The organism is Streptomyces radicis (assembly GCF_003626575.1).
Lineage (GTDB): Bacteria > Actinomycetota > Actinomycetes > Streptomycetales > Streptomycetaceae > Streptomyces > Streptomyces radicis.
In genome coordinates this window covers 1-55,211 of sequence record NZ_RBDY01000006.1, presented here as the reverse complement: position 1 = coordinate 55,211, position 55,211 = coordinate 1, and the positions used below count along the sequence as shown (strand labels likewise).

At 73.7% G+C, this 55,211-nt stretch carries 56 protein-coding genes and 1 rRNA gene (1 of these 57 running past the window's edge); 39 read left to right on the top strand and 18 right to left on the bottom strand.

The genetic code is table 11. The annotated features are described in order from the left end of the window. The 5 genes in view from D7318_RS10965 to D7318_RS10945 are tightly spaced (at most 50 nt apart) and all read left to right on the top strand, a layout consistent with a single transcriptional unit that may run on beyond the window. Positions 1–283, top strand: the 3' end of a protein-coding gene (locus tag D7318_RS10965) for a hypothetical protein (protein ID WP_120696744.1). It extends 422 nt beyond the left edge of the window; the window shows 283 of its 705 coding nt (coding positions 423–705); its start codon lies beyond the left edge, outside the window; the stop codon is at positions 281–283. 40 nt (positions 284–323) lie between these two features. Beyond that, complete coding sequence (locus D7318_RS10960; protein ID WP_120696743.1) at positions 324–608, top strand: hypothetical protein; 285 nt, start codon at positions 324–326, stop codon at positions 606–608. Between the two features lie 2 nt (positions 609–610). Continuing rightward, complete coding sequence (locus D7318_RS10955) at positions 611–2,065, top strand: AAA family ATPase (protein WP_120696742.1); 1,455 nt, start codon at positions 611–613, stop codon at positions 2,063–2,065. A gap of 50 nt (positions 2,066–2,115) precedes the next feature. After that, positions 2,116–2,727: a hypothetical protein gene (locus D7318_RS10950; protein WP_120696741.1), complete on the top strand. Its 612-nt coding sequence runs from the start codon at positions 2,116–2,118 to the stop codon at positions 2,725–2,727. Further along, entirely contained in the window at positions 2,724–3,074 is a 351-nt protein-coding gene (locus D7318_RS10945; protein ID WP_120696740.1) for a hypothetical protein, read from the top strand. The genes D7318_RS10950 and D7318_RS10945 overlap by 4 nt, the downstream gene beginning before the upstream one ends. 39 nt (positions 3,075–3,113) lie before the next feature. Here D7318_RS10945 and D7318_RS10940 read toward each other — a convergent pair whose 3' ends face one another. Continuing rightward, positions 3,114–4,481 carry a PH domain-containing protein gene (locus tag D7318_RS10940; protein ID WP_120696739.1) on the bottom strand — a complete coding sequence of 456 codons (1,368 nt, stop codon included), beginning with the start codon at positions 4,479–4,481 and terminating at the stop codon, positions 3,114–3,116. Further along, entirely contained in the window at positions 4,478–4,900 is a 423-nt protein-coding gene (locus D7318_RS10935; RefSeq protein ID WP_329604572.1) for a PH domain-containing protein, read from the bottom strand. Before D7318_RS10935 ends, D7318_RS10940 begins: the two co-directional genes overlap by 4 nt. Positions 4,901–5,115: 215 nt before the next feature. Here D7318_RS10935 and D7318_RS10930 point away from each other — a divergent pair, with 215 nt between their 5' ends. Beyond that, positions 5,116–6,300, top strand: a complete 1,185-nt coding sequence (locus tag D7318_RS10930) for an NADH-quinone oxidoreductase subunit D (RefSeq protein WP_120696737.1) — start codon at positions 5,116–5,118, stop codon at positions 6,298–6,300. Positions 6,301–6,330: 30 nt separating this feature from the next. On the opposite strand, the gene D7318_RS10925 is transcribed toward D7318_RS10930, so the two are convergent. Continuing rightward, a complete protein-coding gene (locus D7318_RS10925; RefSeq protein WP_230423656.1) occupies positions 6,331–7,308 on the bottom strand; it encodes an SAM-dependent methyltransferase in 978 nt (325 codons plus the stop codon). A 99-nt stretch (positions 7,309–7,407) separates the two neighbouring features. On the opposite strand from D7318_RS10925, the gene D7318_RS10920 reads away from it, so the two are divergent. The 12 genes from D7318_RS10920 to D7318_RS10855 all read left to right on the top strand — a co-directional run bounded on the left by D7318_RS10920 (position 7,408) and on the right by D7318_RS10855 (position 20,098). Further along, on the top strand, positions 7,408–8,619 hold the full coding sequence (locus D7318_RS10920; RefSeq protein ID WP_120696735.1) for a sensor histidine kinase: 1,212 nt from the start codon (positions 7,408–7,410) through the stop codon (positions 8,617–8,619). A gap of 91 nt (positions 8,620–8,710) precedes the next feature. Beyond that, complete coding sequence (locus D7318_RS10915) at positions 8,711–9,388, top strand: response regulator (protein ID WP_120696913.1); 678 nt, start codon at positions 8,711–8,713, stop codon at positions 9,386–9,388. 110 nt (positions 9,389–9,498) lie between these two features. Then, entirely contained in the window at positions 9,499–10,467 is a 969-nt protein-coding gene (locus D7318_RS10910) for a Rossmann-like and DUF2520 domain-containing protein (protein WP_230423636.1), read from the top strand. Beyond that, positions 10,464–11,333 (top strand): pantoate--beta-alanine ligase, encoded by an 870-nt coding sequence (gene panC, locus D7318_RS10905; RefSeq protein ID WP_120696733.1) that lies wholly within the window; start codon positions 10,464–10,466, stop codon positions 11,331–11,333. The genes D7318_RS10910 and panC overlap by 4 nt, the downstream gene beginning before the upstream one ends. Beyond that, positions 11,330–13,090, top strand: a complete 1,761-nt coding sequence (locus D7318_RS10900) for an L-aspartate oxidase (RefSeq protein WP_120696732.1) — start codon at positions 11,330–11,332, stop codon at positions 13,088–13,090. The genes panC and D7318_RS10900 overlap by 4 nt, the downstream gene beginning before the upstream one ends. Then, the gene (gene nadC, locus D7318_RS10895) at positions 13,077–14,126 is read left to right on the top strand and encodes a carboxylating nicotinate-nucleotide diphosphorylase (RefSeq protein ID WP_183091380.1); all 1,050 of its coding nucleotides are present in this window, start codon (positions 13,077–13,079) and stop codon (positions 14,124–14,126) included. The genes D7318_RS10900 and nadC overlap by 14 nt, the downstream gene beginning before the upstream one ends. Before the next feature lie 2 nt (positions 14,127–14,128). Beyond that, positions 14,129–14,926 (top strand): type III pantothenate kinase, encoded by a 798-nt coding sequence (locus D7318_RS10890; protein WP_120696730.1) that lies wholly within the window; start codon positions 14,129–14,131, stop codon positions 14,924–14,926. Positions 14,927–15,331: 405 nt separating this feature from the next. Continuing rightward, on the top strand, positions 15,332–15,514 hold the full coding sequence (locus tag D7318_RS10880) for a hypothetical protein (protein ID WP_120696728.1): 183 nt from the start codon (positions 15,332–15,334) through the stop codon (positions 15,512–15,514). A 66-nt stretch (positions 15,515–15,580) separates the two neighbouring features. Further along, the gene (locus D7318_RS10875) at positions 15,581–15,991 is read left to right on the top strand and encodes a BlaI/MecI/CopY family transcriptional regulator (protein ID WP_230423635.1); all 411 of its coding nucleotides are present in this window, start codon (positions 15,581–15,583) and stop codon (positions 15,989–15,991) included. Between the two features lie 9 nt (positions 15,992–16,000). After that, positions 16,001–16,519 carry an amino-acid N-acetyltransferase gene (locus D7318_RS10870; RefSeq protein WP_120696727.1) on the top strand — a complete coding sequence of 173 codons (519 nt, stop codon included), beginning with the start codon at positions 16,001–16,003 and terminating at the stop codon, positions 16,517–16,519. A 163-nt stretch (positions 16,520–16,682) separates the two neighbouring features. Further along, positions 16,683–17,030, top strand: coding sequence for a histone-like nucleoid-structuring protein Lsr2 (locus D7318_RS10865; RefSeq protein ID WP_120696726.1), 348 nt, complete (start codon positions 16,683–16,685; stop codon positions 17,028–17,030). Positions 17,031–17,575: 545 nt separating this feature from the next. Continuing rightward, positions 17,576–20,098, top strand: a complete 2,523-nt coding sequence (locus tag D7318_RS10855; RefSeq protein ID WP_120696725.1) for an ATP-dependent Clp protease ATP-binding subunit — start codon at positions 17,576–17,578, stop codon at positions 20,096–20,098. A gap of 91 nt (positions 20,099–20,189) precedes the next feature. On the opposite strand, the gene D7318_RS10850 is transcribed toward D7318_RS10855, so the two are convergent. Further along, entirely contained in the window at positions 20,190–23,339 is a 3,150-nt protein-coding gene (locus D7318_RS10850) for an NACHT domain-containing protein (protein WP_147437657.1), read from the bottom strand. Positions 23,340–23,416: 77 nt separating this feature from the next. Here D7318_RS10850 and D7318_RS10845 point away from each other — a divergent pair, with 77 nt between their 5' ends. The 6 genes from D7318_RS10845 to D7318_RS10820 all read left to right on the top strand — a co-directional run bounded on the left by D7318_RS10845 (position 23,417) and on the right by D7318_RS10820 (position 26,708). Beyond that, positions 23,417–23,656, top strand: coding sequence for a hypothetical protein (locus tag D7318_RS10845; protein WP_230423633.1), 240 nt, complete (start codon positions 23,417–23,419; stop codon positions 23,654–23,656). Positions 23,657–23,691: 35 nt separating this feature from the next. After that, positions 23,692–24,279, top strand: coding sequence for a DNA-3-methyladenine glycosylase I (locus D7318_RS10840; protein ID WP_120696723.1), 588 nt, complete (start codon positions 23,692–23,694; stop codon positions 24,277–24,279). A gap of 13 nt (positions 24,280–24,292) precedes the next feature. Next, positions 24,293–24,703 (top strand): YunG family protein, encoded by a 411-nt coding sequence (locus D7318_RS10835; protein ID WP_120696722.1) that lies wholly within the window; start codon positions 24,293–24,295, stop codon positions 24,701–24,703. A gap of 78 nt (positions 24,704–24,781) precedes the next feature. Further along, entirely contained in the window at positions 24,782–25,636 is an 855-nt protein-coding gene (locus D7318_RS10830; RefSeq protein ID WP_120696911.1) for an alpha/beta hydrolase, read from the top strand. Next, on the top strand, positions 25,597–26,169 hold the full coding sequence (locus D7318_RS10825) for an isochorismatase family protein (RefSeq protein WP_120696721.1): 573 nt from the start codon (positions 25,597–25,599) through the stop codon (positions 26,167–26,169). The genes D7318_RS10830 and D7318_RS10825 overlap by 40 nt, the downstream gene beginning before the upstream one ends. Before the next feature lie 113 nt (positions 26,170–26,282). Then, the gene (locus D7318_RS10820) at positions 26,283–26,708 is read left to right on the top strand and encodes an ATP-binding protein (protein ID WP_120696720.1); all 426 of its coding nucleotides are present in this window, start codon (positions 26,283–26,285) and stop codon (positions 26,706–26,708) included. Here D7318_RS10820 and D7318_RS10815 read toward each other — a convergent pair. Beyond that, positions 26,632–27,510 (bottom strand): helix-turn-helix transcriptional regulator, encoded by an 879-nt coding sequence (locus D7318_RS10815; RefSeq protein WP_120696719.1) that lies wholly within the window; start codon positions 27,508–27,510, stop codon positions 26,632–26,634. The two genes, D7318_RS10820 and D7318_RS10815, sit on opposite strands and share 77 nt — an antisense overlap. Positions 27,511–27,603: 93 nt before the next feature. Between D7318_RS10815 and D7318_RS10810 the strand changes: the two genes are divergently transcribed. Further along, the gene (locus tag D7318_RS10810) at positions 27,604–28,470 is read left to right on the top strand and encodes an NAD(P)H-binding protein (protein WP_120696718.1); all 867 of its coding nucleotides are present in this window, start codon (positions 27,604–27,606) and stop codon (positions 28,468–28,470) included. A gap of 15 nt (positions 28,471–28,485) precedes the next feature. Next, positions 28,486–28,911: a GNAT family N-acetyltransferase gene (locus D7318_RS10805; RefSeq protein WP_408055477.1), complete on the top strand. Its 426-nt coding sequence runs from the start codon at positions 28,486–28,488 to the stop codon at positions 28,909–28,911. On the opposite strand, the gene D7318_RS10800 is transcribed toward D7318_RS10805, so the two are convergent. Continuing rightward, the gene (locus D7318_RS10800) at positions 28,874–29,266 is read right to left on the bottom strand and encodes a winged helix-turn-helix transcriptional regulator (protein ID WP_120696716.1); all 393 of its coding nucleotides are present in this window, start codon (positions 29,264–29,266) and stop codon (positions 28,874–28,876) included. The genes D7318_RS10805 and D7318_RS10800 overlap by 38 nt on opposite strands. A gap of 118 nt (positions 29,267–29,384) precedes the next feature. Here D7318_RS10800 and D7318_RS10795 point away from each other — a divergent pair, with 118 nt between their 5' ends. After that, on the top strand, positions 29,385–30,047 hold the full coding sequence (locus D7318_RS10795; RefSeq protein WP_120696715.1) for an NADPH-dependent F420 reductase: 663 nt from the start codon (positions 29,385–29,387) through the stop codon (positions 30,045–30,047). Here D7318_RS10795 and D7318_RS10790 read toward each other — a convergent pair. Beyond that, positions 30,017–30,949 (bottom strand): HhH-GPD family protein, encoded by a 933-nt coding sequence (locus tag D7318_RS10790; RefSeq protein ID WP_120696714.1) that lies wholly within the window; start codon positions 30,947–30,949, stop codon positions 30,017–30,019. The genes D7318_RS10795 and D7318_RS10790 overlap by 31 nt on opposite strands. A gap of 134 nt (positions 30,950–31,083) precedes the next feature. Between D7318_RS10790 and D7318_RS10785 the strand changes: the two genes are divergently transcribed. Further along, entirely contained in the window at positions 31,084–31,881 is a 798-nt protein-coding gene (locus D7318_RS10785) for a hypothetical protein (protein WP_120696713.1), read from the top strand. Between the two features lie 207 nt (positions 31,882–32,088). On the opposite strand, the gene disA is transcribed toward D7318_RS10785, so the two are convergent. Beyond that, entirely contained in the window at positions 32,089–33,213 is a 1,125-nt protein-coding gene (gene disA, locus D7318_RS10780; protein ID WP_120696712.1) for a DNA integrity scanning diadenylate cyclase DisA, read from the bottom strand. Between the two features lie 44 nt (positions 33,214–33,257). Then, a complete protein-coding gene (gene radA, locus D7318_RS10775; protein WP_120696711.1) occupies positions 33,258–34,655 on the bottom strand; it encodes a DNA repair protein RadA in 1,398 nt (465 codons plus the stop codon). Between the two features lie 137 nt (positions 34,656–34,792). On the opposite strand from radA, the gene D7318_RS10770 reads away from it, so the two are divergent. After that, positions 34,793–36,367: a BACON domain-containing protein gene (locus D7318_RS10770; protein ID WP_120696710.1), complete on the top strand. Its 1,575-nt coding sequence runs from the start codon at positions 34,793–34,795 to the stop codon at positions 36,365–36,367. Between the two features lie 4 nt (positions 36,368–36,371). Here D7318_RS10770 and D7318_RS10765 read toward each other — a convergent pair whose 3' ends face one another. Both D7318_RS10765 and D7318_RS10760 read right to left on the bottom strand, forming a co-directional pair. Further along, positions 36,372–37,019 carry a TetR/AcrR family transcriptional regulator gene (locus D7318_RS10765; RefSeq protein ID WP_120696709.1) on the bottom strand — a complete coding sequence of 216 codons (648 nt, stop codon included), beginning with the start codon at positions 37,017–37,019 and terminating at the stop codon, positions 36,372–36,374. Positions 37,020–37,042: 23 nt separating this feature from the next. Next, positions 37,043–37,885 carry a sugar phosphate isomerase/epimerase family protein gene (locus D7318_RS10760; RefSeq protein WP_230423631.1) on the bottom strand — a complete coding sequence of 281 codons (843 nt, stop codon included), beginning with the start codon at positions 37,883–37,885 and terminating at the stop codon, positions 37,043–37,045. A 73-nt stretch (positions 37,886–37,958) separates the two neighbouring features. On the opposite strand from D7318_RS10760, the gene D7318_RS10755 reads away from it, so the two are divergent. Continuing rightward, positions 37,959–38,765 (top strand): ABC transporter ATP-binding protein, encoded by an 807-nt coding sequence (locus D7318_RS10755; RefSeq protein ID WP_120696707.1) that lies wholly within the window; start codon positions 37,959–37,961, stop codon positions 38,763–38,765. After that, positions 38,762–39,499 (top strand): ABC transporter permease, encoded by a 738-nt coding sequence (locus D7318_RS10750; protein WP_120696706.1) that lies wholly within the window; start codon positions 38,762–38,764, stop codon positions 39,497–39,499. Before D7318_RS10755 ends, D7318_RS10750 begins: the two co-directional genes overlap by 4 nt. A gap of 20 nt (positions 39,500–39,519) precedes the next feature. On the opposite strand, the gene D7318_RS10745 is transcribed toward D7318_RS10750, so the two are convergent. Next, the gene (locus tag D7318_RS10745; RefSeq protein WP_120696705.1) at positions 39,520–40,470 is read right to left on the bottom strand and encodes a Ppx/GppA phosphatase family protein; all 951 of its coding nucleotides are present in this window, start codon (positions 40,468–40,470) and stop codon (positions 39,520–39,522) included. Positions 40,471–40,506: 36 nt separating this feature from the next. Between D7318_RS10745 and D7318_RS10740 the strand changes: the two genes are divergently transcribed. Beyond that, positions 40,507–41,394 (top strand): hypothetical protein, encoded by an 888-nt coding sequence (locus D7318_RS10740; protein ID WP_120696704.1) that lies wholly within the window; start codon positions 40,507–40,509, stop codon positions 41,392–41,394. Here the strand turns inward: D7318_RS10740 and D7318_RS10735 are convergent. Beyond that, the gene (locus D7318_RS10735; RefSeq protein WP_120696703.1) at positions 41,384–42,403 is read right to left on the bottom strand and encodes a hypothetical protein; all 1,020 of its coding nucleotides are present in this window, start codon (positions 42,401–42,403) and stop codon (positions 41,384–41,386) included. The genes D7318_RS10740 and D7318_RS10735 overlap by 11 nt on opposite strands. Before the next feature lie 155 nt (positions 42,404–42,558). Here D7318_RS10735 and ilvD point away from each other — a divergent pair, with 155 nt between their 5' ends. From ilvD to proC, 6 genes are all read left to right on the top strand, one after another. Then, a complete protein-coding gene (gene ilvD / locus D7318_RS10730) occupies positions 42,559–44,403 on the top strand; it encodes a dihydroxy-acid dehydratase (protein WP_120696702.1) in 1,845 nt (614 codons plus the stop codon). Between the two features lie 74 nt (positions 44,404–44,477). Continuing rightward, positions 44,478–45,011 (top strand): hypothetical protein, encoded by a 534-nt coding sequence (locus D7318_RS10725; protein ID WP_120696701.1) that lies wholly within the window; start codon positions 44,478–44,480, stop codon positions 45,009–45,011. 136 nt (positions 45,012–45,147) lie between these two features. Next, positions 45,148–45,462 carry an ArsR/SmtB family transcription factor gene (locus D7318_RS10720; protein WP_120696700.1) on the top strand — a complete coding sequence of 105 codons (315 nt, stop codon included), beginning with the start codon at positions 45,148–45,150 and terminating at the stop codon, positions 45,460–45,462. Between the two features lie 139 nt (positions 45,463–45,601). Next, positions 45,602–45,745 carry a hypothetical protein gene (locus tag D7318_RS32775; RefSeq protein WP_183091361.1) on the top strand — a complete coding sequence of 48 codons (144 nt, stop codon included), beginning with the start codon at positions 45,602–45,604 and terminating at the stop codon, positions 45,743–45,745. A 5-nt stretch (positions 45,746–45,750) separates the two neighbouring features. After that, positions 45,751–46,521, top strand: a complete 771-nt coding sequence (locus tag D7318_RS10715) for a class I SAM-dependent methyltransferase (protein ID WP_120696699.1) — start codon at positions 45,751–45,753, stop codon at positions 46,519–46,521. A gap of 16 nt (positions 46,522–46,537) precedes the next feature. Further along, complete coding sequence (gene proC / locus D7318_RS10710) at positions 46,538–47,341, top strand: pyrroline-5-carboxylate reductase (RefSeq protein WP_120696698.1); 804 nt, start codon at positions 46,538–46,540, stop codon at positions 47,339–47,341. 1,325 nt (positions 47,342–48,666) lie between these two features. Here the strand turns inward: proC and D7318_RS10705 are convergent. The 5 genes from D7318_RS10705 to D7318_RS10685 form a co-directional block, all read right to left on the bottom strand. Further along, on the bottom strand, positions 48,667–51,234 hold the full coding sequence (locus D7318_RS10705) for an ABC transporter permease (RefSeq protein WP_120696697.1): 2,568 nt from the start codon (positions 51,232–51,234) through the stop codon (positions 48,667–48,669). Beyond that, entirely contained in the window at positions 51,231–51,998 is a 768-nt protein-coding gene (locus tag D7318_RS10700) for an ABC transporter ATP-binding protein (RefSeq protein ID WP_120696696.1), read from the bottom strand. Before D7318_RS10700 ends, D7318_RS10705 begins: the two co-directional genes overlap by 4 nt. Before the next feature lie 108 nt (positions 51,999–52,106). Continuing rightward, the gene (locus D7318_RS10695; protein WP_120696909.1) at positions 52,107–53,102 is read right to left on the bottom strand and encodes an ABC transporter ATP-binding protein; all 996 of its coding nucleotides are present in this window, start codon (positions 53,100–53,102) and stop codon (positions 52,107–52,109) included. Positions 53,103–53,107: 5 nt separating this feature from the next. Then, positions 53,108–53,872, bottom strand: a complete 765-nt coding sequence (locus tag D7318_RS10690) for an ABC transporter permease (RefSeq protein ID WP_120696910.1) — start codon at positions 53,870–53,872, stop codon at positions 53,108–53,110. A gap of 31 nt (positions 53,873–53,903) precedes the next feature. Continuing rightward, positions 53,904–54,713, bottom strand: a complete 810-nt coding sequence (locus D7318_RS10685) for an ABC transporter permease (RefSeq protein ID WP_120696695.1) — start codon at positions 54,711–54,713, stop codon at positions 53,904–53,906. 397 nt (positions 54,714–55,110) lie between these two features. On the opposite strand from D7318_RS10685, the gene D7318_RS10680 reads away from it, so the two are divergent. After that, positions 55,111–55,211, top strand: a 16S ribosomal RNA gene (locus D7318_RS10680); the annotation flags it as partial.

Below are 55,211 nucleotides of genomic sequence, written 5' to 3'. Positions count from 1 at the left end.
GGCCGACGGCATCAGGGACGCCTACGGCAAGGACGCCGAGGTCTCGGTGGTGCGGCTGCCCTCGGGCAACGCGGTGCGCTGCCGACGGCTCGAAACCAGCGACGATTCCAGGGAACTCGGAGTGCCGAAAGAGCGTCCGAGCACGTTGTTGGAGTTCTATCTGCCCGTCCCCCACTCGACCGCGTGGCTGCTGCTGACGTTCAGCGCGCCCCTCATCGAGCTGGCCGACGCGCAGATACAACTGTTCGATGCCGTCGCCTCCTCGTTCCACTGGTCGAGGTAGCGCGGGCCGGTCATCCGGCCACTAGTCGAAAGGGGTGGGAATGTCCGATCTGATCGTGACCATTGGCGAGGTCAGGGAGCTGAGCGACAAACTCCGCCTTGTCGCCACGGAGTTCGAGGGATCCGAGGACATCGCCTCGGACTACGCGGAGGAGGTCAGCCATGGCGATCTCGCGCACGAGCTCGAGCAGTTCGCGGAGAACTGGGCGGTGCACCGCGGCAAGCTGATGGACTCGCTCTCGACGTTCGTCGAGATGGCGAAGGCCGCGGCCGACGGGTACGACGGCGTCGAGCTCGAGCTGACCAACGCGCTCGAGGGGGACTGACGATGCGCCCTGCCGACTGGCATCCGCTGACCGAGGGTGAGGATCCGGTCCCCGGCGACTGGGAGATGGTCAGGGAGGCCGCCGCCCGCTACCGGCGCACCGCGGACGCCATCCAGCGCGCCAAGACCCTGCTCGGCGAGGTGACCAACGCCGAGAACGGCTGGCAGTCGCCCGCGGGTGAGGCGTTCCGCGAGAAGTCCACGGAGCTGTCCGAGGACATCTGGAAGGCGTACGGCCGCTACGACGCGGCCGCCAACGCCCTCGCCGACTACTGGCCGCACCTCCAGGACGCGCAGGAGGAGAGCCTCACCCTGCGCACCCAGGCCCAGGACGCGCAGGAGCGCGCCGACGCGGCCACCTCGCAGCTGGGCAACCTCGAGGACGCCGCCGACAACGACGACATGGAGGACGCGGACCGCGAGACCAACGAGCAGCAGCAGAACGACGCCCGCTCCGCCCAGGAGGGCGCGGAGGCCGAGCTGGCCCGGCTGCGCACCCGGCTGCGCACCCTCGTGGAGAACAAGGACACGGCGGCCCAGCGCGCGGCCGACGCGATCGGCGAGTTCATCGGCGGCGACGGGCTCACAGACGGCTTCTGGGACAGGGTCGGCGCGGCCCTGGTGGTGATCGGCGAGTGGGCCGGGAGAATCGCCGCCATCGCCGGGGTCCTGGCGCTGCTCGTCGGCTGGATACCCATCATCGGACAGGCGCTCGCGGGCATCCTCGGCACGATCGCCCTGGTGGCGACCGTGTTCTCGCTCATCGGCAACATCATCCAGGGCAAGTGGCTCAATGTCGCGCTCGACCTCATCGGCATCGTCACGTTCGGCCTCGGCCGGTCGCTCGGCGTCGCGGCCAGGGCCGCCGGTGGCGGCGCCCGCTTCCAGGCGTTCCGCAACGTCATGCGCATCTCGACGGCGGGCAACAGGACCGCGCGCAACGCGCACGCCGCCCGCGTCCTCGGCGACAGCGGCGGGGACCTGCTCGCGCTGTCGCGCGGCGGCCCCTCGGGCCTGATGGGCTGGGGCCGCGCCACGTTCCAGGGCATCGGCGACGACGTCGTGCGCGGCATCAGCACCGTGACCTCGCGGTCCAACTGGGGCCAGGCGTTCAGCCAGGCGGGCGGCGCCTTCCGCGGCGGCGGGCTCCAGGGCGGCATCCACCAGGCCCTCGGCGCCGCCGACTCGGCCGCCGACCTCGCGTCGCTGCGCCGCGCCACGGACCTCGGCGCCGACGTGGGCGGCCTCGGTACCGCGGGCGGCTTCCAGATGGCCAACAACGCGTTCGGCGCGGCCGCCGGCCAGTACGGACTGTGGGCGGTGGACGACGGCATCGCCACGCTCGGCGACTGGCCCTCGTACGCCGAGGGCGGCGGCGACCTGCCCGAGAGCTTCGTCCAGGAGCCCGTGGGGGCGGGCGAGTTCACGTACCAGCCGGCCGAGGCCGTCGCGCGCTGACCCGCGCCTCGCCGAGGGCGCCCGCGGAAGAGAGAGTGGGACAAGACGTCATGACCGAGTGGGTGGCCGCGTTCGAGCACCCCGAGGGCGGGTGGATCCCCCTCGACATGGAGTCCGTCAACGCCGCCGAGGAGGCCGCGCAGCGGATCGCTGACCGCGGCGGCGCGGAGAATCAGGAGTACGCCGAGCTGGTCTACCCGGAGCTGAAGGCCATCAGGGACGGGGCGTTGGAGCGCGGCGCCTCGCCCGTGATGGCCTTCGTCCCCGAGACCCCGTCGCCGACGCGGCCCCTCGTCGTGGTCACCGTCTTCGTCGCGCCCGTGGACGTGGGCGAGGAGCGCACCCTGGAGAACATCGCGCGGCTCGTGCGCCGACCGCGGGAGTTCAGGTACCGCGAGCCGCTGATCGACGAGGTCGAGCTGCCGGCGGGCCAGGCCCTCAGGGTGCACGAGCTGGTGGTCAACGAGGAGGGCGACGACGAACGCCGCGTGCTGATGGAGTACGTCACGCACTATGTGATCGTGCCGGACTACCCCAAGGGCGTGTTCGAGATGACCGTCACCTGGGCGAGCCCCGCGATCGGGCCCGAACTCGCCCAGACCGCCGACGAGATGGCGGCCAGCCTGACCGTCAGCCGCGAGCCGGGGGAAGGTGAGGGATGACCAGCCCTCAGCCGCGGTACGTTTTCGAGCAGGTGCAGATCGGCAAGGGGCTGCGGCCCCTGGCGCAGCACGGCTTCATCGTGATCGACGACCAGGGCGTGCTGAGCCTGCTCGGCACCGAGCGGCAGCCCATCGACAGCTCGCCGCTCGCGCGGATCGCCGCGTCCAAGATCCGTTTCACCGGCGGCAAGTCGGTGTCCCTGACGCTGGGCAACGGCAACAAGTACAACGTCTCGCCCGGCTGGGGCGCGCGGGGCGCGTTCGTGCTCCCCGGCGACACCGGCCAGGTCAGGACGGCCGCCGAGGCCCTCATCAAGCTGATCGCGGCCAGCGGCGGCAAGGCGTGAGCGGGGGCGGCAGGCAAGGCGTGAGCGGCGGAACGGCGTTCACCGGCCGCCGGTGAGCCAGCGCTCCGGGGCCGCGGTGCGGCGGCCGAGGCGTGAGCGGGTGGCCTGGGCCGCGACCTCGGAGGCCGCGTAGGCCGCGTCCTGGAGGCGGGCGGTCGCCGTTCCGTTGGCGCCGTGGTCCACATGGATGTCCGCGAGGCCGAGGCGCTGCGCCCACGGCCCGCGCGTCAGCCGCACGCTCTGCACCTTGGCGTGCGGCACCAGCGTGTGCTCGCGGCGCAGCCGCCCCCGGCGCGCGACGAAGACCGCGTCGGTCACGCCGTACCCGTACCCGCGGCGCCAGACGGGCACCGCCCAGCGGGCCCGGTCGGGGGCGGGGCGCACGGCGGCCATGGCCTTGTCGAGGTCCACGTCGGGCAGGATCCTGGCGATCAGCGCGGCGGCCACCGGGCGCGGGGCGACGGGGAGGAGCAGCCCGCCCTCGTTCCCCGCCCCGGCGACGGCGAGCTCCACGCGCACCCAGCCGCGCGGGCGCCACAGCAGGGGCTCGACCACGCGCACCGACTGCACGCGGCCTGGCGGGACGGTGGCGTGGTCGCGCTGGAGCAGGCCGTGGTCGAGGCGCAGCCCGTCGGGCGACTCGCTGACGGTCCAGCCGTACTGGGTGAGGAAGCTGCCGAGGCCGCCGCGCCAGATCGTGGCCAGCATCGGCACGAGCACCATGATCGCGGCGAAGACGCTCGAGGTCCCGACCCAGATCAACGGCGTCAGCACGACGCCCGTCAGCGTGACCCCCCACGAACTCCCCAGCAGCGCCAGCGCCTTGACCAGGGTGGCGGAGTCCACGGTGAACAGCGCGTTCGCCGGCGCCTCGCCCGCCGTCGGCGCCGCCTCGGGCGCGATCCCCGCGGCGCGGGCCAGCAGCTCGGCCCGCAGGTCGCGCGCCTCACGCTCGTCGAGGAACGCCAGCTCGTCGTCCGAGCCCGAGCCGACGACGTCCATCTTGAGCTTGGCCACGCCGAGCGCCCTGGCCACCAGCGGGCGCGTGATGTCGACGGCCTGGATGCGGTCGAGGCGCAGGTGCGCGGTGCGGCGGAAGACCAGGCCCGTGCGGATCCGCAGCTCGGTGTCCGTCACCAGGTAACGCGTGGCGCGCCACGAGAGCCAGCCGTAGCCCGCCGCGCACAGCACGACCGCGGCCAGCGCCGCGAGCAGCCAGCCGACGCCGAAGGACCCCGACCACGACCTGACGTTCTGCGCGTTCTGCACCCCGATCGCGAAGAGGCCGGCGAGCCACGCCCAGGCCCGCCGCCAGGGCGTGAGGGGGTGCAGGCGCTTGCCCCGCCCCTCGGGGAAGCCCTCCACGGGCCCCGAGGGGTCGGCCGTCCCCGCCGCCGTGCCGCTCACAGCCCCGCCGAGCGGGCCTCGCCCAGCTCCGTGAGCCGGTCCCGCAGCCGCTCCGCGTCCGGCGGGGTCAGCCCGGGGATCGTGGCGTCGGTGGCCGCGGCGGCGGTGTGCAGCTGGAGCCTGGCCAGGCCGAACTTGCGCTCGAACGGCCCCGACGTGACCTCGACGAGCTGCATCCGCCCGTAGGGCACGACGGTCAGCTGCCGCCACAGCACGCCCCTGCTGATCAGCAGGTCGTCGTCGCGCTCGCGGTAGCGCCACGAGCGCCAGTTCCGGCCGAGGGCGCGCCAGCCCCACAGCCCGAGCGCCAGCGGCACGAGCCCGAGCGCCGCGAGCGCGCCCGCGCCGAGCAGCGGCGGGAGCAGCGCGCCCGCCAGCACGAGCGGGGTCAGCCAGAGCGCGAGCAGCAGCCTGCGCATCCGCAGCAGGCCCGGCTGGACCGGGCGCCAGTGCTCGCCTGTCACGTCGACCACCTCGGCCACCTCGGACCCCCCGTCCGGTCGCGGTCCCTCAGCCACCGTGTCCATGCCTTGAAGCTTACGAGGATGCTCACCGGATCCACCCGGCGCGGGAAGGCGTTCGGGGTGACAGACTGGCGCGGAGCCACGCGCACCTCGGGCAGCTGGGAGACGTGATGACGGACGCCACGGGCACCACGCGAGCGACGGTCGGGATCGGGGGCGGGGCCGCGGGCGCGGACGAGGGCCCAGGCGGCAGCACCGACATGGTGCTCAACATCGGCCCGCAGCACCCGGCGACCCATGGCGTGCTGCGGTTGCGCCTGACGCTCGACGGGGAGCGCATCTCGCAGGCCGAGCCGGTGGTGGGCTACATGCACCGGGGCGCGGAGAAGCTGTTCGAGGCGCGCGACTACCGGCAGATCATCGTCCTGGCCAACCGGCACGACTGGCTGTCGGCGTTCTCCAACGAGCTGGGCGTCGTCCTCGCCGTCGAGCGCATGCTGGGCATGGAGGTCCCCGAGCGCGCCGTGTGGCTGCGCACGCTGCTCGCCGAGCTGAACCGAGTGCTCAACCACCTGATGTTCCTGGGGTCCTATCCGCTGGAGCTCGGCGGCATCACGCCGATCTTCTACGCGTTCACCGAGCGCGAGAGTCTCCAGCACGTGATGGAGGAGGTCTCGGGCGGGCGCATGCACTACATGTTCAACCGGGTCGGCGGCCTCAAGGACGAGCTGCCCGCGGGCTGGACGGGGCGGGCGCGCGAGGCGGTGGCGGCGGTCCGCGGCGGGATGACGCGCTTCGACGACCTGGTGCTCGGCAACGAGGTCTTCCGCGGCAGGACGCGGGGCGTGGGGGTCCTCGAGCCCGGCGCCGTGCACGCCTACGGGGTGTCGGGGCCGATCGCGCGGGCCAGCGGCGTGGACTTCGACCTGCGCCGCGACGAGCCGTATCTGGCCTATGGCGAGCTCGGCGACGTCCTGCGGGTGGCCACCAGGGACGCGGGCGACTGCCTGGCCCGTTTCGAGGTGCTGCTCGACCAGGCGAAGAACTCCCTCGACCTCGCCGACGCGTGCCTCGACCGGCTGGCCGAGCTGCCGCCAGGGCCCGTCAACCAGCGGCTGCCCAAGGTGCTCAAGGCCCCGGAGGGCGCCACCTACGCCTGGACGGAGAACCCCCTGGGCATCAACGGCTACTACCTGGTGTCCAAGGGCGAGAAGACGCCGTACCGGCTGAAGCTGCGCTCCGCGTCGTTCAACAACATCCAGGCGCTCGGCGAGCTGCTGCCGGGGACGCTGGTGGCCGACATGGTGGCGATCCTGGGGTCGTTCTTCTTCGTGGTCGGCGACATCGACAAGTGAGCTCCTCCCGCGCGGATCTCATGGCGGATCTCACAGCGGCGCGGGGATGCCGACGGGCTGGACGAGCCAGGTGAAGCCGCCGAGCCCGCCGGGGTCGGTCAGCTCCGCCGCCTCGCCCGCCGCGCCGAGGGCCCGCAGATAGGCGACCGGGTCGGCGGTCGCGAGGTCGAGCGAAGGGCGCCGCCCGTCCACCCCGAGCGCCGTCAGCGCGCGCCGCTGCGTCAGCAGGGCCGATCCGGGGCCCGCGCAGGCGTCGATGGCCACGTGCGCGGTCAGGTCGCGGTCGCCGTCGGGCACCGGGGGCACGGCGCGGCCGTCCCGGTAGCCCGTGAGCGTGCCGAGCGGTGGCCTGGCGTCCCTGGTGTGCGCGTAGTCGACGGCCACGGCGCAGCCGCGCGCGAGGGTGGCCACGGCGTCGGCCCAGGCCTTGTCGCGCGGCAGCCCGATCTCCGCCCGCGTCCCCGGCTCGGGGCCCGGCGGCCACCAGCGTTCGAGCCACGCCGCGTCGTCCCCGGTCACCGGGGGGCCGAGCCGTTCCGCGCCGTCCCCGTCCACCAGCACGGTCCTGGCCACCCCGTCGGGGCCGACCTCGGCGACGTCGAGCGGGACGTTGTCGAGCCACTCGTTGGCGAACAGCAGCCCCACCGCGCCCCGCGGCGCCTCCGCGCGCCACGCGATCGCCGGGTCGAGCCCCGGCGGGCGGGGGGCGCGTTCCACGGCGTACGGGCGCACCCGCGCGCCCACGTCGGGGGGCAACGCCGCGAGCACGCCCTTCACCAGCTCCCCCCGGCCCGCCCCGATGTCCACGAACGCCAGCGCGTCGGGCCGCCCGAGCGCCCTGTCCACGCGTTCGAGCAGCCGCGCGACCGCCCCGGCGAAGAGCGGCGACGCGTGCACCGCCGTCCTGAAGTGCGCGGCGGGCGCGTGCCGCAGAAAGAAGCCGCCGGGCCCGTAGAGCGCCCGCTCCATCGCCGCCCGCCATCCCTCGGGCCGCCCATCCCTGACCATCGTCACCACCCGCCGTCCACCTTGAGGAGTAGGTGGCGGCATCACGTATCGGCCGTCCGGTTGACTCCCGAGTCACACACCGTGCCTACTCTGGGTGACGTGAACCGGCTTTACGAATTCCTGCGCCGTCACCCGACCTGGGTGGACGGCTTCTGGGCGTTCGTCCTGCTCTTCACCTCCTTCACGGTCATCGCCCTGCCCGAGCAGGGCGCCTACGAGGGGCCCGAGTGGGGCGGCCTGCTGGTCGCCGCGCTGCTGGCCGGCGTGGTCACCCTGCGCCGCCGCTGGCCCGAGCCGACGCTGCTCGCCGCCGCGGGGATCGGCCTGCTCCAGGTCGCGGGCGACGTCCCGCCCCTCCCGGCGAACTTCGCGTTCTTCGTCGTCATCTACACCAACGCCTCGGGCAGCGCCCGCCGCGCCTCGCGCCTGGCCCTGCTGATGTCGCTGCTCGCGCCCACCATCTCCTCGCTCCGCTGGCCCGCCGAGGACGCCGACGAGTCCATGGCCAACGCGGTGCTCGGCGCCGTCTTCCTGACCGTCGCCTTCTGCCTCGCCTGGGTGCTCGGCGACTCGCTGCGCACCCGGCGGGCGTACTACGCGGAGCTCGAGCAGCGCGCCCACCGCCTCGAGCAGGAGCGCGAGACCCAGGCCAGGATGGCCGTCGCCGCCGAACGCGCCCGTATCGCCCGCGAGTTGCACGATGTCGTCGCGCACAACGTATCGGTGATGGTCGTCCAGGCCGACGGCGCGGCCTATGTCCTCGACACCGCGCCCGAGCAGACCAGGACGGCGCTGCGCACGATATCGGGCACCGGGCGCCAGGCGCTGACGGAGATGCGCAGGCTGCTCGGCGTGCTGCGCAGCGAGGACACGTCGGCCACGGGCCACGACTATGTGCCACAGCCCGGCGTCGAGCAGCTCGCCGACCTCGTGGACCAGGTGCGGGACACCGGGCTGTCGGTCGAGTTCCGCATAGCGGGCACCCCGAGGCCGCTGCCGAGCGGCGTGGAGCTGACGGCGTACCGGATCGTCCAGGAGGCCCTGACCAACTCGAGGAAGCATGGCGGCCCCGACGTCGGCGCGACCGTCACACTGGAGTACGGCAGTGACGCGCTCACCGTGCTCGCCGAGGACGACGGGCGCGGCGCGCAGCGGGAGTTGTACGAGGAGCGCGGCGCCGACGGCCTCGGCCAGGGGCTGATCGGGATGCGGGAGCGGGTCGGCATGGTCGGCGGCGTCCTGCTGGCGGGGCCCCGCCCCGGCGGCGGCTTCCGGATCAGCGCGACGCTCCCGCTGACCGGCGGCGAGTGAGGCGCGGCGAGCGACGAAGGCGAGCGACGAGGGCCGCGAGGCCCGGGAGGCGAGGACAGCAAGCGTGAGCGAGACCGAGGGGGCGGCCGGGGTGCCGATCCGGGTGATGCTGGTGGACGACCAGGTGCTGCTGCGCACCGGGTTCAAGATGGTGCTGGCCGCCCAGGAGGACATGGAGGTCACCGCGGAGGCGGGCGACGGCGTCGAGGCGCTCGACGTGCTGCGCTCCACGGCGGTCGACGTCGTGCTGATGGATGTGCGCATGCCACGCCTCGACGGGGTGGAGACCACGCGCCGCATCTGCCAGGGCGGCGCGGGCGGGCCAGGGGCGCCCAAGGTGCTGATCCTGACGACGTTCGACCTCGACGAGTACGCGTTCTCGGGGCTGAAGGCGGGCGCGGCGGGCTTCATGCTCAAGGACGTGCCGCCCGACGAGCTGCTGGCCGCGATCCGCGCGGTGCACAGCGGCGACGCGGTGGTCGCCCCCTCGACCACGCGCCGCCTCCTCGACCGCTTCATCACGCTGCTGCCCACGCCCGACCGCTCGGCGCACCCCGAGATCGACCACCTCACCGAGCGCGAGCGCGAGGTGCTCATGCTGATCGCCCAGGGGCTTTCCAACGGCGAGATCGCGGGCCAGCTGTTCGTCTCCGAGGCGACCGTCAAGACCCATGTCGGGCGGATCCTCGCCAAGCTGCGGCTGCGCGACCGCGTGCAGGCCGTCGTCCTGGCCTACGAGACGGGCCTGGTGCGGGCCGGGGGGCGCTGAGCCGGGCGCCAGGGCCGAGCGTTCGCCCGGCGGGCGGCCGTAGCATGGGAGCGACGTCCGGTACCGGACCGAAGGACCGGAACGCTCGATCGAAAGAGGCACGCCCCGCCGTGAACGCCGCCGCCAACGCCCCGCGCGCCACCGACGCCCGGGACCGCCCCGCCCGGCTTCGCGTCGGCGTCGTCGGGGCGGGCCGCGTCGGGCCCGCGCTCGCCGCCGCGCTCAGCCTGGCCGGGCACCGCCCGGTGGCCGTCTCCGGGGTGTCCGACGCGTCGCGGCGGCGCGCCGAGGCGCTGCTGCCCGGCGTTCCGCTGGTCGCCCCCGACGAGGTGCTCGCGCGCGCCGACCTGGTGCTGCTGACCGTTCCCGACGACGCGCTGGCGGGCCTGGTCACGGGCCTGGCCGAGACGGGCGCGGTCCGCCAGGGCCAGCTGGTCGCGCACTGCTCGGGGCGCTGGGGCACGGCCGTGCTCGACCCGGCGCTGCGCGCGGGCGGGCTGCCGCTCGCGCTGCACCCGGTGATGACGTTCACCGGGACCCCGGTGGACGTGCAGCGCCTCGCGGGCTGCTCGTTCGGGGTCACGGCCCCCGCCGAGCTGCGGCTCGCGGCCGAGGCGCTGGTGATCGAGATGGGCGGCGAGCCCGAGTGGATCGACGAGTCCGCCCGCCCGCTCTACCACGCGGCCCTCGCGCTCGGCGCCAACCACCTGGTGACCCTGGTCGCCCAGTCCCTCGAGCTGCTGCGCACCGCGGGGGTCGCGGCCCCCGACCGCATGCTGGGCCCGCTGCTCGGCGCGGCCCTCGACAACGCCCTGCGCTCGGGCGACGCCGCCCTGACAGGCCCCGTGGCCCGAGGCGACGCGGGCACCGTCGCCGCCCATGTCGCCGAGCTGCGCGCGCACGCCCCGCACGCGCTGGCCGGTTATCTGGCGATGGCCCGCACCACCGCGGACCGCGCCCTCGACCACGGCCTGCTCAAGCCCGAGCTCGCCGAGGCCCTGCTCGGTGTCCTGGCCCAGGACGGCACGGAGGGCCCGGGGGGCGCGGGCGGCGCCGGCGCCGATGGAGGAGAACGATGACGATTGCCGTCGCGCGCCGCGCCGCCGAGCTGCACGCGCGTTACAGCCCGGGTGCCGAGCGGGCCGTGGTGATGACCCTCGGCGCGCTGCACGAGGGCCACGCGGCCAACATCGAGGCGGCCCGCAAGCGCCTCGCGCCCGGCGGCCTCGTGGTGGTCACGGTCTATGTGAACCCCCTCCAGTTCGGCGCGGGCGAGGACTTCGAGCGCTACCCCCGCACCCTGGACGCCGACGTGGCGCTGGCCGAGGCCGCCGGGGCCGACCTGGTGTTCGCGCCGTCGGACGACGAGGTCTACCCCGCGGGCGAGCCCCAGGTGCGGATCGCCGCGGGCCCGGCGGGCGACCGGCTCGAAGGCGCGTTCAGGCCCGGGCACTTCGACGGCGTGCTCACCGTCGTCGCCAAGCTGCTGCACCTGGTCGCGCCGCACCACGCGATGTTCGGCGAGAAGGACGCGCAGCAGCTCGCCCTGATCCGCCGCATGGTCGCCGACCTCGGCTTCCCCGTCGAGATCACCGGCGTGCCCACCGTGCGCGAGCCCGAAGGACTGGCCCTCTCCAGCCGGAACCGCTACCTCTCCGCCCCCGAGCGCGCCACCGCGCTCGCCCTGCACCGCGCGCTCTCCGCCGCGGCGCGGATGCCGAACGCCACGCCCGAGGCCGCACGTTCCGCCGCCTCCGCCGTGCTCGAGGCCGCCGCGCTCGCCGATCCGCCGCTCGTCCTCGACTACCTGGCGCTGGCCGACCCCGTCGGCTTCACCGAGGTCCCCGACACCCACACCGGCGAGGCGATCATGGCGGTGGCGGCCCGCGTCGGCACCACCCGGCTGATCGACAACGTCCGCCTCACGCTGGGAGCGGGCGCATGAGCGACGCCCACCCCGCGATAGCCGTTCCGCTGCCCGCCGCGCTCCCCGCGCCCGCCCCCGGCTGGTCCATCGACGCCGACGTGGTCGTCGTCGGCTCCGGCATCGCGGGGCTGACCGCCGCGCTGCGCTGCGCGGCGACGGGCCTGCGCACCGTGATCGTCACCAAGGCCCGCCTCGACGACGGCTCGACACGCTGGGCCCAGGGCGGCATCGCCGCGGCCCTCGGCGAGGGCGACACCCCCGCGCAGCACCGCGACGACACCCTGGTCGCCGGGGCGGGGCTGTGCGACGAGGCCGCGGTCGAGGCGCTGGTCACCGAGGGCCCGCAGGCCGTGCGGCGGCTGATCGCGCTGGGCGCCAGGTTCGACGCGGACCCCGAGGGGCGGATCGCGCTGACCCGCGAGGGCGGCCACCACCGCCGCCGCATCGCGCACGCGGGCGGCGACGCCACGGGCGCCGAGATCTCCCGCGCCCTGGTCGCCGCCGTGCGGGCCGCCGGCATCGACACCGTGGAGAACGCCCTCGCCCTCGACCTGCTCAAGGACGCCGAGGGCCGGGCCGCGGGGGTCACCCTCCACGTGATGGGCGAGGGCCGCCACGACGGCGTCGGCGCCGTCCGCGCCCCCGCCGTGGTGCTGGCCACCGGCGGCATGGGACAGGTGTTCTCGGCGACCACCAACCCCGCCGTCTCCACGGGCGACGGCGTCGCGCTCGCGCTGCGCGCGGGCGCCGAGGTCTCGGACCTGGAGTTCGTCCAGTTCCACCCGACCGTGCTGTTCCTCGGCGCGGACGCCAAGGGCCAGCAGCCGCTGATCTCCGAGGCGGTGCGCGGCGAGGGCGCCCACCTGGTCGACGCCGGGGGGACGCGGTTCATGCTGGGGCGGCACGAGCTGGCCGAGCTCGCCCCCCGCGACATCGTCGCCAAGGCGATCACCCGGCGGATGCGCGAGCAGGACGTCTCCCACATGTACCTGGACGCCCGGCACTTCGGGGCCGAGGCGTGGGAACGTCGTTTCCCCACCATCCTGGCCGCGTGCCGCGCGCACGGCATCGACCCGGTGCACGAGCCCGTGCCCGTCGCCCCGGCCGCGCACTACGCCTCGGGCGGGGTCCGCACCGACCTGGCGGGCCACACCACGGTGCCAGGCCTCTACGCCTGCGGCGAGACCGCCTGCACCGGCGTGCACGGCGCCAACCGGCTCGCCTCCAACTCCCTCCTCGAGGGCCTGGTCTTCGCCGAGCGCATCGCCACATCCATCGCCGACGCCATCGCCACCGCCAGCGCCGACGACGCCCCCGCCGCGGCCCCCGCGGCCACGGCGCCCGCCCCCGCCGCAGGCCCTGGGCTGCTGCCGCCCGAGGCGCGCGCCACGATCCAGCGGGTGATGACCGCGGGCGCGGGGGTGCTGCGTTCCCGCGCCAGCCTGGCCGATGCCGCACAGGCCCTTGACGCGCTGGCCTCGGACGTCGACCGCAAGCCGGCCGAGCCGGGCGCCGAGGCGTGGGAGACGGCTAATCTGCATCTGGTCGCCCGCGTGCTGACCGCCGTGGCGACCCTCCGTCCCGAGACCCGCGGCTGTCACTGGCGCGAGGACCACCCCGAGCGGGACGATGCCCACTGGCGGCGCCATCTCGTCGTCACCCTTCGCCCCACCCCCGAGGGCTCGGCCCTCGCCGTCCGTACCACCGAATCGACCGCGTTCCCTGCGACGGCGCGGCGCCCACGAGGAGAACGAGCAGTCCGTGACCAGCCCTGACACCCCCCGAGCCACGCCCGTCGAGCTCACCCTGCTGCCCATCGGCGCCAGGCCGGGCGAGGCCGAGCCGGCCGGTGGCTGCGGCGCCGGGTGCGGCTGCGGCGCGGGGCACGAGGAGGCGTTCGCCCACGACCCGCTGGAGTGCGGACTCGACCCCGACCTGGCCGAGCTGCTCGCCGACGCGGGGCTCGACCCCGTCCAGGTCGAGGACATCGCGCACCTGGCGATCGAGGAGGACCTCGACGGCGGCGTGGACGTCACCACCGTGGCCACCGTTCCCGAGGACGCCGTGGCCACGGGCGACTTCGTCGCGCGCCAGGCGGGCACGGTCGCCGGGCTGCACATCGCCGAGGCGGTGCTGTCGATCGTGTGCACCGACGAGTTCGAGGTGGAACGTCACGTGGCCGACGGCGACCGCGTCGAGCCCGGGCAGGTCCTCCTGTCCGTCACCACGCGCGTCCGTGACCTGCTCACCGGCGAGCGGAGCGCGCTCAACCTCCTGTGCCGCCTCTCCGGCGTCGCCACCGCGACCCGCGCCTGGGCCGACGCCCTGGCGGGCACCCGCGCCACCGTCCGCGACACCCGCAAGACGACGCCGGGCCTGCGCGCCCTGGAGAAGTACGCCGTCCGCTGCGGCGGCGGCGTCAACCACCGCGTGTCGCTCTCGGACGCCGCGCTGATCAAGGACAACCACGTCGTGGCGGCGGGCGGCGTGGCCGAGGCGTTCCGCAGGGTCCGCGAGGAGTTCCCCGGCGTGCCCGTCGAGGTCGAGGTGGACCGCATCGACCAGATCGAGCCCGTGATCGCCGAGGGCGCCGACCTGATCCTGCTCGACAACTTCACGCCCGACCTGACGCGGGCGGCCGTCGCCCTGGTCGCGGGCCGCGCCGCCCTCGAGTCATCGGGCGGCCTGACCCTGGACAACGCGCGCGCCTACGCCGAGACGGGCGTCGACCACCTCGCGGTCGGCGCGCTCACCCACTCCGCCCCGATCCTGGACATCGGGCTCGACCTCCGCCCCGAGAGGCGCGACTGACCATGCTGCTCACCATCGACGTCGGCAACACCCATACCGTCCTCGGCCTGTTCGACGCCGACGAGATCGTGGAGCACTGGCGCATCTCCACCGACGCGCGCCGCACGGCCGACGAGCTCGCGGTGCTGCTCCAGGGCCTCATGGGCATGCACCCGCTGCTCGGCGACGAGCTGGGCGACGGCATCGACGGCATCGCCATCTGCTCCACCGTCCCCTCGGTGCTGCACGAGCTGCGCGAGGTCACCCGCAGGTACTACGGCGACATCCCCGCGGTGCTGGTCGAGCCCGGCGTCAAGACGGGGGTGCCGATCCTGACGGACAACCCCAAGGAGGTCGGCGCCGACCGCATCATCAACGCCGTGGCCGCGGTCGAGCTGTACGGCGGGCCCTGCATCGTGGTCGACTTCGGCACCGCCACGACGTACGACGCGGTCTCCGCGCGCGGCGAGTACGCGGGCGGCGCCATCGCCCCCGGCATCGAGATCTCCGTCGAGGCCCTCGGCATGCGCGGCGCGCAGCTGCGCAAGGTCGAGCTGGCCAGGCCGCGCCATGTCATCGGCAAGAACACCGTGGAGTCGATGCAGTCCGGCATCCTCTACGGCTTCGCGGGACAGGTCGACGGCATGGTGGAGCGGATGTCGCGCGAGCTGGCGGACGACCCGGACGACGTGACCGTGATCGCCACCGGGGGCCTCGCGCCGATGGTGCTGCGCGAGTCCACGGTGATCGACGAGCACGAGCCGTGGCTCACCCTGGTGGGCCTGCGCCTGGTGTACGAGCGGAACATCGCGCGCTCCTGACGGAACACGCCGGGCCCGGCGAATAGACGGGGAATTGTCTGTTTACCACTTAATGTCGGTTTATGGTTACGTCCAACGGTTCCCAGGGTCCCGGCACCCCAGGCGGTGGCGGAGACGAGAACGGTGAGCAGCAGCAGTCGCCTCGCCGACCCGCGCGCCGCCCGGTGCCGACCCCGGCTGAGGTCTTCCCCCCGCGCCGCAAGCGCCCCGCGTCGCAGTCGGGCGGCCAGCCGCGCGGCCCCGAGGACCGGGGCGGCCAGGGTGGGCAGGGCGGCCAGGGCGGCGGCGGGGGCGACGCGGACGGAGGCGGGGCCCGGGGTGGCAGGAGCGGGGGAAGCGCGGCGCAGGGCGGTCGGTAGTCTTGGGGGACGGCTCGCCCGAGCACGTCCAAGGAGGCCGATCACTGTGGACTACGCCGCAGCTCTCTTCCCGCCGTTCGTCATGGCCGCGGCGTTCACCTGGCTGATCGTGACGATCATCAAGTCCCAGGGCGGCGCGAACAAGTACAAGGAGGACGCCGCCGTCGACGCGGCGTTCGCGGCCCGTTCCACCGGAAACGGCGAGAACGCCCCTGAGCGCTCCGCCTGACGGCGGGCGGTCCGCACCAAACGCCACACCCGCCCGTTTTGTCGCGGCGCGGTTATTCTTCCTCCTGTGCCCCGTCCATTGGGAGAGCTTGAAGACGCGGTGATGAGCCGCGTATGGGAGTGGAACCGTCCCGTCACGGTGCGGGAAGTTCTCGAAGACCTCAGGCAGCAGCGTTCGATCGCCTATACGACGGTGATGACGGTCCTGGACAACCTGCATCAGAAGGGCTGGGTCAGGCGCGAGCAGGAGGGCAGGGCCTATCGCTATGAGGCCATCTCCACACGGGCCGCGTACTCTGCGGCATTGATGAATGACGCTTGGTCGGAGAGCGACAACCCCGCGGCCGCGCTCGTCGCTTTCTTCGGCATGATGTCGGCCGAGCAGACCGAGGCATTGCGCGACGCCCTGCGCGTCGGCGATGTCGCGGGAGTACAGGTCGCCGCCCCCGAAGGGCAAGCCGAAGGGCCACAACGATAGCCTCGGCCCGTGCCGGATACCTCAACTGAAGTTACTGTCCGCCGCGCCAGGACTACAGATGTGCCGTCCGTGCGTGGCCTGATCGAGGACTACTCCCGGGACCGGATCCTGCTCGACAAGGCGACCGTCACGCTTTACGAGGACATTCAGGAGTTCTGGGTGGCCGAGCGGGACCACGACGCGCGCGTGGTGGCCTGTGGCGCACTCCACGTGATGTGGGAAGACCTCGCCGAGGTGCGCACCCTGGCCGTCGACCCCCTGCTGAGGGGCAGGGGAGTCGGCCACCTGGTGCTGGAGAAGTTGCTCGCCACGGCCCGCTGGCTGGGCGTACGGCGCATTTTCTGTCTGACCTTCGAAGTGGAGTTCTTCGGGCGGCACGGCTTCACCGAGATCGGTGACGCCCCGGTCGATGGCGATGTGTACAGCGAGCTGCTGCGTTCCTATGACGAGGGAGTCGCCGAGTTCCTGGGGCTGGAACGGGTGAAGCCCAACACTTTGGGTAACACTCGGATGCTGCTCCATCTCTGATTGACGCAACAGGTGGTTGTTATGTCCGAATCGTCCCGCCGTGTCATAACGATCGCCGCGTAATGGGGCTCCCGGGGTTTGTGTTTTCCCGGCCATGGCGGTTTGATTACACCGCAGTACAACAGTCATTGGTATTCGGCGACTATGAATGAGGAGTAGCCCGGTGGCACAGAAGGTTCAGGTCCTTCTCCTCGATGACCTCAGCGGTGGCGAGGCGGACGAGACCGTAACGTTCGCGCTCGACGGGAAGACTTACGAGATCGACCTCAACTCCGAAAACGCGGACAAGCTCCGCGATGCGCTCGAGCCCTATGTCAAGGCCGGTCGCCGCGCCGGTGGCGCAAGGGCCGCCCGTGGCCGGGCACGCGCCACCGCGGCGGGCGGCGGTGGCGGCGGCGGCCAGGACACCGCCAAAATCCGCGCGTGGGCCAAGGAGAACGGATACGAGGTCAATGACCGGGGCCGTGTTCCCGCCAACATTCGCGAGGCCTACGAGAAGGCCGGCGTCTGACGTCGCGCGGCTCACCGGCACGATGATCTCCGGCGAGCCCGGCGCGACGCCTGTTCGCGCCCTTGTCCGGGGGGCCGCACTCGGTGCGCGGCCCCCCGAAGCCGTCCCGGGGGAGTGTCATGCCGCGGGCGGCCCGCCCCCGTGCGGGAGAGTGACGCACGGTCCGCCGTCGCTCGCACGGCGTGATCGCGTTCGCCTGTAGCGGATGTCCGTGGCTGGTGCGGCATGGAGTGTCAGCCTGGAGGGGTAGGCAGTTCTTGACGGATGATGGGTCACTCATGGATGGGGGGCGGTGGGAGTGGGCCCTGGCATGTCGCCCAGCGGCGTTCGCCGACGGCGTAGTCATCTGACGTGCCAGTGCGTGGCCTGCGGGAACATCGTCTCGCACCATCGGGTTGGAACTGTTGTCGCCTGTTCGGGGCACGGCGCCGGGGACAGGAGCGGACAGTTGGAATGAGCGGTCCCCCGTTGCGGGACTAAGCTGCGGAAGGACAGGGAGGGGACCGACCCCTTTACTGCCTGACCGCTCTGAGGAGCGATTAACGATGTTCGAGAGGTTCACCGACCGCGCGCGGCGGGTTGTCGTCCTGGCTCAGGAAGAAGCCCGGATGCTCAACCACAACTACATCGGCACCGAGCACATCCTCCTGGGCCTGATCCACGAGGGTGAGGGTGTCGCCGCTAAGGCCCTGGAGAGCCTCGGGATCTCGCTTGAGGCGGTTCGCCAGCAGGTCGAGGAGATCATCGGCCAGGGCCAGCAGGCCCCGTCCGGGCACATCCCCTTCACCCCACGGGCCAAGAAGGTGCTGGAGCTGTCGCTCCGCGAGGCCCTCCAGCTCGGTCACAACTACATCGGCACCGAGCACATCCTGCTCGGCCTCATCCGCGAGGGCGAGGGCGTCGCGGCCCAGGTCCTGGTGAAGCTGGGCGCCGATCTCAACCGAGTGCGGCAGCAGGTCATCCAGCTGCTCTCCGGTTACTCCGGAGGCAAGGAGGCGGCCACCGCGGGCGCGCCCGCCGAGGGCACGCCGTCCACTTCCCTGGTGCTCGACCAGTTCGGCCGGAATCTCACCCAGGCGGCCCGCGAGTCCAAGCTCGACCCGGTCATCGGGCGCGAGAAGGAGATCGAGCGGGTCATGCAGGTGCTGTCCCGCCGCACCAAGAACAACCCCGTGCTCATCGGCGAGCCCGGCGTCGGCAAGACAGCCGTCGTCGAGGGCCTGGCCCAGGCCATCGTCAAGGGCGAGGTGCCCGAGACCCTCAAGGACAAGCACCTCTACACCCTCGACCTCGGCGCCCTGGTCGCCGGCTCCCGGTACCGCGGTGACTTCGAGGAGCGCCTGAAGAAGGTGCTCAAGGAGATCCGCACCCGCGGCGACATCATCCTGTTCATCGACGAGCTGCACACGCTGGTCGGAGCGGGCGCCGCCGAGGGCGCGATCGACGCCGCCAGCATCCTGAAGCCGATGCTGGCCCGCGGCGAGCTCCAGACCATCGGCGCGACGACGCTCGACGAGTACCGCAAGTACCTGGAGAAGGACGCGGCCCTGGAGCGGCGTTTCCAGCCCATCCAGGTCGCCGAGCCGTCCCTGCCGCACACGATCGAGATCCTCAAGGGCCTGCGCGACCGGTACGAGGCGCACCACCGCGTCTCCATCACCGACTCCGCGCTCGTGGCCGCCGCGCAGCTGGCCGACCGGTACATCTCGGACCGCTTCCTGCCGGACAAGGCGATCGACCTGATCGACGAGGCGGGCTCGCGGATGCGCATCCGCCGGATGACCGCGCCGCCGGACCTGCGTGAGTTCGACGAGAAGATCGCCGGGGTGCGCCGCGAGAAGGAGTCCGCGATCGACTCGCAGGACTTCGAGAAGGCCGCCTCCCTGCGGGACAACGAGAAGCAGCTCCTCACCGCGAAGGCGCAGCGCGAGAAGGAGTGGAAGTCCGGCGACATGGACGTCGTCGCCGAGGTGGACGAGGAGCTCATCGCCGAGGTCCTGGCCGCCTCCACGGGCATCCCGGTCTTCAAGCTCACCGAGGAGGAGTCCTCGCGGCTGCTCCGCATGGAGGACGAGCTGCACAAGCGCGTCATCGGGCAGGAGGACGCCATCAAGGCGCTCTCACAGGCCATCCGCCGCACCAGGGCGGGCCTGAAGGACCCGAAGCGCCCAGGCGGATCGTTCATCTTCGCCGGCCCTTCGGGCGTCGGCAAGACGGAGCTGTCCAAGACGCTCGCGGAGTTCCTCTTCGGCGACGAGGACGCGCTGATCTCCCTCGACATGTCGGAGTTCGGCGAGAAGCACACGGTCTCCCGGCTCTTCGGCTCCCCGCCCGGCTACGTCGGGTACGAGGAGGGTGGCCAGCTGACCGAGAAGGTGCGTCGCAAGCCGTTCTCCGTCGTCCTGTTCGACGAGGTGGAGAAGGCCCACCCGGACATCTTCAACTCCCTGTTGCAGATCCTGGAGGACGGTCGCCTGACCGACTCCCAGGGCCGGGTCGTGGACTTCAAGAACACCGTCATCATCATGACGACGAACCTCGGCACGCGGGACATCTCCAAGGGCTTCAACATGGGCTTCGCGGTGGCCGGCGATGTCGCCACCGGGTACGAGCGCATGAAGGCCAAGGTCAACGACGAGCTGAAGCAGCACTTCCGCCCCGAGTTCCTGAACCGTGTGGATGACACGGTGGTGTTCCACCAGCTGACGCAGGAGGACATCATCAAGATCGTCGACCTGATGGTCGCGCAGGTGGATGACCGCCTGAAGGACCGCGACATGGCGATCGAGCTGAGCACGGACGCCAAGCAGCTGCTGGCCAAGCGCGGATACGACCCCGTGCTGGGCGCCAGGCCGCTGCGCCGGACCATCCAGCGGGAGATCGAGGACGTGCTGTCGGAGAAGATCCTCTTCGGCGAGCTGCGCCCCGGCCACATCGTGGTCGTGGACACCGAGGGCGAGGGGAAGGAGAAGTCCTTCACCTTCCGCGGCGAGGAGAAGTCCTCGCTGCCGGACGCCCCCCCGGTGGAGCAGGCGGCCAAGGGCGGCCCGAACCTCACCAAGGAGTGACGGCGCTCCGCCCGATCACCCCGCCCGATCACGTCGAACGCCCCCGTGGCCCCACCGCGGGGGCGTTCGCGTGCCCGGGACCCGTTCCGGGTCAGTAGCGGGGGGCGGGCGGGGCGATGACCTCGATGTGGTCGGGAACGTTCCGTCGCGCGCTGGGCGGGAAGGTCCTGACCGTCCCGAGCTCCGGCAGCGCGGCCAGCGGGGCGAAGTCGGCCGGGTCGGTGTTGAACAGCAGCGTGGTCACGCCGGGGAACGCCGCCGCCACCCGGGCCACGTCGTCGACGGGTATCGGCTCTTCGGGATCAGCGGGGAAGAACTGGAGGAACCTGATCCGGGGCAGCTCGACGCCGTGGTCGGCGAGGCTGCGGAGCGCGCCCGCGTGCAGGACGAGGTGCTCGAGCCGGGGGAGCGCGGCGACGGCCCGCCACTCCGCACGCCGGAACCCACGGGTGGTGAAGTGCAGGCACAGCTGGGTGAGCGTCGGCCAGGCGTCGATGCCGCCGAGATCGGGCACGTCCTCCGGCAGCGTGAGGGAGTCGAGCTCCGCCGCGCCCGGCAGCTCGGCCAGCGTCTCGAGCCGCGTCAGGGAGCCGATCGCCAGGTGGGCCAGCCGGTCGAGGCCGTCGAGCCCGCGCATGACCGCCGGGGCCTCGTCGTTGTAGAGGCTCAGCCGGTGGACGCCGGTGTCGGCGAGCGGGGCCAGGTCGGTGATCCCCTGGCACGTGTCGACGAGGACGTCGGTCAGGGAGGGGAAGCGGTCCACCCAGGCGATGTCGTGGAGAGCCGGGCAGCTCCGCAGGGCGATCCGGTCGAGCGGGTGCCCGGCCAGCGCCTCGACGATCGCCGCCTCGGTGAAGTCGCCGCTCAGGTCGACGTTGCGCATCGCGTCGAGCCCCGAGAGCAGCCGCAGCTCCTCGTCGGTCCTGGCGAACCGGATCAGCGCCTCGTCGTCGGGGAGGTGGCGCAGGATCTCGTCGAAGTAGCGGCGGGTGTCGAAACGCTGCCAGTTGACCGACAGCAGGTGCCTGACGGAGCCGGTCGCCGAGCTCCTGAACGGGCGCAGCCTGCTCAGCGCCGTGTCCGCGCCCACGCGCGTCGCCGCGAAGACGACCGCGTCGGCCTCGTCGTCGGTCACCTCCTCGGGCCCGGGGAGCAGGTCGAGCACGACCTGGCCGACGCCCGCGAGCGCCCTGGACTCGTTGCGCGTCCTCGGCGGCAGCAGCGCGTGCGCCCTCGCGGTCACCTCGGCCCTGACGTCGGGGGACAGCTGGGTGGCGTGCTCGAGGCAGGCCATGGCCACCAGGTGCAGCCGCACGCGGTGCTCGGGCTCGGCGTCGCCGCGCTCGACCAGCTGGATGAGCAGCTCGGCGCGCTGCACGGGCTGGGCGTGGGCGACCGCCATGCGGATGACGTCCTCCCACTGGTCCTCGTGGGCGTGGGCGACCAGGGCGGGGAAGTGGTGCCACTCGACGAGGTAGCGGGCGCCCAGGTAGTCCTGGAACGTGCGGTGCACGAAGTCGACCGCGCCCTCCACCGGCTCGCGCAGGACGCCCGACCGTTCGACGAGGTGGCGCAGCACGGCGGTCGCGGGGCCGAGCCGGTCCCCCCGGTGGATCAGGGGGAGGCTCTGGGCGAGCTGGGCGACGGCCACCTCGGCGGACATCTCGGAACGGCCGTTGATGATCAGCCAGTTGGCGAGCTGCTGGAGCAGCGAGACCAGGGTGTCCGCGTCCAGGTCGACATCCACGCGCGGCGGGTCGGGGCGCTCGCGGTCGCGGCGTTCGAGCAGGAGGGAGAGCGCGGCGTCGTAGAGGGCCTTGCGGCCGCGCGGGAGATAGCCGTTGCGCTCCCGGTGCAGGGCGCAGATCAGGGCGCACATCAGGGGGTTGGTCGCGAGGGTGGCCAGGTCGCCGCGGCCCTGGACCAGGTCGAGCAGCGCGTCGGCCGCCTCGGGCGCGGCGCCCACGGCGCGGTGCCAGCGGTGCACGAAGGCGTGCAGGTCGTTGTGGCCCATCGGGGCCAGGGACAGCTCGGTGAACCCCAGGGTGTGCAGCCAGTCCTCGCGGACGGCGGACGGGCGCGCGGTGACCAGCCAGAGGTTGCCGGGGTAGGTGGTGCCGAGCCGCCGCAGCCAGCGGCGCACGCCCTCGCGTTCGCTCTCGGGGACCTCGTCGATGCCGTCGACCAGGAGCAGCCCGCGGCCCGCCATGAGCACGCGGTCCGCCCAGCCGCCCGGCTGCGCGCTCACGAGCGGGCAGTCGACGGCGGCCAGGAAGCGCTCGGGGTCGGGCAGCGGCCCCCCGGCCCTGGTCAGGGTGCGCATCGTCAGCACGAACGGAACGCGCCCCACGAGGTGCTCGAGATCCTCGGCGACGTCCTGGCGGGTGGCGGAGACCGCGAGCCACTGCACCAGCGTCGTCTTGCCCGATCCGGCGTGGCCGCGCAGCAGCACCCGGTCGAGGCCGCTGAGCGCGCGCTCGGCGCGCTGCGGGGCGCCTTCGGCCAGGCCCCCGTCCTCGAGGCGGTCGGGGCGGTGGGTCTCCAGACTGAGGTACGCGTCGTCGAGCGGCCACTCGCGGGACTGCGCCAGGTCGAGGCCGTAGATGGTGAGCGTGCCGTGCTCGCCGCGCACATAGGCGGCGTAGCGCCTCTCGAACGCGGCGTCCTCGGCCGTCCGGTCGCCCAGGCGCTCCACCAGCAGGTCGACCGTGCGGACCAGGCGGTCGAGCCGGCGGCTCTGCTCGACCAGGGTGCGGGCGACGAAGGTGGAGCGCTTGGTGAAGAAGTCCAGTATGTGCAGGCACGCGGCGTCGAGGAGGCCGTGGAAGAGCTCCTCGGCCCCGCGGGTGGGGAGGTCCCGGCCTCGGCCCGCTTCCTCGCCGACCGCGAGCAGCCGCGCGGCCAGCTCGCGGTGGCCCAGCTGGACGGCCTGCACGTCGTCCATCGTGAGGTCGCCGAGGGCGAGCAACGTGGCGACCAGCTCGGCGGCGATCCGCGCCTTCTCGTCGCGTTCGAGGGGCGGGCCTTCGGGCTCGACGCGTTCGACCAGGGCCTTGGCCACCTTGGTGAGGTCGCGCTCGACGACCGTGCGCTTCTCGCCCCTGAACGACACCAGTGCCGTGATCCGCACCGGCTTGTCGACCAGGCCCGCGCCCGGGGGCGTCTGCGTGAACAGCTTCTTGACCAGTGGGGCGACCGCCGCCGACGCGAGCCTGAGCCCCACACCCCCCGCGAGATCCATGCGCCCGAGCGTAGCGGTGGCCGGGGCGGCGGGGCGGGGTGACGATGGGGGAGAGGCGAGGACGGAGGTGCGACCCCATGCGGCATGTGGTGCGGGCCGAGTACCGGTACGACGCGCCGGACGAGGTGAAGACCTGGCACATGGTGAGGGAGCGCCGGAACGGCGAGATCGGCCATGTCGCGATGTGCGGGCGGCGGCTGCGTGAGGACGCCGAGACGCGGCCGGGGACGGAGTGGGGGCGCACCGATGAGGTGTTCTGCCACAGCTGCGGCGCCCTCTACCTGCGGGAAGTGCCCTCCCAGCCGCTCGGGGCCTGAGGGAATTGTCAGACCCCTCCGGCAGACTCGGAGCCATGGAGACGACGCTGACCGTGGCCGGGCCCGACGGGCGACGGCGCTGCCCCTGGGGGGTGGCGCCCGATGATTACCGCGAGTATCACGACACCGAGTGGGGGCGCCCCGTGCGCGGGGACGACGCGCTGTTCGAGCGGCTGTGCCTCGAGGCGTTCCAGTCGGGTCTCTCGTGGCTGACGATCCTGCGGAGGCGGGAGGGGTTCAGGGCGGCGTTCGCGGGGTTCGCCATCGAGAAGGTGGCGGCGTTCGGGGACGAGGACGTGAAGCGGCTGCTCGGCGACGCGGGGATCATCAGGAACCGTCTGAAGATCGAGGCCGCCATCAGCAACGCCAAGGCGGCCGCCGGGTGGGCCGACGGCGAGCTGACCGAGCTGATCTGGTCGCACGCGCCCGACCCCGACGGCGTGCGCGTGCCGCGGGGGACCGGGGACATCCTGGCCACCACGCCGGAGTCGGTCGCGCTGTCGAAGGCGCTCAAGGCGCGCGGGTTCCGCTTCGTCGGGCCCACCACGGCCTATGCGCTGATGCAGGCGTGCGGCCTGGTCAACGACCACCTGGCGGACTGCTACGTCCGCGCGGACATGTGAGGGGACGCGCGCGATGGCTCCGTGGACCCTGACCGAGATCGCCGCGGCCCTCCGCACCGCCTGGGCCGCCGACACCTGCTCGCCCGACGACGTGCTGCGCGCGCCCTGGACCCCCGACAATCCCGCGTGGGGGCACTGTGACATCACCGCCCTCGTGGTGCACGACATCTTCGGTGGCGACCTGGTGGTGGGGGAGGTGTCCCTCGGCGGCGAGCGGGCGGGCCACCACTGGTGGAACCGCCTGGCCAGCGGCATAGACATCGACCTGACCCGGGACCAGTTCAGGCTCGGCCAGGTCATCATGGGCGCGCGGGTCGTGGTGCGCCCACCGGGGCCGCCGCGCCGCCGCCGCGCGGAGTACCGCCTGCTGCGCGAGCGGGTCGCGGCCTCGCTCGGGCCACTGCCTCAGCCGGTGGCGGCCTGACGTGCGCGGGGGCGAGCGGGGATTCGCCCGTGGCAGAGCGGCGGCCCTGGGAGTTCCGGCGGGTCTACGGTGGCCGTCATGACGACCAGGAGCGCGATCACGGGCGAGGCGGCCGGGGTGCCGTTCACGGCACTGCCCCCCGCGGGGGACGGCGAGGAGCGGGCACCGCTCGTGGTGACCTGGCACATGATGGACGCGCCCCGCACGCATGGGGCGTTCGCCGCGGCGCTGCCGCTGACCGGGGTGCGGGCCTGGCGCGTTCATCTGGGGCTGCCGTGGTGCGGGGAGCGTGCGCTGTCCGGTGGGGAGGCCGCTGTCACGGAGCGGATCCGCCGTGACGCCGTGCTGGACTACGTGGACCCGGTGACGCGGCAGGGCGCCGACGAGTTCCCGGCGGTGCTCGCGGCGCTGCGCGAGCGGTTCCCGGTGGACGACGGGCCGATCGGCCTGGTCGGCGGGTCGCTCGGGGGCGGCGTCGCGCTACGGGTGCTGACCGGGGCGCGGGTCGCGGTCGCCGCGGTCGCGCTGGTCAATCCGGCGATCAGGGCGCGTTCCGTCGCGGAGCTGGTCGAGGCCGCCACCGGGCGCCCGCACCCCTGGACCGAGCGGTCGCGCGAGGTGGCCGACCGGCTCGACTTCGTGGCGCGGGCCGGGGACATCGCCGCGCTCGACCCGGCGCCCGCGCTGCTGGTGGTGAGCGGGGAGCTCGACCACCCCGGTCTGCGGCGGGACGCCGAGGAGCTGACCGCCGCGCTGCGCGAGCGGTACGCCGAGCCGGGGCGGGTCCGGCTCGCGTCCATACCCGGCCTCGACCATCCGCTGGCCGAGCAGCCGGGAGACGAGCCCGCGCCCCAGCTGCCGCTGGCCGAGCGGGTCGAGGAGGTGATGACGGAGTGGTTCACGCGCCACCTGTCGGGCCGGTCCAGGCGCTGATCGTCGTGGACGTCCAGCGGGGCTTGGTCGCGGGCCCCGAGGCCGTGCCCGACGCCGGGGGACTGGTGCGGCGGATCAGCGCCGCGGCGGCCCGCGCCCGCCGGGCCGGGGCGTTGGTCGTGCACCTTCAGAACGACGGTCCGCCCGGCGCCGTCGACGAGCCCGGGGGCCCGGGCTGGGAGCTGTTCCTGCCGGAGCCGGGGGACGCGATCGTCCGCAAGACGGAGGACGACGGGTTCCGTGGGACGCCGCTCGGCGAGCTGCTGTTCACGCGCGGGGTGTGGCGGCTGATGATCACCGGCGTGCTGTCGGAGATGTGCGTGAGCGCGACGGCGCGCGGCGCGCTCGACCGGGGCATCGGCGTGGTGCTTCCGCATGACACCCATGGCACCCACCCGTTGGGGGAGATCTCCTCCGAGGCGGTCGCCCGGGTGGCGGAGCACGCGCTGGGGGACCAGGTGGAGCTGGTCGCGGCGGCGGAGGAGGTGGCGTTCACGGGCGTCCGCGCCGACGGTTCGCCCATCAGGGCCTGACGCACGGATGTTCGGCGGGATGTGTCGGTCGCTCAGGGGATTGGGGACGGCGGGAGAAGGCACTCGTAAAGAGTGATGTGCGACACATCGCGGTCGCGACGGAGGAGCGTCTCATGTGCCTTGTCCCCGAGCGGTCCGGGACCGCCGACTTCGCCTTGCGCTTCCCGGCCCACCCCGTGTGGGTGCGCAACGCCCGCCAGGCCATGCGCACGGCCCTGACCTCGGTGGTCCCGGCCAACCCCGAGCTGATCGAGACGGCCGTCCTGTTGACGTCCGAGGTGGTGAGCAACGCCGTGCGCGCCTCCCTCGGCTGCCGGACCCCGCCACCGGTCGACGTGCACGCCTGCTGGTCCCCCGAGGGCGACCTCCAGGTGCAGGTCCACGACCGCGCGCCCGGCGACCCGGCCGTTCCCGAGCGGCCCCCGCCCACCGAGCGGGAGAGCGGCCGCGGCCTGCTGCTCGTCACCCGCTGCGCACGGCGCCTCGAGGTCTGCCATCACGTGCCAGGGCCCGGGAAGACGGTGTGGTTCCAGCTGTAGCCGCCACCTCGGGCGCCCGGTGGGCGGACGGGCTGACGCCCCGCACCCGCTTGAACGCCGCGCTGAAGCCGAACGGATCGGCGTACCCCACCCGCCGCGCGACGCTGCCCACGGTCGCCTCGGGCTCCCCGGTCAGCAGGTCGGCGGCGAGCGCCATGCGCCACTCCGTCAGATAGGCGAGCGGCGCCTGGCCGACCAGCTCGGTGAAGCGCCTGGCCAGCGTCGTGCGCGAGACCCCCGCCTCGGCGGCAAGCGACACCAGCGTCCAGCCCGCGCCCGGCGCCTCGTGCATCGCCCGCAGCGCCGCGCCCACCACCGGGTCGCCCAGCGCCACGTACCAGCCCGGCGGCTCCGACTCCGGCCGGTCGAACCAGTCCCGCAGCGCGCACACCAGCAGCCAGTCCAGCATCCGGTCCAGCACGATCTGCCGCCCTGGCCGCGCCGCGCACAGCTGCGCCTCCAGATAGCCGCGCAACTCCGCGCAGCCCTCGTCGTCCGGCACCACGAGGATGCGGGGCAGCACCCGCAGCAGGCGGCGCGGCACCTCGCCGCGCAGCTGGTGGACGCCGGTGAGCAGCAGCCCGGCGCCGCGCACCTCGAACGGCTCGGGCCCCTTCACCACCGCCGCCTCGCCCACCGCCACCCGCCGCCCCGCCACCCACGCCTCGCCCCGCAGCGGCGAGCACAGCGTCAGCGCCGCGCCCTCCCCCAACGGGCCTGGCGCGGAGGGACCGAGCCGTGACAGGTCGAACAGCGCGCCGTCGGTGCGCACGCCGCGCAGCAGGTCGTCGAAGGGATCCATGCCTCAACGGTACGGCGGCGACGGTACGGTCGCGCATGCGATCCGTACCCTCGCCCATGGGCGCGCGGGCCCCGGCCGACCAGTCTTGGAGCCATGACTGATCCCCTTTCACCCTCCCTCTCACCCGGCGCGTTCCTCGTCCTCGGCGGCACGGGCAAGACGGGCCGCCGGGTGGCCGCCCGCCTGCGCGTCGCGGGCCACACGGTCCGCGCCGCCTCCCGTTCGGGCGCGGTGCGTTTCGACTGGACCGAACGCGCCACCTGGGAACGTGCCGTCGAAGGGGCCGCGGCCGTCTACCTGGTCGCGCCCGACGACCCCGCGCCCACCGACGACTTCGTCAAGGCGGCCGTCGCCGCGGGCACCCGCCGCATCGTGCTGCTCTCAGGGCGCGGCTCCGACCTCTTCGGCGAGGTCTCCTTCGGCTCGGGCGTCACCGAGGCCGAACGGGCCGTGCGCGCCTCGGGCGTCGAGTGGTCGGTGATCCGGCCGAACAACTTCGACCAGAACTTCGACGAGGACCTCTGGCACCGCCCGCTCGTCGAAGGGCGTCTCGCGCTGCCGACCGGCGGGGTCCCCGAGCCGTTCGTCGACCTCGACGACGTGGCCGACGTGGCCGTCGCGCTGCTGACCGACGAGGGCCACCACGGGCGTACGTACGAGCTGTCGGGGCCGCGGGCGCTGACGTTCGCCGAGGCGGTGGACATCGTGGCGCGCGCCGCGGGACGGCCGATCGCCTCGGTGGAGCTGACCCCCGACGAGTACCGCGCCGAGCTGCTGGCCGAGGGCTGGCCCCCCGAGGCGGTCGACGGTCTCGACGCGATGTTCGGCCTGATGCGCACCGGCGCCGTCGCCGAGCCGGTCGACGGCGTGCGCCGGGTGCTCGGGCGCGAGGCCACGCCGTTCGAGACCTACGCGGTCCGCGCCGCCGCGGCCGGGGCCTGGGCGGGGGCCACACCCTAGGGTGAGGCCATGGCCATTGATATCCGGAGGGCGACGGAGGCGGCCCACGTGGCCGCCGCCGCCGAGCTGTTCGACGCGCCGCCGAAGCCCGAGTGGGCGGACCGCTTCCTCACCGCCCCCGGCCACCATCTCCTGGTGGCCCACGACCCGGACGACGGCGGGCCCGTCGGCATGGTGACGGGCGTGGAGATGACCCACCCCGACAAGGGCACCGAGATGTTCCTGTACGAGCTGGGCGTCGCCGAGAGCCACCGCCGCAGGGGCATCGGGCGCCGCCTGGTCGAGGCGCTGGGGGAGCTGGCGCGGGAGCGTGGCTGCTACGGGATGTGGGTCGCGGTCGACATCGACAACGAGGCGGCGCTCGCCACCTACCGCTCGACCGGCGGTGTCGCCGAGTACCCGGTCACGATCCAGGTGTGGGAGTACGGCGCCGAGGGGTGACATCGGCGCCGTCCCCTTCCTCGCCCTCCCGCGCGGCGGCCACCGCGTCCCCGTGCACCGACGCCCACGCGCCGAACGCCTCGAGCGCGGGCAGCAGCGTGCGCCCGAGCGGCGTCAGCCCGTACTCGACGCGCGGCGGCGCCTCCCTGAACCGGCGGCGCGTCACCAGTCCGTCCCGTTCCAGCCTGCGCAGTGTCTCGTTCAGCACCTTGGCGCTGATCCCGCCGATGCGCGCCCGCAGCTCGACCGGGCGGCAAGGCCCTTGCCGCAGCGCCCAGAGCACCACGCCGTTCCATGTGTGCCCCAGCACGTCGAACGCCACCCGCGCCCGGCAGTCGGCGATGAACCCGCTCATGCGCGCCTCCCTCCGCGACCCCCAGCGTCGCAGGCCGGGGCGTCGGGCACCGAACGGTTCGCATCGGATCGCCTACGGTCGCCGCCGACACGGCACGGCGGACGAAGGGACGCGAGGCATGCGGATCGGCACGCTCGGCGCGGGCGACATGGCGGAGGCGCTCACCACCCGGTGGGCGCGGGCTGGACACGAGGTGATGATCGGGGCGCGGAACCCGGACAGGGCCGCGGCCCTGGCGCGGCGGCTCGGGCCGCGGGCCGCGAGCGGGGGGTTCGCCGAGGCGGCCGCGTTCGGCGAGGCCGTGCTGGTCGCGGTGCGCGCCGAGGCGGCGGTCGAGGTGGTGAGGGCCGCGGGGGCGCCGGACGGCCGGACGCTGATCGACTGCACCAACGCGGTCGTCCCGGGCCGTTTCACGCTGGCCGCGCCCATGGCCGAACGGATCGCGGCGGCGGCTCCAGGGGCGCACGTGGTCAAGGCGTTCAACCTGTGCCACGTGGACGTGTGGCGGCTGACCCCGCCCGTGTTCGACGGGGTCCCGCTCGGGGTGCCGCTGTGCGGGGACGACCCGGGGGCGCTGGCCGCGGTGCGGACCCTGGTCACCGACCTGGGCTGTGTCCCGCTCCCCGGCGGCCCGCTCGAACGCGCCCCGCTGCTCGAGGCGACCGCCGCGTTCGCCATCGGGCTGTGGCTCGGCGAGGGCGCCGACGCCAGGTCGGCGCTGCCCCCGCTGAGCCACTCGGTGGGCGGCGGTCAGCCCGCCGCCGTGCCCGGCAGCCGGTAGCGGCCGTCGGGGAGGCGCTCGGCGAGGCCGTCGCCGACCAGGCCGCCCAGCGCCCTGGCCCGTTGCTCCGGGTCGTGCCACACCCGGTCGAGCAGCGAACGCTCGACGGGACCCGCGGCCTCGCGCAGCACGGCGAGGAGCCTGCCGCGCACCTGACGGTCCGTTCCCGCGTAGGTCTGGCCGCGCCTCGGCGGGCCCTCGTGCGCCGGTGAGCCCGCCTTGCGCCAGGCGCACAACTCGGCGATCGGGCAGCGCCCGCACTCGGGACCGCGCGCCGTGCACAGCAGCGCGCCGAGCTCCATCGTGGCCGCGGCCCACTTGGCGGCGACCGCCGGCTCCTCGGGCAGCAGCATCCTGGCGAGCTTGCGTTCGGCGGCGGTCGTGGCGTTCGGCGGGTACTCGGTGCCGCTGACCACGCGGGCGAACACCCGCCGCACATTGGTGTCGAGCACCGCGTGGCGCTGGCCGTAGGCGAACGAGGCCACCGCCGCCGCGGTGTACTCGCCGATCCCCGGGAGCGCGAGCAGCTGGTGATGGTCCGTCGGCACCTCGCCACCGTGCCGTTCCGCTATGGCCGCCGCGGCGCTGTGCAGGCGCAGCGCGCGCCGTGGATAGCCGAGGCGCCCCCAGGCGCGCACGGCCTCGCCCGCGGGTTCGGCGGCCAGGTCGGCCGGGCGCGGCCAGCGGCGCAGCCACTCCTCGTAGACCGGCAGCACACGGCTGACGGGCGTCTGCTGGAGCATGAACTCGCTGACCATGACGCCCCAGGCGCCCGCTTCGGGGCGACGCCAGGGCAGGTCGCGGGCGTGCTGGGCGAACCAGCCGATGACCGGGGTGTGCAGGGCGGTGGGCGGCGTCGTACTCGTTGCTGTCGTCGAAGTCGTAGAAGTCGTCGCAGTCATGGCAAAGGCGATCCTGGCACGGCGGCGGCACGGCACAAAGCGGCCCGCTCTCCGCGCGTGTTGATACCCAACAGTGCCCTGGCAAGCGGGGGCTGGGGCGCACCGGGGTGACGGAAGTCTCGTAAGGTTTCCGCGTGGGATCTCTGCGCACTCCGGTCGGGCCGCTGCCGTCGTCGATCTACTGGCGGCGCCGGGGCGTTCTCCTGCTGTTGATCGCGGTGGTGGCCCTGCTCATCATCTGGGCGCTGCGGCCCGGCGGGGGCGGGGACGAGGAGGAGACGGCGGGCGGCGACGACGGCAGGGGCGGCCCCGCCGAGTCGATCACCCCGGGACCCACACCCTCGGAGTCCCTCATCGACGAGCGCCCCGGCGGGCGCGACGATCCGCCGGGCGGCGACGAGGACGGCGAGGGCGACGGCGAGGCCGGGAGCGAGGGCGGCGAGGATGACGACGCGGACGACGACCCCTCGGGCGACGGGGACGGCGACGGCTCGGCGGACGGCGGTGGGTCGGGGCTCGACCCGGCGGGCGTTCCGGCGTGCGTGACCGCCGCGGTGACGGTGACGCTGTCGAGCGCGAGCAACGAGTACGCCGCGGGCGAGGAGCCCGAGCTGCGGCTCACCGCGGAGAACGGCTCGGGCTCCGCGTGCCGCCTCGACTTCGGGCACGACGAGCTGACCGTGCTGGTGACCGACGAGGACGACAACGAGGTGTGGTCGTCGGCGGAGTGCCCCGAGGGCCCCGGCTCCGACCCGGTGGCCGTGGCCGCGGGCGACTCCGTGACCCACACCCTCACCTGGGACCGGCGCCACTCACCCGAGGACTGCGAAGGGTCCCAGGGCCGCGCCGCCGCCGCGGGCACGTATGTGGCCAAGGCCCAGCTCCCCGACCACCCGGTGGCCCAGATCTCGTTCGTCCTGGACAACGACTGACGCCTCCGGCGCGGTGGGTTGACGCCTCCGGCGCGGTGGGCCGACGTGGTGCGGTTGATTGAGCGGCGTGGCCGGAGGGCTGTGTCGGCTGCCGGATGATCCAGCGGTGTGGATTTCGTTCGTCCTCGACGGCGTCGGGCACGTCCGCTCGCACGTGGCGCGGCTGGTCGAGCGGCAAGCGCCAAGCGGCAAGCGCCTTGCGGCGCTTCAGACGTAGCGCTCGAGGATCGAGGACTCGGCGAGGCGGGAGAGGCCTTCGCGGACCGAGCGGGCGCGGGTCTCGCCCACGCCGTCCACGGCCTGGAGGTCGTCCACGCTCGCGGCCAGCAGCTTCTGGAGCCCGCCGAAGTGGTCCACCAGGCGGTCGATGACAAGTCCTGGGAGCCGCGGCACCTTGGCCAGCAGCCTGAAGCCGCGCGGCGAGACCGCGGTGTCCAGCGACTCGGGCGCCGAGCCGAAGCCCAACCCACGGGCCACCAGCGGTAGTTCGAGGAGCTCCGCATGGCCGAGGCCATCGAGCTCCGCCAGCGCCGTGCCCACCTTCCGCGAGCGTTTGCCGACCGAGTCCGGCAGGTAGTCGCGCACGATCAGGTGTCGTTCGGGCTCGACGCCCGCGATCAGCTCGTCGAGCTGGAGCGAGAGCAGCCGCCCGTCGGTGCCCAACTCCACGACGTACCCGGCGATCTCGGCCGCGATCCGCCGCACCATCTCGAGGCGCTGCGCCACCGTGGCCACGTCCCGCACGGTGACCAGGTCCTCGATCTCCAGCGCGGACAGCGTGCCCGTCACCTCGTCGAGCCGCAGCTTGTACCGCTCCAGGGTGGCAAGCGCCTGGTTCGCCCGGGAGAGGATCGCGCCCGAGTCCTCGAGGACCCGCCGCTGCCCGTCCACGTACAGCGCGACCAGCCGCATCGACTGGCTGACCGACACCACGGGGAAGCCCGTCTGTATCGAGACCCGCTGCGCCGTGCGGTGCCGCGTGCCGGTCTCCTCGGTGGGGATGCTGGGGTCGGGCACCAGCTGAACGCCCGCCCGCACGATCCGCGAGATGTCGCGGTCGACGATCACCGCGCCGTCCAGCTTGCACAGCTCGCGCAGCCGCGTGGCCGTGAACTCCACGTCGAGCACGAAGCCGCCCGTGCACAGCGACTCCACGGTGCGGTCCACGCCGAGGACGATGAGGCCCCCGGTGTTCCCCCTGAGGATGCGCTCGAGCCCGTCGCGCAGCTGGGTCCCCGGGGCGACGGCGCTCAGCGCCGCCCGGAGCAGGCCGTCCGCGCCGGAGCCGCCCCCGGCCCTGCCGGGGCTCGCCGGCCGGTCGCTGGCTGCCATGAATCCTCCGGAGGACGAATATGCGCGGGAAAGTGCGCACGAGTCTACCGGCGCACCTCCTGACGCCCGCCGGGCTCACCGCCGCGGACGGGCAGCACCCGCAGCGCCTCCCCGATGTCGGCCACCTCCCGCACCCGCATCCCGGGCGGCCGATCCCCGGAATCCGCGGGCACGAGCGCCTGCGTGAACCCCAGCCGCGCCGCCTCCGCGAGCCGCCGTTGCACGCCCGTGACGCGCCGCACCTCGCCCGCGAGACCCACCTCGCCGATGGCCACCAGGTTCTGTGGGAGGGGGGTGTCGCTCGCGGCGCTGGCCAGCGCGAGCGCCACCGCGAGGTCGGCCGCGGGCTCGGAAAGACGCACCCCGCCGACGGTCGCGGTGTAGATGTCGTTCTTCCCGAGGGCCGCTATCTGGCCGCGCTGCTCGAGCACCGCGAGCATCATCGACACCCGCGACGTCTCGAGGCCGGATGTGGTCCGCCGGGGCGAGGGGATCTGGCTGGCCACCGTGAGCGACTGCACCTCGGCCACCAGCGGCCTGCGCCCCTCGAGCGTCACCGTCAGGCACGTCCCTGGCACCGGCTCGTCGCGGCGGGTCAGGAAGAGACCCGACGGGTCGGCGAGCGACGTGATCCCCTCGTCGTGCAGCTCGAAGCAGCCCACCTCGTCGGTGGCCCCGTACCTGTTCTTCAGGCCGCGGACCAGGCGCAGCCTGGCGTGCCGGTCGCCCTCGAAGTGCAGCACCACGTCGACCAGGTGCTCGAGCAGCCGCGGGCCCGCGATCGCGCCGTCCTTGGTGACGTGGCCGACCAGCAGCGTCGCCATCCCCCGCTCCTTGGACGCCCTGATCAACGCGCCCGCCACCTCGCGCACCTGTGCCACCCCGCCGGGCGCGCCGTCCACCTCGGCCGAGGCGACCGTCTGCACCGAGTCGAGCACCAGGAGCGAGGGCTTCACCGCGTCCAACTGCCCGAGCACCGACCCCAGGTCCGTCTCCGCCGCCAGATACAGGTGGTCGTGGATCGCCCCGATGCGGTCAGCCCGCATCCGCACCTGGCCCGCCGACTCCTCGCCCGTGACATACAGCGTCCGGTGCGACTCGGATGCCGCCTTGGCCGCCACGTCGAGCAGCAGCGTCGACTTCCCCACCCCCGGCTCCCCGGCGAGCAGCACCACGGCGCCCGGCACCAGGCCGCCCCCGAGCACCCGGTCGAGCTCGGGCACCCCCGTGCCACGCGCCGCCACCGCCATCCCGTCCACCTGCCCGATGGGCACGGCGGGCGAGGCCACGCGCGTGGCAGGGGCGGTGCGCACGGCGGGCGTCCCGCCGACCTCCTCGACCGTGCCCCACGCGTGGCACTCGGGGCAGCGGCCCAGCCACTTCCCCGTGGTCCAGCCGCACTCGGAGCACCGGTACGCGGGACGGTCCGTCTTTCGAGCCATGGAAGGAACGCTACCGCCGCCCACTGACAGCCAACGCCCCACGCCCGCACGGGGCCTGAGGCCGCTGTCACCCGTTAGGAGGAACCTTGCCCCGCCGTGCGCGTAACGCGCCGCGGGGCGCCTACCGTCGGCGGGTGATGACCCGCAGCCGCGAACCGTCCGCACCGACCGTCCCCCGCACGTCACGCGCCGCCGCCACCATCCCCGAGCGGCCCGGCGCGTACGACGACGCGTATCTGGACGGGCTGTTCACCTACTGCCTGTCCCTCATGGGCGAGCACGACGCGGCCACCGCCGCGCTCGGCGAGGCGCTGGCGCAGGCCGAGCGGCGGCACGAGCGGGGCAGGCGCCCCGCCGACCCGACGCTGCTGCGGCCCTGGCTGTACGCGCTGGCCCGCTGGGCGTGCCTGCGCCGCCTCGCCGCCGCGAAGGAGCACGCCGCCCCGGCCGCCCCGCGCACCGCGGCGGACGACGACCGGCGCCGCCGCGAGCTGGCCGCGCTGTCCTGGCCCGAGGCGGCGGGCACGACGCCCGAGCAGCGCGAGGCGCTCGAGCTGACGGTCCGCCACCAGCTGCCCGCGCGCGAGGTCGCCCGCGTGCTGCGCCTCTCCACGCAGGCCGCGCACGCCCTGGTCACCACCGCGGCCCGCGAGGTCGAGCGCACGCGCGCGGCGCTGGCCGCCGTGGACGCCGCGGGCTGCCCCGCCGCCGCCGCGCTCTCGGGCGACGACCGCGGGGTGCTGCTCGGGCCTGGGCTGCGGCGGGAGTTGCTGCGGCACGTCGACGAGTGCGCGGCCTGCCGCCTGATCGCGCGGCGCGCCACCGTCGAGCTCGGCTGGCCGCCCGCGGGGACGCCGGGCCCGACGCGCCTCACGGTGCTCCCGGTGCCGCGGGCCGCGGTGCACGCCGCGCGCCTGGCCATCGGCCGCGCCCGCGCGCAGCACGCGCCGCGGTACGACCGGGCCGGTTTCCCGGTCCCCGAGGGGGACAGGGCCGCCCGCCGTGAGCGGATGCGCGGCCGGGCCGTGGCGACCACGGTCGCCGCCGCTGCCGTGGTCGCCCCGGCGCTCGCGCTGGTGGCCGCGTGGCGCGGCGCCCCCGACGCGGGCGAGCCGACGCGGCACGGCGGCGCGACCGCGACCGAGGAGGACGGCGAGTACCGGCGCGACCCGGGCGGCGGCACCCCCGCCTACGAGAACGCCGGGCGCGCCGAGGACGCCGAGGCCGAGGGCGACACGGACCCCGGCGGGCGGGACGGCGGGAACGGCGGGGCGGGGGAACGTTCCGAGGACCGGGGCGCGGACCCGGAGCCCGAGGGCGCGGACCGGCCCGAGGGGGAGCGCCCGGGCGGCGACGCGCCCGCCCCCGGCGAGCTGTCGGTGGACGCGGTGCCGACCGAGGCGGGGACCCGGATCACGCTGACCGTGTCGGGCGGCTCCCCGGTCAGCTGGTCGGCGGCCGCGGACGTGGGCTGGCTCTCGCTCAGCCGGACGTCGGGGACGCTGCGCCCCGGCGAGACGGCCGTGATCGAGGTCACGATCGACCGCGCGGCCGAGCCGCCGGGCGCCTGGCAGGGCCGCATCACGGTCGACCCGGCCTCCACCGTGATCACCGTGGAGGGCAGCGGCCCGCCCACCGAGCCGACGGATCCGCCACCCGACCCGCCCGACCCCTCGACCCCGCCGCCCGACGAGGGCGACCCCGAGCCGTAGGGGCTCACGCCAGCGGCCCGCCGCCCGGTCCCGTCAGGTGGTGCTGGACAACGGGGGCCAGGCGCGCGATCAGCTCCTCGGCCGGGGCGCTGGCCAGCGGCTCGATCTTCAGGACATAGCGCAGCAGCACCGTGCCGACCAGCTGTGCCGCGGCCAGCTCGGCCCGCAGCTGGGCGTCGGGCGCGTCAAGACCGCCGGTGATGCGGCCGAGCAGCTGGGCGGTGACAAAGCCGCGGAAGATGCGGGCCGCGGTCTCGTTGTTGAGCGCGGAGCGGACGATGGCGAGCAGAGGGCTGCGGGTGGCGGCGTTCTCCCAGATCCCGAAGAACAGCCGCGTGAACCGCTCCCCGAACTCCTCCACATCGAACCGCTCGTCCCGCGCCAGCCCGTCGGTCGCGGGCGCGGCGGCCGCGGCGACGGCCGCCGCGAAGACGCCCTCCTTGGTGCCGAAGTAGTGGTGCACCAGCGCGGGGTTCACCTCGGCGCCGCGGGCGATGGCGCGGATGGAGGCGCGGTCGTAGCCGCGTTCGGCGAACTCGGCGCGGGCGGACGTCAGGATCCGGTCCCTGGTGCCCGGGGTGCCCTCGGCGGCCTCGGCCCGCGAGGGGCGGCCGCGTCTGCGGGTGGGCTTTCCCGGGGTCGGGGCGTTCATCCGGGGGCCGCGTCGGTCCGCGTTCACCTGGGGTCCGCGCCGTCCGGCAGCGGCGGCGAGGGGGCGGCGGTCGCGAGGTGGAGGCGGGTGAACGCCAGCGCCTCGGCGAGGTCGGCGCGGCGGGCCGCGGCGGAGACGGCGCGGCGGGTGTTGACCTCGACGACGACATGGCCTCGGTACCCGGTGGCGGCGAGGCGTTCGAGCAGCGCGCCACAGGGCTGGCCGCCGCGCCCCGGCACGAGGTGCTCGTCCTTGCCCGAGCCGTTGCCGTCGGCGATGTGGACATGGGCGAGCCGGTCGCCCATGCGGTCCGCCATGGACAGCGCGTCCACGCGGGCGGTGGCGGTGTGGGAGAGGTCGAGCGTGAAGTGCGGGAAGTCCTCCTGGGTCGGATCCCAGCCGGGGGCGTACGCCAGCATCTCGCGGTCCCGGTAACGCCAGGGGTACATGTTCTCCACTGCGAATCGGACGTCGGTCTCCTGGCCGATGCGCCGGACGCCCGAGACGAAGTCGCGGGCGTAGCCGCGCTGCCAGCGGAACGGCGGATGCACGACGACGGTGGCGGCCCCGAGCCGCTTCGCCGCGTCGTTGGTGCGCAGCAGCTTGCGCCAGGGGTCGGTGCCCCAGACGCGCTGGGTGATCAGCAGGCAGGGGGCGTGCACGGCGAGAACGGGTACCTCGTGCTCGTCGGACAGGCGGCGGAGGGTGTCGAGGTCCTGGCTCACCGGGTCCGTCCACACCATCACCTCGACGCCGTCGTAGCCCAGGCTCCCGGCTATCTCGAAGGCGGCCGCGGTGTTCTCCGGATAGACGGAGGCCGTCGAGAGCGCGACCTTCGCTTCCGGGATCGGTACCTGTTCCGTCACGGCGCCAAGCCTACGTCGGGTGTGCCGAGTTCCCCGCTTGACCGAGGGCCGCCGGGGGGAGGATATTAAACGCATGATTAATAAAAGTCCGGTGGGGGATCCGCCCCCGCCGCCCGCCGTGCGCGCCCGTGGCCTGCGGGTGCGCCGCGGGGCCGCCCAGGTGCTCAAGGGGCTCGACTTCACGGTGGAACGTGGCAGCGTCACCGGGCTGCTCGGCCCCTCGGGCTGCGGCAAGACGACGCTGATGCGGGCGGTCGTCGGCGCCCAGGCCAGGGTCACGGGCGACCTGCGCGTGCTCGGCGCACCCGCGGGCAGCGCCGCGCTGCGCCACCGGCTCGGCTATGTGACGCAGGCCCCTTCCGTCTATCTCGACCTGACCGTGCGGCAGAACCTCGACTACTACGCCGCCGTCCTCGGCATCCCCCGCGCCGAGCGGGCCCGCGCTGTGGCGGGCGCGCTCGGCGACGTGGACCTCACGTCGCACGCCGACGCGCTCGCCGCCCGCCTCTCCGGCGGCCAGCGCTCCCGCGTCTCGCTGGCCGTCGCCCTGCTCGGCACGCCCGAGCTGCTGGTCCTCGACGAGCCGACGGTGGGCCTCGACCCGGTGCTGCGGCGCGACCTGTGGGCGCTGTTCCACCGGCTCGCCGCCGAGCGCGGGGCGACGCTGCTGATCTCGTCGCACGTGATGGACGAGGCCGACCGCTGCCAGCGGCTGCTGCTGATGCGCGACGGGCGCCTGCTCGCCGAGGGCGCCCCGGCGGAGCTGCGCGAACGCACCGGGGCCGGGTCCGTCGAGGAGGCGTTCCTCCGCCTGGTGGACGCCGACCGGGCGCGCGAGAGCGAGAACGGCGAGAGCGAGAACGGGGAGGGTGACCGATGACCGTCACCCGCACCCTCGCCACCGCCCGCCGCGTGCTGCGCCAGCTGGGCCACGATCCGCGCACGATGGCGCTGCTCCTGCTGGTGCCGGTGCTGCTGCTGGTCCTGCTGTACTACGTGTTCGACGCCGACCCCGGCCGTTTCGCGTTCATCGGCTCGTCGCTGCTCGGCATCTTCCCGATGGTCACGATGTTCCTGGTCACCTCGATCGCGACGCTGCGCGAGCGCACCTCGGGCACGCTGGAGCGGCTGCTCACGATGCCGCTGGGGAAGGGCGACGTGATCGCCGGATACGCGCTCGCCTTCGGCGCGTTCGCGGTCGCGCAGGCCGGGCTCGCGACCGGGGTCGCGCTGTGGCTCCTCGACCTGGACATCGCGGGCTCGCCCTGGCTGCTGCTGCTCGTCGCCCTGCTGAACGCCCTGCTCGGCACCGCGCTCGGCCTGTTCGTCTCGGCGTTCGCCGCCTCGGAGTTCCAGGCGGTGCAGTTCATGCCCGCGGTGATCTTCCCGCAGCTGCTGCTGTGCGGCCTGTTCGCGCCGCGCGACACGATGCAGCCGGTGCTCGAGTACGCGTCGAACGTCCTGCCCATGTCCTACGCCGTCGACGGCATGACCCAGGTGCTGCGCAACGCCGAGGTCACCGGCGACTTCTGGCGCGACGTGGTCGTCGTCTCGGGCATCGCCCTCGGGGTCCTGGCCCTCGGCGCGGTCACCCTGCGCCGCCGCACGCCATAGGTCCGGGGCGCGCCGAACGGTCAGGCCGCGGCGGCGGTCTCGGCCATCCGCATCCGGTCGAGGCGCCGCAGGATCACGCCCTCGCGCAGCGCCCAGGGGCAGATCTCCATGGTCTCCACGCCGAAGAGATCCATCGCCGCCTCGGCCACGAGCGCGCCCGCCAGCAGCTGCCTGGCCCGGCCCTCGGAGACGCCGGGGAGCTGCTGGCGTTCGCGCACGGGCATCCCGGTCAGCCGCTGCCCCCACGCCCGCAGGTCCTCGCGGCCCAGCTCGCGCCGCACGTACAGGCCGTCGGCCGAGCGGGCCGCGCCCGCGATCCGCGCCAGCTGCTTGAAGCTCTTCGACGTCCCCACGACCCGGTCGGGGGCGCCATGGCGGGTGAAGTTCCCGACGACGCGGGCGAGTTCGGAGCGGACATGGCGCCGGAGCGTCCGCACGTCCGCCGGGTCAGGGGGGTCGCCCGGCAGCCGCGCCGCCGTCAGCCGCCCCGCGCCGAGCGGCAACGACGCCGCCGCGTCCGGCTCCTCGTCGAGGCCGAAGGCGATCTCCAACGAGCCGCCCCCGATGTCGAACATCAGCAGCCGCCCCGCCGACCAGCCGAGCCACCGCCGCGCCGCGAGGAACGTCAGCCGCGCCTCGTCCTCCCCCGAGAGCACCCGCAGCGTCACCCCGGTCTCGGCCGCGACGCGCGCCAGCACGGAGTCCGCGTTGGTCGCCTCCCTGACCGCCGACGTCGCGAACGGCAGGAGATCCGCGACTCCCTGGTCCTCCGCCACCTCAAGTGCCTTGCGCACCGTGGCGATCAGCCGCTCCACGCCCGCGTCGCCGATCGACCCGTCCGCCTCGAGCAGCTCGGCGAGCCGCAGCTCGGTCTTGTGCGAGGACGCCGGCAGGGGGCGCGCGCCCCGATGCGCGTCGACGACGAGCAGGTGGACCGTGTTGGAACCGACGTCCAGAACTCCGAGCCTCATGACCGTCAACGCTACCGTGCCCTTACCCTGGCGTTTGTGGCCAAGACGAAGAGGGCGAAGCCGGGCAGAACCGCCCCACCCAGCACCCCCGCACCCCCCAGGTTCGACGGCGCGCGCCGGCGCGCGGCGGGGGACGAGACGGCGCTCGACCATCCGCGCGCCTGGGTCGAGTTCCCCGATCCGGCCGACGCGGAGCAGGTGTTCCGCTGCGACCTGACGTGGCTGACCTCCCGCTGGCAGTGCGTCTTCGGGCGCGGCTGCCAGGGCATCCAGGCGGGCCGGGCGAGCGACGGCTGCTGCACGCTGGGCGCGCACTTCTCCGACGAGGACGACGAACGCCGCGTGGCCGGGCACGCCGAGCGACTGACGCCCGGGTCCTGGCAGTTCCACGACGAGGGCCGCTCGGCGGACGGCTGGGTCGAGTTGGACGAGGACGGCGAGCGGCGCACCCGCCGTTTCCAGGGCGCCTGCATCTTCCTCAACAGGCCGGGGTTCGCCGGGGGAGAGGGCTGCGCGCTGCACACGCTCGCGCTCGACGAGGGCCGCGAGCCGCTCGAGACCAAGCCCGACGTCTGCTGGCAGCTGCCCGTGCGGCGCACCTACGAGTGGGTCGAGCAGCCGGACGGCGAGCAGCGCCTGATCGTCTCGATCGGCGAGTACGACCGCCGCGGCTGGGGCCCCGGCGGCCACGACCTGCACTGGTGGTGCACCGGCGCCCCGCTCGCGCACGGCGCGGCCGAGCCGCTCTATGTCACCTACCGCGCCGAGCTGACCGAGCTGATGGGCAAGGAGGGCTACGACCAGCTGGCCGAGCTGTGCGCGCGGCGCATCGGCTCGGGGCCACGGCTGCTGCCGCTGCTCGCGCCGCACCCGGCGGACCCGGCGGACCCGGCCGACCCGGAGGAAGGCCCCGTCAGTCCCTGAGCGCCGCCACCACGCGCTCGGCCAGCGCGGTCAGCTCCTCGTCCAGCGCGGCGGGGAGCTCGGGCTCCTCGTCGGGGGTGAAGTCGTGATAGCTCACGACGGCCCAGACGTTGGAGGAGAGCAGCCACATCTCCTGCCCTCGCGCGTCCCTGCTCACCTGCCATGTCGCCCCGTCGATCTCATCGGACTCGAGGGTGGTGGGCTTGGCCGCGTAGTAGGCGGAGCTGGCCGCGTCGGCCGGGGACTCGGCCGCGGAGCCCTCCCACGGGTGCAGGGTGAGGACGAGGGACAGCCTGCCGCGGTCGCCGGAGTACGCGCAGCCCGTGGTCTCGGCGTCGTCCTGCCCCGGCGGTAGCTCGGGCGGCGGCTGCCGTTGCAGGCCGAGCGCGTCCGCCGTTCCCTCGCCCAGCGCGCACGGCTCGGGCGCGCTCGCCAGCACGTCGCCGCCGGGCCACCAGTCGGCCTCCCACGGCGCGTCGGCGCGAACGGCGGCGCCCATCACGACCAACGCGCCCGCCAGGACCGCCGCGCCCGCCCCCGCGCGCCGACGTCCGTTCCAGCCGCCGGACGGCGGCTCGCCCACGGGGATGTCCACGCCCTCGGGTATCGCGGAGCGCAGCAGCGCGACGCGCTCGGCGAACCGCCGCGGCGAGACGCCTGGGCCGCCGCGCAGGGCCGGGGGCCTGCGGCGTTCCCCGCCCTTGGTCAGCAGCTCGACGGCCCCTGGCGCGACCGTGATCAGCCGCAGGTCGGACCACGGCGTGACCGTCTCCTGCCCGGTCAGCCGCCGGTCGTGCACCCCGGTGGGCGTGAGGATCACGGCGGTGCGCGCCAGGCGCGCGCCCGCCAGCGCGTGGAGCGCGGCAAGGGCGGTCGCCACCAGCGGCAGCGCGGAGAGCTGCCCGCGCCAGGCCGCGACGGCGAGCGCGAGCCAGCCGACGGCGGCCCCCGCGTGCGTGAGCACCACCGGGCGCGGCGCGCCGATCCGTATCCGTTCCCCCGTGGTCATGCCAACCCCCCGGTCGTCCCTGTGGCCAAGCCAGGGTAGCCGCCGCGTCAACGGCGTGTCTCGTATCGCGGTATCGGCATCCCGGAACGCGGGCGGCAGGCGTAGCCTCGGGTAGCAGTCGACGCACCGCCTCCCCGAAGGAGAGGGTCTCCACCATGGCGACACTGAGGTCCCGCACCGTCACCCACGGCCGCAACATGGCGGGAGCCCGCGCCCTGCTCCGGGCCGCCGGCGTAGCGCGCGAGGACTTCGGGAAGCCGATCGTCGCCGTGGCCAACAGCTTCACGGAGTTCGTGCCGGGCCACACCCACCTCCAGCCGGTCGGCCGGATCGTCTCCGAGGCGATCTCGGCGGCGGGCGGCGTTCCCCGCGAGTTCAACACGATCGCCGTCGACGACGGCATCGCCATGGGCCACGGCGGCATGCTCTACTCCCTGCCCTCGCGCGACCTGATCGCCGACTCCGTGGAGTACATGGTGGAGGCGCACTGCGCCGACGCCCTGATCTGCATCTCCAACTGCGACAAGATCACCCCGGGCATGCTGATGGCCGCCCTGCGCCTGAACATCCCGACCGTCTTCGTCTCGGGCGGCCCCATGGAGGCGGGCAAGACGACCCTCGTCGACGGCACGGTCAGGTCCAACCTCGACCTGATCCACGCCATGTCCGAGGCCGTCGCCGACACCACGTCCGACGAGGACCTGCTGCGCATCGAGGAGGCCGCGTGTCCCACGTGCGGCTCCTGCTCCGGCATGTTCACGGCCAACTCCATGAACTGCCTGGTCGAGGCCCTCGGCCTGGCCCTGCCAGGGAACGGCTCGGTGCTCGCCACCCACACCGCGCGCCGGGAGCTGTACGAGGCCGCGGGCCGCACGGTCGTGGACGTCACGCGCCGGTACTACGACCAGGACGACGCGACGGTGCTGCCGCGCGCGATCGCCTCGCGCGCCGCGTTCGAGAACGCCATGGCCCTGGACGTCGGCATGGGCGGCTCGACCAACACCGTGCTGCACCTGCTCGCCGCCGCGCAGGAGGCGGGCCTCGACTTCGGCATGTCCGACATCGACGCCGTCTCGCGCCGCGTGCCGTGCGTGTGCAAGGTCGCCCCCAATGGCGCCTACCACATGGAGGACGTGCACCGGGCGGGCGGCATCCCCGCGATCCTGGGCGAGTTGCAGCGCGGCGGGCTGCTCGACGAGGACGTGCACACCGTCCACAGCGACTCCCTCGGCGAGTGGCTCAAGCGCTGGGACATCCGCGGGGGTTCGCCTTCGCCCGAGGCGCTGGAGCTGTTCCATGCGGCGCCGGGGTGCAAGCGCTCGGCCGAGGCGTTCTCGCAGTCCGAGCGCTGGGAGTCGCTGGACACCGACGCTGCGGGCGGCTGCGTGCGTGACGTCGCGCACGCCTACTCGGCCGACGGCGGCCTCGCCGTCCTCTACGGGAACCTGGCCGAGGACGGCTGCGTCGTGAAGACCGCGGGCGTGGACGAGTCGATCTGGTCCTTCGAGGGCCCCGCCGTGGTCGTGGAGTCCCAGGAGGAGGCCGTCGAGGCGATCCTCGCCAAGCGCGTCAAGGAGGGCGACGTGGTCGTCGTCCGGTACGAGGGGCCGCGCGGCGGGCCCGGCATGCAGGAGATGCTGTACCCGACGGCGTTCCTCAAGGGCCGCGGGCTCGGCGCCGCGTGCGCCCTGGTCACCGACGGCCGGTTCTCCGGCGGCACGTCGGGCCTGTCCATCGGCCATGTCTCGCCCGAGGCCGCGGCGGGCGGCACGATCGGCCTGGTGCGCGACGGGGACCCCATCCGCATCGACATCCCGTCCCGCGCGATCGAGCTGAAGGTCTCCGACGAGGAGCTGGCGGAGCGCCGGGAGGCGCTCGGCGGCCGGTTCGCGCCCGTGGCGCGCGACCGAAAGGTGTCGCTCGCGCTGCGCGCCTACGCGGCCATGGCCACGAGCGCCGACAAGGGCGCGGTGCGGGACATCAGCAAGATCGAGGGCTGAACGGGCCGGGCGTCGGCCGCTTCGGCGGGGGACGGCGGAGGACGCTGTCGGACCCCCCCGTCATAATCGTCCGTATGTCCACAACACCCCCGCAGGGCGCGCGGAACGGGTCGGACGACGACGAGCCGCGCCCCGAGCCCATCAGGTTCTACGGCACGTCCTGGGTCGAGCACACCCGCGGCTATCGGATACGCCGTGCCGCGCTCTGCGGGCTCGCGGCGGCCGGGACGGTGGCGGGGGCGCTGCTGCTGTGGTTCGTGTACGCGGGCCTCGAGGGGTCGGGCACCGCGGGCTGGCTGCGGGCGCTCGTGGTGGTCGCGCTCGTGATGTGCGGCGTGATGGCGTTCATCCGCACCTGGTCCGGGTACAGCCGCCCGAGGGGCGAGGACGCCGTGGACGAGTCGGCGTTCCGCAGCATCAAGGTGGTGGGCTTCGTCGGCGTGTTCGCGGCGTACGCGGTGCGCAGCGCGGTCGAGGCGCCGGGCGAGCGGCTGCTCCGGGCGGACCACGAGGCGGCGGTGGCCCGATTCCACCGGCGTACCGCGAAGCGTTCGGGGCACCCGGGGAGGCGAGCGCGCCCCGGGGGGCGCAAGTCCCGGCACCCCTGAGGCGTTTCCCGCGCGCCCCCGGGCACGGATCCCTAGGGGACTCCCCTTAACGGCCCCGGACATGTGTCAGCTCGGATTGACAGGTTCGGGGGGCGCTGAGAATCTGGCCTGGCACCACCCGGAACGGAGGGCCGCGATGAGCGGTGACGAGCTGCTGAAGGTTCTGACCGCCCTTGGCAACCCGCACCGCATGCGCATCGTCGCCGCGCTCGCCCTCGAACGGAACTACGTCAGCAAGCTCGCCCGCGAGATCGGCATGAGCCGCCCGCTGCTCCACATGCACCTCCAGCGGCTCGAGGCCGCCGGACTCGTGATCGGGTCGCTGGAGCTGTCGGAGGACGGCAAGGCCATGAAGTTCTTCGAGGTGGCCCCGTTCCTCTACGAGCTGAGCCCCCGCACCATCGCGGACGCGGCGGCCACGCTGGAGCGCCGGAAAGAGGAAACGCAGTGAACGACGCGGCCGCCACACCGGCCTCCGAGATCCTGCGCCGTGACACCGACGAGCTGACCGAGACCCGCAAGTCCGTGGCCTCGACGGAGCGCATGATGCGCGAGCTGGACCGACAGGACCGACCGAGAAGGAGATCCCGATGCGTGGCCTGCACAGACTCGTCCGCCGCCTGCGGCCCGTGCCGCGCGGCGAGTACGCCAACGACGGCTTCCCCCGGGAGCACCCGAGGCCGCCGCGCGGCACGGGCTCCCGTGGTGTAAGGCGGTCACGGCGGGGGAGTTGACCGCCATGACCACCACCCCGGACTTCGCCGGCTCGTTCAACGCCGTCGCCGCCCAGTACGCCGTCGCCCGCCCGACCTACCCGCCCGCCCTCTACGACGCGGTGGAGGAGCTGGCGGGCCGCCCGTTCGCCGGAGCGGCCGTCGCCGACGTGGGCGCGGGCACCGGCATAGGCACCCGCCCCATGCACGAACGCGGCGCCCGCGTCGTCGCCGTCGAGCCGGGCCCCGGCATGGCGGCCGAGCTGCGCCTGCGGCTGCCTGGCGTCACGCTGGTCAGGGCGAGCGGCGACGCGCTGCCGTTCGCGCCCGACACGTTCGACCTGGTCACCTACGCCCAGTCGTGGCACTGGACCACCCCGGCCCGCTCCGTTCCCGAGGCCCTGCGCGTCCTGCGGCCCGGCGGCGCGCTCGCCCTGTGGTGGAACGTCGCCGACCGCACCGCGCCCTGGGCCGTCGCCCAGCTCGAACGCCTCGAACGACGGCTGCCCGCCTACCGCCGCCACAGCGTCACCACGCTCGCCCCGGGCCTCGTCCGCGAGATCGACCCCGCGCTCTCGCCCGTCTACCGCGAGCTGACGTGGAGCCGCACCGTCCCGTTGACCGTCCATGTCGCGACCCTGGCCACGCACTCGCCGTTCGCCGTCCTCCCGCCCGAGGAGTCCGAGCCGATCCTGGCCGATGAGGCCGAGGCGCTCGCCGCCGACTTCCCCGACGGGCAGGTCGAGGAGCGGTACACCGTGCGGCTCACGATCGTCGAGCGGCCCCCCATCGGCTGATGGGAGGATGGTGGGCATGACCCACAAGATCGCCTTCCTCGGCACGGGAAAGATCGGTGAGGCCCTGCTCGGCGGCATGCTCCGCGCCGGGCGGCCGCCGTCCGACCTGCTGGCCACCGTCAGGCGCGCCGAGCGCGCCCAGGCGCTGCGGGCCAGGCACGGCGTCGAGGTCGTCACCAACGCGGAGGCGGCGAAGACCGCGAACACCCTGATCCTGGCCGTCAAGCCCCAGGACATGCCCGCCCTGTTGGAGGAGCTGGCGCCGCACACCCCCGCCGACCGGCTGGTGATCACCGCGGCGGCGGGCATCACGACGGCGTTCGTGGAGTCCCGCCTCACGCCGGGAACGCCGGTGGTGCGCGTCATGCCCAACACCCCCGCGCTGGTCGACGAGGCCATGTCCGTCATCTCGGGCGGCACGCACGCGGCGGAGCGGCACCTGGCCCTGGCCGAGGAGATCTTCGACTCCGTCGGCAAGACGATGCGCCTCCCCGAGTCCCAGCAGGACGCGGCCACCGCGCTCTCGGGCTCGGGCCCGGCGTACTTCTACTTCCTGGTCGAGGCGATGACGGACGCGGGCATCCTGCTCGGCCTCCCGCGCGACAAGGCCCACGACCTGATCGTCCAGGCGGCCGTCGGCGCCTCGGTGATGCTGCGCGACAGCGGCGAGCACCCGGTGAAGCTGCGCGAGGCGGTGACGTCCCCTGGCGGCACGACGATCAGCGCGATCCGCGAGCTGGAGACCCACGGCGTCCGCGCGGCCCTGATCGCGGCGATCGAGGCGGCGAAACGGCGGAGCGAGTCACTGTCCCAGCCGTGACGCGCTGTCGCCTGCGGCAGTGTCGCCTGCGGCGGGCTGGGCGACGGCGTGAGCGTCCCCCGGCGGGCTCTGCCCCGTCGCCTGGCGGCGGGCTGACCCGCGCCCGGGCTTCGCCCGGGCGATGAGTATCGCCTGCGGCGGGCTGGGCTGTCGCCCGGGCTTCGCCGGGCTCGTTCGGGGTTGTTGCCTGGCGGCGTGAACGTTGCTTGCGCTGGGCTGGGTCCGGACCTCCCCGGGGTGTCGCCTGGCGGCGGGCGGTTCGCCTGCGGCGGGCTGGGCTGTCGCCCGGGCTTCGCCGGGCTCGTTCGGGGTTGTTGCCTGGCGGCGTGAACGTTGCTTGCGCTGCGCTGGGCCGGGATCTCCCCGGGGTGTCGCCTGGCGGCGGGCGGTTCGCCTGCGGCGGGCTGGGTCGGGTCCGGGGCTTTGCCCGGGCGGTGGGGGTCGCCTGGCGGCGGGCACGTGGCCTGCGGCGCGCTGACCCGCGCCCGGGCTTCGCCGGGGTCACCGGGTTTTCCGCCTGGCGGCGGGCGGTTCGCCTGCGGCGGGGTCGAGCTTCCGCGCAGGTGGCGTATGTCGTCTGCGGCGCGTTGGGTGGCGATCCGGGGCTTCGCCCGGGCGGCGTGTTCGCCTGCGGCGGGCTGGACGACGGCTTGGACGTCCCCTGGCGGTTGACCCGGTCCACGTCGGATTGCCGCCTGGCGGCCTGCGGTTTGCCTGCGGCCCCGGACCACTGGGGTGTTGTCTGGCGACGGTGTGCGCCTCGCCTCCGGCGGGGTTAGCTTTCGCTCAGGTGGCGACGGGTTGGACCGGGGTCCGGGGCTGCCCGGTCGTGGCGTGGGGGCCGAGCCTCCGTTCCTCCGGGCAACGCCCTCGTGCGGCGGATCTGTCAACTCGGCCCGTTCCCCCGCTACTTGAGCCGCTCAACGGGCGACCCGCCGAGCAACGCGGCGGGGGCACGCGCATGGTGGGATGCCTGCGGCGCTGCCACCCCCGGCCGGGCCAGGCGCGGAGCGCCGTTGCCCGGCTCTCAGCTGCCTGTCCGTCCCTCCCCCCGGAGGGACGGCCGATCCGCCGAGCTGCGCGGCGGGGGCACGCGTCCTGTGGGGCGCTTGCGGCGCGGCCGACTCTCGGCCGGGCCAGGCGCGGAGCGCCGTTGCCCGGTGCGGCCTCGACAAGAAGCCTGGTCTCGTCCGTCCCCCGGAAGGGCGGGGGGACCCGCTGGGCAATGTGGCGCGGTCAACTCCCTGCCGGGCGAGGCGCGGAGCGCCGTTGCCCGGCGCCCGAGGTGTCCCGCCGCTCACCGCGCGGCAACGCCGCGCCCCGCGCTACTCCGTCGCTATCGCGCGCAGCACACTCATCCGGCCCGCCCTGAACGCCGGGACGATCGCCGCCACCAGGCCCACCACCGCCGAGCCCGCGAACACCACCCCGAGCGTGGCCCACGGCACATCAAGCACCGCGAACCCCTCGAGCGACAGCACCCGTTGCGCCGCCACGCCCCAGCCGAGGCCGAGGCCGAGGCCCAGCACCGCGCCGAACAGCGCGATCACCACCGACTCGAGCCGCACCATCCGCCGCATCTGCCGCCGCGACAGGCCGATCGCGCGCATCAGGCCGATCTCCCGCGTGCGTTCGATCACGGACAGGGCCAGCGTGTTCACGACGCCGAGCACCGCGACGATGATCGCGAGCGCCAGCAGCGCGTACACGACGTTCAGCAGCGTCCCGACCTCGTCCTCGAGCGCCTGCTTGTAGTCCGCCTGGTCCGACACCTCGTACTGCGGGAACGGCTCGAGGCTCGCCTTGAGCGCGTCGTACGCCGCCGCCTTCCGCCCCTCCTCGGCCCGCGCGAACATCACGAGGTTCAACGGCATCGCCTCCTCGGGCAGATGGGCCCGCGCCGTCGCGTGCGACACGTACATCGCGCCCTTGTCGATCATCGTGTTCTCCGACGTGATCGCCGCGAGCGTCAGCCGCACGCCCTCGTCGCCGCCCACGAACCGCGCGGTCAGCTCGTCGCCCACCGCCAGGCCGTGCTCCTCGGCGAACGACTCGCCCACCGACAGGTGGTCCTCCTCGTACGCCGCCGACAGCTCGCCCGCCACCGTGCGCGCCCGCAGGTCCCGCGCGTACGTCGGCGAGGCCGCGATCACCTCCTCCGCCGACGACTCCCCGTCCGGCGTCGCCAGCTCGACCGACACCGCCGCGTAGTCCGTGACGTGTTCGAGCCCTGGCGTCGCACGCACCGCCTCCGCCGCCTCGGGCGTGATCAGCTGCTCCGACGTCGTGTCGATGATGAAGTCCGCGCCCACCGAGCGATCCAGCTGGTCCGACGCCGAGGCGACGAGCGACGCGCTCACCACCGAGAGCGACCCGACCAGCGCGAGCCCGATCATCAGCGCCCCCGCGGTCGCGCCCGTGCGCCGGGGGTTGCGGCGCGCGTTCCGCCCGGCCATCCGGCCCACGGGGCCGAACACCCGCAGCACCGCAACGCTCAGCACCCGCACCACGCCCGAGGCCAGCAGCGGGCCCACGACCACCGCGCCCACCAGCGTCAGCAGCAGGCCGAGCGACAGGAACAACGACCCGTCCCCCGCCTCGTCCGCCTCCGCCGCGGCCACGAGCGCCGCGCCCCCGCCCAGCGTGAGCAGCAGCCCGAGCGCCGTCCGAACGCGCCCGGCCGCCCCGTCGCCCGGGGTGCCCGCGTCCCGCAGCGCCGCCATCGGCGCCACCTTCCCCGCGCGCCGCGCGGGCAGCCACGCCGCCACCACCGTGGCCAGCACGCCGACGACGAGACCGGCGACGGGCGTCGACGCGGCGATCGTCAGGTCGGACGTGCTCATGGTGATGCCGACGGAGTTCATGAGCTCCATCAGCGCCACCGCCAACCCGATGCCCGCGCCGATCCCCACGAGCGAGCCCACCGTGCCGAGCAGCAGCGCCTCGGTCAGCACCGAGCGGTTGACCTGGCGGCGGCTCGCGCCCACCGCCCGCATCAGCCCGATCTCCCGCGTCCGCTGCGCGACCAGCATCGAGAACGTGTTGACGATCAGGAAGATCCCGACCAGCACCGCGATCCCCGCGAAGCCGAGCATCGCGTAGCGCAGCACGTCGAGGAACCCGCCCACGTCGTCCTTCATCGCGGCCTCGTTCTCGGCCGCCGTCTCGATGTCGTACGAGCCGCCGAGCGCCGCAGCGACGCGGTCCCTCACCTCCGCGTCGGGCACGCCGTCCTCGGCCATGACGTGCACCGACGTGATCAGGTCGGGCGAGCCGAGCAGCGCGGTGCGCGCCGCCTCCGCCTCCAACAGGACATGCGGCGCACCCGGGTTGGTCGAGCGGAACTCCGCGAGCCCCGTCACCGTCACCCGGTGCGTGCCCTCCACGGCGATGATCTCCAGCTCGTCGCCGACCGCGATGTCCGCGCGCCCTGCCGTGTCGGCGTCGATCAACGCCTCGTCCGCGGCCTCGGGCGCCCGCCCCGAGGCCAGCTCCATCGCCCGCTGGATGTCAGGGCCCCAGCCCGTGGCGATGGTCGGGGCGCCGTTCGACGAGCCGACCCGGTCGCCCGCGCCGTCCACGACCGTGACCCCGGCGTCGAACACCACGCCATCGGCCGACGCGACCCCCTCGACCGCGCCCACCTCGTCCACCAGCGAGGCGGGCAACGACGCGGCCCGCCCGGTCTCCTGCGCGTTCTCCTCCTCCTCGGGCCCGACGGTCACATCCGCCGCGGTCGACCCGAAGAACTTGTCGAACGTCGTGTTGAGCGTGTCCGTGAACACCAGCGTCCCGCACACGAACGCCACCGAGAGCACGATCGCCACCCCCGAGAGCAGCATCCGCCCCTTGTGCGCGAAGAAGCTGCGCATCGACGTCTTCAGCACCGTCATGACACCCGCCCCCTGGCGTCGAAGCCGCGCATCCGGTCGAGCACCAGGTCGGCGGTCGGGTTCGCCATGTCGTCGACGATCCGCCCGTCCGCCAGGTACAGCACGCGGTCGGCGTGGGCGGCGGCGACGGGGTCGTGGGTGACCATGACGATGGTCTGGCCGAGCTCGTCGACGGAGCGGCGGAGGAAGCCGAGGACCTCGGCGCCGGCGCGGGAGTCGAGGTTCCCGGTGGGCTCGTCGCCGAAGATGATGGCGGGGCGTGCGGCGAGGGCGCGGGCGACGGCGACGCGCTGCTGCTGGCCGCCGGAGAGCTGGCTGGGGCGGTGCTTGAGGCGTTCGCCCAGGCCGACGGTGCTGACGACGCGGTCGAGCCACTCCTTGTCGGGCTTGCGTCCGGCGATGTCCATGGGGAGCGTGATGTTCTCCAGGGCGTTGAGCGTCGGGAGGAGGTTGAACGCCTGGAAGATGAAGCCGATGCTGTCGCGGCGAAGGCGGGTGAGCTTCTTGTCCTTCAGCCCGGTGATCTCGGTGTCGCCGACCCAGATCCGGCCGCTGGTCACGGTGTCGAGCCCGGCCAGGCAGTGCATCAGCGTCGACTTCCCCGACCCCGAAGGCCCCATGATCGCCGTGAACCCGCCCTGGCGGATGTCGGCGGTGACGCGGTCGAGCGCCACCACCCGGGTCTCGCCCGAGCCGTACGCCTTGACGACGCCCTCGGCCCGCGCGGCAGCCGCGGTGCGCGTCTCGAATACAGCCGTTGCCACGGTAGGTCTCCTCAGCGTTGGAACGGACTGGCTGTCTGTACACGGGCAACAGTGCCGTTCACGGGGGACCTCACACGATGGTGCGCAGGGCCGTATCGACCCGGGGGTTTACCCCACCCCTTCGCCCCCGGTTGCCCCCAGGGCGTACATCCGCGCGATCACGTCCTCGATGTCCGGCTCCCGCAGCGACAGGTCCACCAGCGGATATCCCTCCGCCACCCGCGCGACCAACGGCGCCGCGCTCGCCGCCGCGGGGAACGCCAGCCACTGCCGCGGCCCCTCCACGCGCACCGTCCGCGCCCCCTCGACCTCGATCGGCGGCAACTCCCGCTCGAGATCGACCACAAGCGTTCGCTCGCTCTCCCCGATCTCATGCAGACCGGACAGCGGCCCGTCATACATCAGCTGCCCGTGATCAATCACCATCACCCGACGGCACAACTGCTCGATATCGGTCAGGTCATGGGTCGTGAGCAGCACCGTCGTCCCCCGCTCCGCGTTGAGGTCCCGCAGAAACCCCCGCACCTTCGCCTTGCTGATCACATCGAGCCCGATCGTCGGCTCGTCCAGGTACAGCACATCCGGGTCGTGCAGCAGCGCCGCCGCGATGTCCCCCCGCATCCGCTGCCCCAACGACAGCTGCCGCACCGGCACATCGAGCAGCGCCCCCAGGTCGAGCAGCTCGACGCACCGGCCCAGATTCCTGCGGAAACGCGCCTCCTCCACCCGGTACATCCGCCGCACCAGCCCGTACGAGTCCCGCAGCGGCAGGTCCCACCACAGCGTCGTCCGCTGCCCGAACACCACCCCGATCCGCCGCGCGAGACGCGTACGCTCCCGCGCCGGATCGAGCCCCGCCACCCGCAGCCGCCCCCCTGACGGCGTCAGGATCCCGGTCAGCATCTTGATCGTCGTCGACTTGCCCGCCCCGTTCGGCCCGATGTAGCCGACCATCTCCCCGCGCTCCACGGTGAACGAGATCCCGTCAACGGCCCGCACGCTCTCCCGCGCCCTGCGCAGCCGCCCCACGCGCCTACGCACCTCGAAGACCTTCTCGAGGCCGACGAGTTCGATCAGCGCCCCGCCGTCGTCCGGCTCCGCCATGCCGCTCAGCTCCCCGTACTCCGATAGCTCCGCACGGCGGCCCGCCACAGCAGCGCGCCGATCCCGCACACGACCGCCGCCACCACGGGCGACATGAAGTCCACCCACCCGGGCAGCCCCAGCGGGTCGTCACGCCCGAGCAGCCGCAGCGTCGGCAGCCAGTTCACGAAGGCGAGCGGCACGACGAACGTCACCCCCCGCACCAGCTCCCGCGCGAAGATCGTCGGCGGGTACTGCAACAGCGTGTTCCCGCCATAGGTGAACGAGCTCTGCACCTCCGCCGCGTCCTGTGCCACGAACTGGAACGCCCCGCCCGCCGTGTAGATCCCGCAGAAGATCGCCGCGCCCGCCACCACCGTCGTCACGAGCAGCAGCACCCGGCCCACCGTCCAGTCGAGGTCCAGCCGCGTCACCGCCCACACCAGCACCCCGAGCCCCTGCCCGATCCGCCCGATCCGCCGCAGCTGGAAACGGTCGGCCGCGACCTGCGCGAACAGCGGCGCGGGCCGCACCAGCAGCGCGTCGAGCGTCCCGTCCCTGATCCGCCGCCCGAGCCCGCTCAGATTCCCCAGCAGCAGCTCGGCGAGGCCGAGCGACACACTCGTCGTCGCGTAGAGCAGCGCCACCTCGGCCACCGAGAAGCCGCCGAGCGCCTCGACATGCGCGAACATGATCAGGATCGCCACATAGTCGAGGAAAGACCCCGCGGCCGAGCCCAGCGTCGTCAGCGCGAACGACAGCCGGTACGCCATGAGCGACCGCACCCACATCGCCGCGATCAGCCCGTAGATCCGTATCCCTTCAACCACCCTGGACCACCACCTTGCGCGTCGCCAGCGCGGTGAGCCCACGCCCGGCCAGCAGCAACGCGACCGCCCACGCCGCCTGGAAGCCGAGAGTCCCGAGCAGCCCGACGCCCTCGTGCCGCCCGAGCAGCACGTCGGCGGGCACCTGGAGCATCGCCGACCAGGGCAGCCACCGCGCCACCGCGCCGAACGCGCCGGGGAAGACGGTCAACGGCAGCAGCATCCCCGAGAAGAAGATGGACAGGAGGGTGCTCAACGTGTTCACCCCTGAGCCGTCCAGCATCCAGAACGCCGCGAGCGCCACGAGATAGCGGATCGCGAAGCTGACCACGACCCCGAGCACCACGGCCACCAGGAAGAGCAGCCAGGGCAACGGGCTGACCGGCAGCGCCAGATCGAACGCCAGCGCCCCCGCCGCCATCGGCACGACCCCGCGCCCCACCAGCTGGAACGCCGCCCGCCCCACGTCGGAGGCGAGCCACCACATCTGGAGGTCGGCGGGCCGGTAGAGGTCGATGGCCACGTCCCCGCTGCGGATCCGCTCCTGCAACTCCTCCTGGAAGCCGCCCCCGAGCAGCGACACCGCCCCGATCATCGCCTGCCCGATCCAGACGAACGCCAGCGCCTCCGCCCGGTCGTAGCCGCCCAGTTGAGGCCGCTCGGTCCACAGCGCGACAAAGGTGTAGGCGAGGATGAAGCCGAAGACCGTGTTGGTGAAGACCCCGGCGAAGGTGGCCAGCCGGTAGGTCGCGTAGCGCCGGAAGCCGCTGACGGCCACGGCCCCGTACAGCCCGGACGGCCGCATGCCCCTCCCCCTCGCGTTGGGTCCCGATCCCCGTGAGTACAAAGCGCCAGAGCGTAGTTGGCGCCCACCCCCACGGGCCACCGGTTTTCCCCCGGGCCCCGCCAAGGTCTCAACTTGACACCGCACGGGCCGGTCCGTAATCTCCTTCGAGCTTGCCCAAAGAAAGCGGAAGCTCTCGCGGGACCGAGCAACTCCCCCCGGCTCAGTGGAAGTTCGAGAAATCGAGCGTGATAGAGTCGGGGAACACGAAGGGAAACGCCCGGAGGGTCCTGAGAGGGGCTTGAAGGAAGTGTCCGTTCCTTGAGAACTCAACAGCGTGCCAAAAGTCAATGCCAGTTGTATTGATGAAGTATGTTCAGCGAGAATCTGTCCTCGGTGGATTGCTTGGTTTGAAGCATTCACGGAGAGTTTGATCCTGGCTCAGGACGAACGCTGGCGGCGTGCTTAACACATGCAAGTCGAACGATGATCCGGTTTCGGCCGGTGATTAGTGGCGAA

Excerpts from the sequence above, each read along its gene's own strand:
- D7318_RS10960 (WP_120696743.1), top strand. The coding sequence starts at position 324 with ATGTCCGATCTGATCGTGACCATTGGCGAGGTCAGGGAGCTGAGCGAC.
- D7318_RS10955 (WP_120696742.1), top strand. The coding sequence starts at position 611 with ATGCGCCCTGCCGACTGGCATCCGCTGACCGAGGGTGAGGATCCGGTC.
- D7318_RS10950 (WP_120696741.1), top strand. The coding sequence starts at position 2,116 with ATGACCGAGTGGGTGGCCGCGTTCGAGCACCCCGAGGGCGGGTGGATC.
- D7318_RS10945 (WP_120696740.1), top strand. The coding sequence starts at position 2,724 with ATGACCAGCCCTCAGCCGCGGTACGTTTTCGAGCAGGTGCAGATCGGC.
- D7318_RS10935 (WP_329604572.1), bottom strand. The coding sequence starts at position 4,900 with ATGCGCAGGCTGCTGCTCGCGCTCTGGCTGACCCCGCTCGTGCTGGCG.
- D7318_RS10930 (WP_120696737.1), top strand. The coding sequence starts at position 5,116 with ATGACGGACGCCACGGGCACCACGCGAGCGACGGTCGGGATCGGGGGC.
- D7318_RS10925 (WP_230423656.1), bottom strand. The coding sequence starts at position 7,308 with ATGGTCAGGGATGGGCGGCCCGAGGGATGGCGGGCGGCGATGGAGCGG.
- panC (WP_120696733.1), top strand. The coding sequence starts at position 10,464 with ATGACGATTGCCGTCGCGCGCCGCGCCGCCGAGCTGCACGCGCGTTAC.
- D7318_RS10900 (WP_120696732.1), top strand. The coding sequence starts at position 11,330 with ATGAGCGACGCCCACCCCGCGATAGCCGTTCCGCTGCCCGCCGCGCTC.
- D7318_RS10890 (WP_120696730.1), top strand. The coding sequence starts at position 14,129 with ATGCTGCTCACCATCGACGTCGGCAACACCCATACCGTCCTCGGCCTG.
- D7318_RS10855 (WP_120696725.1), top strand. The coding sequence starts at position 17,576 with ATGTTCGAGAGGTTCACCGACCGCGCGCGGCGGGTTGTCGTCCTGGCT.
- D7318_RS10850 (WP_147437657.1), bottom strand. The coding sequence starts at position 23,339 with ATGGATCTCGCGGGGGGTGTGGGGCTCAGGCTCGCGTCGGCGGCGGTC.
- D7318_RS10845 (WP_230423633.1), top strand. The coding sequence starts at position 23,417 with ATGCGGCATGTGGTGCGGGCCGAGTACCGGTACGACGCGCCGGACGAG.
- D7318_RS10840 (WP_120696723.1), top strand. The coding sequence starts at position 23,692 with ATGGAGACGACGCTGACCGTGGCCGGGCCCGACGGGCGACGGCGCTGC.
- D7318_RS10835 (WP_120696722.1), top strand. The coding sequence starts at position 24,293 with ATGGCTCCGTGGACCCTGACCGAGATCGCCGCGGCCCTCCGCACCGCC.
- D7318_RS10830 (WP_120696911.1), top strand. The coding sequence starts at position 24,782 with ATGACGACCAGGAGCGCGATCACGGGCGAGGCGGCCGGGGTGCCGTTC.
- D7318_RS10820 (WP_120696720.1), top strand. The coding sequence starts at position 26,283 with ATGTGCCTTGTCCCCGAGCGGTCCGGGACCGCCGACTTCGCCTTGCGC.
- D7318_RS10815 (WP_120696719.1), bottom strand. The coding sequence starts at position 27,510 with ATGGATCCCTTCGACGACCTGCTGCGCGGCGTGCGCACCGACGGCGCG.
- D7318_RS10810 (WP_120696718.1), top strand. The coding sequence starts at position 27,604 with ATGACTGATCCCCTTTCACCCTCCCTCTCACCCGGCGCGTTCCTCGTC.
- D7318_RS10800 (WP_120696716.1), bottom strand. The coding sequence starts at position 29,266 with ATGAGCGGGTTCATCGCCGACTGCCGGGCGCGGGTGGCGTTCGACGTG.
- D7318_RS10795 (WP_120696715.1), top strand. The coding sequence starts at position 29,385 with ATGCGGATCGGCACGCTCGGCGCGGGCGACATGGCGGAGGCGCTCACC.
- D7318_RS10790 (WP_120696714.1), bottom strand. The coding sequence starts at position 30,949 with ATGACTGCGACGACTTCTACGACTTCGACGACAGCAACGAGTACGACG.
- disA (WP_120696712.1), bottom strand. The coding sequence starts at position 33,213 with ATGGCAGCCAGCGACCGGCCGGCGAGCCCCGGCAGGGCCGGGGGCGGC.
- radA (WP_120696711.1), bottom strand. The coding sequence starts at position 34,655 with ATGGCTCGAAAGACGGACCGTCCCGCGTACCGGTGCTCCGAGTGCGGC.
- D7318_RS10770 (WP_120696710.1), top strand. The coding sequence starts at position 34,793 with ATGACCCGCAGCCGCGAACCGTCCGCACCGACCGTCCCCCGCACGTCA.
- D7318_RS10765 (WP_120696709.1), bottom strand. The coding sequence starts at position 37,019 with ATGAACGCCCCGACCCCGGGAAAGCCCACCCGCAGACGCGGCCGCCCC.
- D7318_RS10755 (WP_120696707.1), top strand. The coding sequence starts at position 37,959 with ATGATTAATAAAAGTCCGGTGGGGGATCCGCCCCCGCCGCCCGCCGTG.
- D7318_RS10750 (WP_120696706.1), top strand. The coding sequence starts at position 38,762 with ATGACCGTCACCCGCACCCTCGCCACCGCCCGCCGCGTGCTGCGCCAG.
- D7318_RS10745 (WP_120696705.1), bottom strand. The coding sequence starts at position 40,470 with ATGAGGCTCGGAGTTCTGGACGTCGGTTCCAACACGGTCCACCTGCTC.
- D7318_RS10735 (WP_120696703.1), bottom strand. The coding sequence starts at position 42,403 with ATGACCACGGGGGAACGGATACGGATCGGCGCGCCGCGCCCGGTGGTG.
- ilvD (WP_120696702.1), top strand. The coding sequence starts at position 42,559 with ATGGCGACACTGAGGTCCCGCACCGTCACCCACGGCCGCAACATGGCG.
- D7318_RS10725 (WP_120696701.1), top strand. The coding sequence starts at position 44,478 with ATGTCCACAACACCCCCGCAGGGCGCGCGGAACGGGTCGGACGACGAC.
- D7318_RS10720 (WP_120696700.1), top strand. The coding sequence starts at position 45,148 with ATGAGCGGTGACGAGCTGCTGAAGGTTCTGACCGCCCTTGGCAACCCG.
- D7318_RS32775 (WP_183091361.1), top strand. The coding sequence starts at position 45,602 with ATGCGTGGCCTGCACAGACTCGTCCGCCGCCTGCGGCCCGTGCCGCGC.
- D7318_RS10715 (WP_120696699.1), top strand. The coding sequence starts at position 45,751 with ATGACCACCACCCCGGACTTCGCCGGCTCGTTCAACGCCGTCGCCGCC.
- proC (WP_120696698.1), top strand. The coding sequence starts at position 46,538 with ATGACCCACAAGATCGCCTTCCTCGGCACGGGAAAGATCGGTGAGGCC.
- D7318_RS10705 (WP_120696697.1), bottom strand. The coding sequence starts at position 51,234 with ATGACGGTGCTGAAGACGTCGATGCGCAGCTTCTTCGCGCACAAGGGG.
- D7318_RS10695 (WP_120696909.1), bottom strand. The coding sequence starts at position 53,102 with ATGGCGGAGCCGGACGACGGCGGGGCGCTGATCGAACTCGTCGGCCTC.
- D7318_RS10690 (WP_120696910.1), bottom strand. The coding sequence starts at position 53,872 with ATGTGGGTGCGGTCGCTCATGGCGTACCGGCTGTCGTTCGCGCTGACG.
- D7318_RS10685 (WP_120696695.1), bottom strand. The coding sequence starts at position 54,713 with ATGCGGCCGTCCGGGCTGTACGGGGCCGTGGCCGTCAGCGGCTTCCGG.